Annotated in this window: 59 protein-coding genes and 2 tRNA genes (2 of these 61 cut by a window edge); 17 read left to right on the top strand and 44 right to left on the bottom strand. The window is 69.4% G+C overall.

Annotated elements, in window-relative coordinates; genetic code table 11:
- The 4 genes from P6897_RS07700 to P6897_RS07685 all read right to left on the bottom strand — a co-directional run.
- Positions 1 to 429: the 5' portion of a ribonuclease HII gene (locus tag P6897_RS07700; RefSeq protein ID WP_112614496.1), read on the bottom strand. 231 nt of this gene lie to the left of the window's left edge; the window shows 429 of its 660 coding nt (coding positions 1-429); the start codon lies at positions 427 to 429; its stop codon lies beyond the left edge, outside the window.
- Positions 426 to 1,169 carry a signal peptidase I gene (gene lepB, locus P6897_RS07695; protein ID WP_114589341.1) on the bottom strand — a complete coding sequence of 248 codons (744 nt, stop codon included), beginning with the start codon at positions 1,167 to 1,169 and terminating at the stop codon, positions 426 to 428. Before lepB ends, P6897_RS07700 begins: the two co-directional genes overlap by 4 nt.
- 141 nt (positions 1,170 to 1,310) lie before the next feature.
- Positions 1,311 to 1,658, bottom strand: a complete 348-nt coding sequence (gene rplS, locus P6897_RS07690) for a 50S ribosomal protein L19 (RefSeq protein ID WP_023950969.1) — start codon at positions 1,656 to 1,658, stop codon at positions 1,311 to 1,313.
- A 155-nt stretch (positions 1,659 to 1,813) separates the two neighbouring features.
- The gene (locus tag P6897_RS07685; RefSeq protein ID WP_114589340.1) at positions 1,814 to 2,308 is read right to left on the bottom strand and encodes an MFS transporter permease; all 495 of its coding nucleotides are present in this window, start codon (positions 2,306 to 2,308) and stop codon (positions 1,814 to 1,816) included.
- 52 nt (positions 2,309 to 2,360) lie between these two features.
- Between P6897_RS07685 and map the strand changes: the two genes are divergently transcribed.
- Complete coding sequence (map, locus tag P6897_RS07680; RefSeq protein WP_112614490.1) at positions 2,361 to 3,143, top strand: type I methionyl aminopeptidase; 783 nt, start codon at positions 2,361 to 2,363, stop codon at positions 3,141 to 3,143.
- 38 nt (positions 3,144 to 3,181) lie between these two features.
- Here the strand turns inward: map and trmD are convergent, their stop codons facing one another.
- Genes trmD through rpsP form a run of 4 tightly spaced genes read right to left on the bottom strand, consistent with a single transcriptional unit; the run spans position 3,182 to position 5,164 of the window.
- The gene (trmD, locus tag P6897_RS07675) at positions 3,182 to 3,883 is read right to left on the bottom strand and encodes a tRNA (guanosine(37)-N1)-methyltransferase TrmD (protein WP_274177808.1); all 702 of its coding nucleotides are present in this window, start codon (positions 3,881 to 3,883) and stop codon (positions 3,182 to 3,184) included.
- 1 nt (position 3,884) lies between these two features.
- On the bottom strand, positions 3,885 to 4,502 hold the full coding sequence (gene rimM / locus P6897_RS07670) for a ribosome maturation factor RimM (protein WP_274177807.1): 618 nt from the start codon (positions 4,500 to 4,502) through the stop codon (positions 3,885 to 3,887).
- 1 nt (position 4,503) lies between these two features.
- The gene (locus P6897_RS07665) at positions 4,504 to 4,734 is read right to left on the bottom strand and encodes an RNA-binding protein (RefSeq protein WP_023950977.1); all 231 of its coding nucleotides are present in this window, start codon (positions 4,732 to 4,734) and stop codon (positions 4,504 to 4,506) included.
- A gap of 4 nt (positions 4,735 to 4,738) precedes the next feature.
- The gene (gene rpsP / locus P6897_RS07660) at positions 4,739 to 5,164 is read right to left on the bottom strand and encodes a 30S ribosomal protein S16 (RefSeq protein ID WP_023950978.1); all 426 of its coding nucleotides are present in this window, start codon (positions 5,162 to 5,164) and stop codon (positions 4,739 to 4,741) included.
- A gap of 183 nt (positions 5,165 to 5,347) precedes the next feature.
- Here rpsP and P6897_RS07655 point away from each other — a divergent pair, with 183 nt between their 5' ends.
- Entirely contained in the window at positions 5,348 to 6,517 is a 1,170-nt protein-coding gene (locus P6897_RS07655) for a glutamate--cysteine ligase (protein ID WP_112614484.1), read from the top strand.
- Positions 6,518 to 6,532: 15 nt separating this feature from the next.
- Here the strand turns inward: P6897_RS07655 and ffh are convergent, their stop codons facing one another.
- Together ffh and P6897_RS07645 are read right to left on the bottom strand one after the other, a co-directional pair.
- Positions 6,533 to 8,086, bottom strand: a complete 1,554-nt coding sequence (ffh, locus tag P6897_RS07650; RefSeq protein ID WP_282502518.1) for a signal recognition particle protein — start codon at positions 8,084 to 8,086, stop codon at positions 6,533 to 6,535.
- Between the two features lie 33 nt (positions 8,087 to 8,119).
- Positions 8,120 to 8,686: a TetR/AcrR family transcriptional regulator gene (locus tag P6897_RS07645; protein ID WP_282502517.1), complete on the bottom strand. Its 567-nt coding sequence runs from the start codon at positions 8,684 to 8,686 to the stop codon at positions 8,120 to 8,122.
- Between the two features lie 57 nt (positions 8,687 to 8,743).
- Here P6897_RS07645 and lipB point away from each other — a divergent pair, with 57 nt between their 5' ends.
- Together lipB and lipA are read left to right on the top strand one after the other, a co-directional pair.
- Positions 8,744 to 9,382 carry a lipoyl(octanoyl) transferase LipB gene (gene lipB, locus P6897_RS07640; protein WP_274177804.1) on the top strand — a complete coding sequence of 213 codons (639 nt, stop codon included), beginning with the start codon at positions 8,744 to 8,746 and terminating at the stop codon, positions 9,380 to 9,382.
- A gap of 14 nt (positions 9,383 to 9,396) precedes the next feature.
- The gene (lipA, locus tag P6897_RS07635) at positions 9,397 to 10,401 is read left to right on the top strand and encodes a lipoyl synthase (protein ID WP_274177803.1); all 1,005 of its coding nucleotides are present in this window, start codon (positions 9,397 to 9,399) and stop codon (positions 10,399 to 10,401) included.
- A 26-nt stretch (positions 10,402 to 10,427) separates the two neighbouring features.
- On the opposite strand, the gene P6897_RS07630 is transcribed toward lipA, so the two are convergent.
- Genes P6897_RS07630 through smc form a run of 4 tightly spaced genes read right to left on the bottom strand, consistent with a single transcriptional unit; the run spans position 10,428 to position 15,817 of the window.
- Positions 10,428 to 10,871, bottom strand: a complete 444-nt coding sequence (locus P6897_RS07630; protein WP_112614476.1) for an MSMEG_6728 family protein — start codon at positions 10,869 to 10,871, stop codon at positions 10,428 to 10,430.
- Between the two features lies 1 nt (position 10,872).
- Positions 10,873 to 11,373 (bottom strand): DUF2004 domain-containing protein, encoded by a 501-nt coding sequence (locus P6897_RS07625; protein WP_023950989.1) that lies wholly within the window; start codon positions 11,371 to 11,373, stop codon positions 10,873 to 10,875.
- Positions 11,374 to 11,433: 60 nt separating this feature from the next.
- On the bottom strand, positions 11,434 to 12,306 hold the full coding sequence (gene ftsY, locus P6897_RS07620) for a signal recognition particle-docking protein FtsY (protein ID WP_103840597.1): 873 nt from the start codon (positions 12,304 to 12,306) through the stop codon (positions 11,434 to 11,436).
- A gap of 4 nt (positions 12,307 to 12,310) precedes the next feature.
- The gene (gene smc / locus P6897_RS07615; RefSeq protein ID WP_282502516.1) at positions 12,311 to 15,817 is read right to left on the bottom strand and encodes a chromosome segregation protein SMC; all 3,507 of its coding nucleotides are present in this window, start codon (positions 15,815 to 15,817) and stop codon (positions 12,311 to 12,313) included.
- Between the two features lie 368 nt (positions 15,818 to 16,185).
- On the opposite strand from smc, the gene P6897_RS07610 reads away from it, so the two are divergent.
- Together P6897_RS07610 and P6897_RS07605 are read left to right on the top strand one after the other, a co-directional pair.
- Positions 16,186 to 16,437: a hypothetical protein gene (locus tag P6897_RS07610; RefSeq protein ID WP_112614470.1), complete on the top strand. Its 252-nt coding sequence runs from the start codon at positions 16,186 to 16,188 to the stop codon at positions 16,435 to 16,437.
- 48 nt (positions 16,438 to 16,485) lie between these two features.
- On the top strand, positions 16,486 to 17,613 hold the full coding sequence (locus P6897_RS07605) for a GNAT family N-acetyltransferase (protein WP_274177801.1): 1,128 nt from the start codon (positions 16,486 to 16,488) through the stop codon (positions 17,611 to 17,613).
- On the opposite strand, the gene mutM is transcribed toward P6897_RS07605, so the two are convergent.
- The 6 genes from mutM to P6897_RS07575 all read right to left on the bottom strand — a co-directional run bounded on the left by mutM (position 17,561) and on the right by P6897_RS07575 (position 22,635).
- A complete protein-coding gene (mutM, locus tag P6897_RS07600) occupies positions 17,561 to 18,457 on the bottom strand; it encodes a bifunctional DNA-formamidopyrimidine glycosylase/DNA-(apurinic or apyrimidinic site) lyase (RefSeq protein ID WP_274177800.1) in 897 nt (298 codons plus the stop codon). The genes P6897_RS07605 and mutM overlap by 53 nt on opposite strands.
- A complete protein-coding gene (rnc, locus tag P6897_RS07595) occupies positions 18,450 to 19,142 on the bottom strand; it encodes a ribonuclease III (protein WP_112614464.1) in 693 nt (230 codons plus the stop codon). Before rnc ends, mutM begins: the two co-directional genes overlap by 8 nt.
- Before the next feature lie 11 nt (positions 19,143 to 19,153).
- Complete coding sequence (rpmF, locus tag P6897_RS07590; protein ID WP_019179169.1) at positions 19,154 to 19,363, bottom strand: 50S ribosomal protein L32; 210 nt, start codon at positions 19,361 to 19,363, stop codon at positions 19,154 to 19,156.
- Between the two features lie 2 nt (positions 19,364 to 19,365).
- Complete coding sequence (locus P6897_RS07585) at positions 19,366 to 19,863, bottom strand: YceD family protein (RefSeq protein ID WP_112615121.1); 498 nt, start codon at positions 19,861 to 19,863, stop codon at positions 19,366 to 19,368.
- Between the two features lie 105 nt (positions 19,864 to 19,968).
- The gene (gene coaD / locus P6897_RS07580; protein ID WP_112614462.1) at positions 19,969 to 20,466 is read right to left on the bottom strand and encodes a pantetheine-phosphate adenylyltransferase; all 498 of its coding nucleotides are present in this window, start codon (positions 20,464 to 20,466) and stop codon (positions 19,969 to 19,971) included.
- Positions 20,467 to 20,475: 9 nt separating this feature from the next.
- Positions 20,476 to 22,635, bottom strand: coding sequence for an ATP-dependent DNA helicase RecG (locus tag P6897_RS07575; protein WP_282502514.1), 2,160 nt, complete (start codon positions 22,633 to 22,635; stop codon positions 20,476 to 20,478).
- 57 nt (positions 22,636 to 22,692) lie between these two features.
- On the opposite strand from P6897_RS07575, the gene P6897_RS07570 reads away from it, so the two are divergent.
- Entirely contained in the window at positions 22,693 to 23,307 is a 615-nt protein-coding gene (locus P6897_RS07570) for a 1-acyl-sn-glycerol-3-phosphate acyltransferase (protein WP_114589327.1), read from the top strand.
- Positions 23,304 to 23,900, top strand: coding sequence for a 16S rRNA (guanine(966)-N(2))-methyltransferase RsmD (rsmD, locus tag P6897_RS07565; protein ID WP_282502513.1), 597 nt, complete (start codon positions 23,304 to 23,306; stop codon positions 23,898 to 23,900). Before P6897_RS07570 ends, rsmD begins: the two co-directional genes overlap by 4 nt.
- On the opposite strand, the gene thiL is transcribed toward rsmD, so the two are convergent.
- A complete protein-coding gene (gene thiL / locus P6897_RS07560) occupies positions 23,870 to 24,868 on the bottom strand; it encodes a thiamine-phosphate kinase (RefSeq protein ID WP_282502512.1) in 999 nt (332 codons plus the stop codon). The genes rsmD and thiL overlap by 31 nt on opposite strands.
- A 54-nt stretch (positions 24,869 to 24,922) precedes the next feature.
- On the opposite strand from thiL, the gene P6897_RS07555 reads away from it, so the two are divergent.
- Positions 24,923 to 25,435, top strand: coding sequence for a DUF3515 family protein (locus tag P6897_RS07555; protein ID WP_112614452.1), 513 nt, complete (start codon positions 24,923 to 24,925; stop codon positions 25,433 to 25,435).
- Here the strand turns inward: P6897_RS07555 and P6897_RS07550 are convergent.
- The 7 genes from P6897_RS07550 to P6897_RS07520 form a co-directional block, all read right to left on the bottom strand.
- Entirely contained in the window at positions 25,425 to 26,534 is a 1,110-nt protein-coding gene (locus P6897_RS07550) for a D-alanine--D-alanine ligase family protein (RefSeq protein WP_282502511.1), read from the bottom strand. The genes P6897_RS07555 and P6897_RS07550 overlap by 11 nt on opposite strands.
- Complete coding sequence (locus P6897_RS07545; protein WP_282502510.1) at positions 26,434 to 27,570, bottom strand: NAD(P)H-dependent glycerol-3-phosphate dehydrogenase; 1,137 nt, start codon at positions 27,568 to 27,570, stop codon at positions 26,434 to 26,436. Before P6897_RS07545 ends, P6897_RS07550 begins: the two co-directional genes overlap by 101 nt.
- Positions 27,560 to 28,324, bottom strand: coding sequence for a lysophospholipid acyltransferase family protein (locus tag P6897_RS07540; protein WP_282502509.1), 765 nt, complete (start codon positions 28,322 to 28,324; stop codon positions 27,560 to 27,562). The genes P6897_RS07545 and P6897_RS07540 overlap by 11 nt, the downstream gene beginning before the upstream one ends.
- A 3-nt stretch (positions 28,325 to 28,327) precedes the next feature.
- The gene (gene murA / locus P6897_RS07535) at positions 28,328 to 29,695 is read right to left on the bottom strand and encodes a UDP-N-acetylglucosamine 1-carboxyvinyltransferase (protein WP_282502508.1); all 1,368 of its coding nucleotides are present in this window, start codon (positions 29,693 to 29,695) and stop codon (positions 28,328 to 28,330) included.
- A gap of 71 nt (positions 29,696 to 29,766) precedes the next feature.
- Positions 29,767 to 30,363, bottom strand: coding sequence for a 3-isopropylmalate dehydratase small subunit (gene leuD / locus P6897_RS07530; protein WP_023951020.1), 597 nt, complete (start codon positions 30,361 to 30,363; stop codon positions 29,767 to 29,769).
- 2 nt (positions 30,364 to 30,365) lie between these two features.
- Positions 30,366 to 31,814 (bottom strand): 3-isopropylmalate dehydratase large subunit, encoded by a 1,449-nt coding sequence (gene leuC, locus P6897_RS07525; RefSeq protein ID WP_282502506.1) that lies wholly within the window; start codon positions 31,812 to 31,814, stop codon positions 30,366 to 30,368.
- Positions 31,815 to 31,965: 151 nt separating this feature from the next.
- On the bottom strand, positions 31,966 to 33,039 hold the full coding sequence (locus P6897_RS07520; RefSeq protein WP_112614442.1) for a TerC family protein: 1,074 nt from the start codon (positions 33,037 to 33,039) through the stop codon (positions 31,966 to 31,968).
- 116 nt (positions 33,040 to 33,155) lie between these two features.
- On the opposite strand from P6897_RS07520, the gene P6897_RS07515 reads away from it, so the two are divergent.
- Complete coding sequence (locus tag P6897_RS07515; RefSeq protein WP_282502505.1) at positions 33,156 to 33,716, top strand: sigma-70 family RNA polymerase sigma factor; 561 nt, start codon at positions 33,156 to 33,158, stop codon at positions 33,714 to 33,716.
- Positions 33,713 to 34,831, top strand: a complete 1,119-nt coding sequence (locus tag P6897_RS07510; protein WP_282502503.1) for a DUF4349 domain-containing protein — start codon at positions 33,713 to 33,715, stop codon at positions 34,829 to 34,831. The genes P6897_RS07515 and P6897_RS07510 overlap by 4 nt, the downstream gene beginning before the upstream one ends.
- A gap of 69 nt (positions 34,832 to 34,900) precedes the next feature.
- On the opposite strand, the gene P6897_RS07505 is transcribed toward P6897_RS07510, so the two are convergent.
- A tRNA-Glu gene (locus P6897_RS07505) sits at positions 34,901 to 34,976 on the bottom strand.
- A 121-nt stretch (positions 34,977 to 35,097) separates the two neighbouring features.
- On the opposite strand from P6897_RS07505, the gene P6897_RS07500 reads away from it, so the two are divergent.
- Positions 35,098 to 35,736 (top strand): MBL fold metallo-hydrolase, encoded by a 639-nt coding sequence (locus tag P6897_RS07500; protein WP_282502501.1) that lies wholly within the window; start codon positions 35,098 to 35,100, stop codon positions 35,734 to 35,736.
- A gap of 64 nt (positions 35,737 to 35,800) precedes the next feature.
- Here P6897_RS07500 and P6897_RS07495 read toward each other — a convergent pair whose 3' ends face one another.
- The 5 genes from P6897_RS07495 to P6897_RS07475 all read right to left on the bottom strand — a co-directional run bounded on the left by P6897_RS07495 (position 35,801) and on the right by P6897_RS07475 (position 40,835).
- Entirely contained in the window at positions 35,801 to 36,070 is a 270-nt protein-coding gene (locus P6897_RS07495; RefSeq protein WP_023951028.1) for an HPr family phosphocarrier protein, read from the bottom strand.
- Positions 36,071 to 36,082: 12 nt separating this feature from the next.
- Positions 36,083 to 38,155 carry a fructose-specific PTS transporter subunit EIIC gene (locus tag P6897_RS07490; protein ID WP_282502499.1) on the bottom strand — a complete coding sequence of 691 codons (2,073 nt, stop codon included), beginning with the start codon at positions 38,153 to 38,155 and terminating at the stop codon, positions 36,083 to 36,085.
- Between the two features lie 37 nt (positions 38,156 to 38,192).
- Positions 38,193 to 39,143 carry a 1-phosphofructokinase family hexose kinase gene (locus tag P6897_RS07485; RefSeq protein ID WP_282502498.1) on the bottom strand — a complete coding sequence of 317 codons (951 nt, stop codon included), beginning with the start codon at positions 39,141 to 39,143 and terminating at the stop codon, positions 38,193 to 38,195.
- Positions 39,140 to 39,916 (bottom strand): DeoR/GlpR family DNA-binding transcription regulator, encoded by a 777-nt coding sequence (locus P6897_RS07480; protein ID WP_282502497.1) that lies wholly within the window; start codon positions 39,914 to 39,916, stop codon positions 39,140 to 39,142. Before P6897_RS07480 ends, P6897_RS07485 begins: the two co-directional genes overlap by 4 nt.
- 145 nt (positions 39,917 to 40,061) lie before the next feature.
- Positions 40,062 to 40,835, bottom strand: a complete 774-nt coding sequence (locus P6897_RS07475; protein ID WP_023951035.1) for a hypothetical protein — start codon at positions 40,833 to 40,835, stop codon at positions 40,062 to 40,064.
- Between the two features lie 126 nt (positions 40,836 to 40,961).
- Between P6897_RS07475 and P6897_RS07470 the strand changes: the two genes are divergently transcribed.
- The 3 genes from P6897_RS07470 (at position 40,962) to P6897_RS07460 (ending at position 44,873) form a co-directional block, all read left to right on the top strand.
- Positions 40,962 to 42,974: a DUF262 domain-containing protein gene (locus P6897_RS07470; protein ID WP_282502496.1), complete on the top strand. Its 2,013-nt coding sequence runs from the start codon at positions 40,962 to 40,964 to the stop codon at positions 42,972 to 42,974.
- Positions 42,975 to 43,185: 211 nt separating this feature from the next.
- Entirely contained in the window at positions 43,186 to 44,667 is a 1,482-nt protein-coding gene (locus tag P6897_RS07465) for an SDR family NAD(P)-dependent oxidoreductase (protein ID WP_094261688.1), read from the top strand.
- Entirely contained in the window at positions 44,661 to 44,873 is a 213-nt protein-coding gene (locus P6897_RS07460; protein ID WP_274177788.1) for a hypothetical protein, read from the top strand. Before P6897_RS07465 ends, P6897_RS07460 begins: the two co-directional genes overlap by 7 nt.
- A gap of 83 nt (positions 44,874 to 44,956) precedes the next feature.
- Here P6897_RS07460 and P6897_RS07455 read toward each other — a convergent pair whose 3' ends face one another.
- Genes P6897_RS07455 through P6897_RS07445 form a run of 3 tightly spaced genes read right to left on the bottom strand, consistent with a single transcriptional unit; the run spans position 44,957 to position 46,864 of the window.
- The gene (locus P6897_RS07455) at positions 44,957 to 46,009 is read right to left on the bottom strand and encodes a 2,3-butanediol dehydrogenase (protein WP_274177787.1); all 1,053 of its coding nucleotides are present in this window, start codon (positions 46,007 to 46,009) and stop codon (positions 44,957 to 44,959) included.
- Between the two features lie 25 nt (positions 46,010 to 46,034).
- Positions 46,035 to 46,583: a TetR/AcrR family transcriptional regulator gene (locus P6897_RS07450; RefSeq protein ID WP_274177786.1), complete on the bottom strand. Its 549-nt coding sequence runs from the start codon at positions 46,581 to 46,583 to the stop codon at positions 46,035 to 46,037.
- A gap of 23 nt (positions 46,584 to 46,606) precedes the next feature.
- Positions 46,607 to 46,864, bottom strand: coding sequence for a hypothetical protein (locus P6897_RS07445; protein WP_282502494.1), 258 nt, complete (start codon positions 46,862 to 46,864; stop codon positions 46,607 to 46,609).
- Between the two features lie 146 nt (positions 46,865 to 47,010).
- Between P6897_RS07445 and P6897_RS07440 the strand changes: the two genes are divergently transcribed.
- A complete protein-coding gene (locus P6897_RS07440) occupies positions 47,011 to 48,258 on the top strand; it encodes an MFS transporter (RefSeq protein WP_282502492.1) in 1,248 nt (415 codons plus the stop codon).
- 60 nt (positions 48,259 to 48,318) lie between these two features.
- Here the strand turns inward: P6897_RS07440 and P6897_RS07435 are convergent.
- The 3 genes from P6897_RS07435 to P6897_RS07425 form a co-directional block, all read right to left on the bottom strand.
- Positions 48,319 to 48,390, bottom strand: a tRNA-Gln gene (locus tag P6897_RS07435).
- Positions 48,391 to 48,473: 83 nt separating this feature from the next.
- Positions 48,474 to 49,988 (bottom strand): glutamate--tRNA ligase, encoded by a 1,515-nt coding sequence (gene gltX / locus P6897_RS07430; RefSeq protein WP_282502491.1) that lies wholly within the window; start codon positions 49,986 to 49,988, stop codon positions 48,474 to 48,476.
- Between the two features lie 10 nt (positions 49,989 to 49,998).
- Positions 49,999 to 50,955: a LysR family transcriptional regulator gene (locus P6897_RS07425; RefSeq protein ID WP_282502490.1), complete on the bottom strand. Its 957-nt coding sequence runs from the start codon at positions 50,953 to 50,955 to the stop codon at positions 49,999 to 50,001.
- 80 nt (positions 50,956 to 51,035) lie between these two features.
- Between P6897_RS07425 and P6897_RS07420 the strand changes: the two genes are divergently transcribed.
- Positions 51,036 to 52,085: an aminotransferase class V-fold PLP-dependent enzyme gene (locus P6897_RS07420; protein WP_282502488.1), complete on the top strand. Its 1,050-nt coding sequence runs from the start codon at positions 51,036 to 51,038 to the stop codon at positions 52,083 to 52,085.
- A gap of 26 nt (positions 52,086 to 52,111) precedes the next feature.
- Here P6897_RS07420 and P6897_RS07415 read toward each other — a convergent pair whose 3' ends face one another.
- From P6897_RS07415 to P6897_RS07400, 4 genes are all read right to left on the bottom strand, one after another.
- Entirely contained in the window at positions 52,112 to 52,288 is a 177-nt protein-coding gene (locus P6897_RS07415; protein ID WP_269266446.1) for a hypothetical protein, read from the bottom strand.
- 61 nt (positions 52,289 to 52,349) lie between these two features.
- A complete protein-coding gene (locus P6897_RS07410; protein ID WP_282502486.1) occupies positions 52,350 to 53,639 on the bottom strand; it encodes an MFS transporter in 1,290 nt (429 codons plus the stop codon).
- Entirely contained in the window at positions 53,632 to 54,396 is a 765-nt protein-coding gene (locus tag P6897_RS07405) for a fumarylacetoacetate hydrolase family protein (RefSeq protein WP_282502484.1), read from the bottom strand. The genes P6897_RS07410 and P6897_RS07405 overlap by 8 nt, the downstream gene beginning before the upstream one ends.
- A 1-nt stretch (position 54,397) precedes the next feature.
- On the bottom strand, positions 54,398 to 54,455 hold the final stretch of the coding sequence (locus P6897_RS07400; protein WP_112614406.1) for a branched-chain amino acid aminotransferase. The gene runs 1,049 nt beyond the window's last position; only the last 58 of its 1,107 coding nucleotides appear in the window; the start codon falls outside the window, past its right edge; it ends in the stop codon at positions 54,398 to 54,400.

Here is a 54,455-nt window from a genome sequence, read left to right as displayed (position 1 = left end):
CCGCACCGTCATGCCCGGTCCGGCCATCGGACTGACATAGTCGTGATTGCCGTCCAGGATGACGACGGTCTCAGCAGCGAAGGGATCCGCGACGCCGAGACCCTGGATCGCGCGAACAGCGGCCAGGCCGAGCGCCCGCATGATCCCCATCTCGTCGATCTCACCCGGCGTGGCCGACCCCACCGCCGAGGCCACGACCCAGTCGGCTGCTCGCAGCGCCAGCTCTGGTCGGCGAAGCTCGGTCACGAGCTTCGAGTCACGAAGCCCCTCGGGAACGCGACGACGCGCGCAGCGTGCGTCGAGCACGGCGGCACCGACCGACACCGGGCCCGCCAACGCGCCCCGCCCGACCTCGTCGAGAGCGATGACGAACTCGTACTCGCGCAGCAGCCGCCGTTCGACGGTCAGCCGGGGCGCGACGACGGTCATCGTCCTTCGGGCGCGGGGACCCCCGCGAAGACGTCGTGGTGGAAGTCGATGAGGCCGAAGCGGTCGAGGGGCCAGGTGATGAGGAAAGCTCGTCCCACGACGTTGTCGAGCGGGACGAAGCCCTGCGAGGGCTGGTCGCGGTTGTAGCGCGAGTCCCGCGAGTGATCACGGTTGTCGCCGAGCACCCAGAGCGAGTTCTCGGGCACCGTCACGTCGAACGGAACCTCTTGCGGGGCCGACTGGCCGTCCGCGAGCGAGACGTACGAGGATTCGTCGATGGGAACGTCGTTCACCGTGATCTGGCCGACGGCGTTGCAGCACACGACATGGTCACCCGGCATCCCGATGATCCGCTTGATGAGGTGGTCCTTGCTGTCGGGAGCCGACAGTCCGACGACGGAGAGCACCCAGTCCATGCCCTCGACGAGCGGCGGACGGGCCTGCTCGACGGTGGGAGGCAGCCACCCTCCGGGATCGCGGAAGACGACGACGTCACCCCGCGCGTAGCCGCCGAACCGGGGCGTGAGCTGGTCGACGAGGATCCGGTCGTCCTTCAGCAGCGTCCGTTCCATGGATCCGGATGGGATGTAGAACGAACGGACGAGGAAAGTCTTGACCAGAAACGACACCGCGAGAGCGATGGCGACGATCACGAGGATGTCGCGAAGAAGCAGGCCGAGGCGACGTGATCGTGAACGCGCGGGCTTCGGCGCCTGCGCGGCAAGGTCATCGGTGGTCATTCATCGCCTCTCATCCGACTCGCCCGCCGGGGAGCCCTACCCAGGGTCGCACATTCCGCGACCATCGCCGGTCACCGCGCAGCGGAGACGACGGATGCCCCGAGCCTGAGCCCGGGGCATCCAGAGAATGCGTCGCTGCGATCAGCGGTCGCGCTTCTCCTTGATCTTCGCCTTCTTGCCGCGCAGGTTGCGCAGGTAGTACAGCTTCGCGCGACGGACGTCACCGCGCGTGACGACCTCGATGTGGTCGATCACGGGGCTGTGGACGGGGAACGTACGCTCGACGCCGACCTGGAAGCTGATCTTCCGGACGGTGAAGGTCTCGCGCACGCCGTCGCCCGAGCGGCCGATGACGACGCCCTGGAAGACCTGGATACGCGAGCGGTTGCCCTCGGTGATGTTGACGTGCACCTTGACGGTGTCGCCGGGGGCGAATGCGGGGATGTCGCTGCGCAGCGATGCTGCGTCGACGGAGTCGAGGATCTGCATGATCTGTTCTTCCTGCGACCGCCTCAGGTCGACCACGAGAGAGTTGAATAAGGATGCGGTGCCCCGGGCGCCCGCCGGGCGCCGCTCCCCTGAGGCAGAGATCTATCAGGGCACAAGCGTTCATTCTGCCATGCCGGGCCCTGCTGACCAAAACGTCAGCCGTCGCTGCGCCGGACCTCTTCGATGATCACGACCTTCTCGTCGGCACGTCGTTCGGACGTCGGTCGCATCGCTTCACGCAGGTACGCCGGATCCGTGGCGACGGAGAACAGCGAGACGGGCCGCGCTTCCCGGAAGAGCTGCCAGAGCGACACCCAGAAGACGGCGAGGAACGCCGCGACCGCGGCGAAGAGCAGCGGCCAGAAGGCGCCCTCGGGGTAGAACCCGATGACGATGATGAGCGCGTGCCACACCGTGAACACGAGGACGTCCCACCACGACAGCATCCGCGAGTGCCGAACGGTGCCGCGTGCCCGCACCAGCAGTGTCGTCACGAGCTGACCGATCAGCACCGCCGGGACCGCGATGAACAGGACCCAAAGGAACACCCAGCCGCTCGCACCCGAGATCGCCCAGCCCACGACGAGCCACAGCGGCAGCGCCAGGGCCGCGGGAAGGAGCCAATGGAAGAGCGCGCGTCGCAGCCACATGCTCCCGATGCTACGCCGGTCCGGCAGGATAGAAGCTGAAGAGAGGATCACGATGATCGAGCTGCGCACCCCTGCCGAGATCGAAGCGATGCGTCCCGCGGGACGCTTCGTGGCCGAGACGCTGGCGACCCTTCGAGACGAGACGAAGGTCGGCACGAACCTCCTCGCGATCGATCGGCGCGCGCACGAGCTCATCCGCCGCGCCGGCGCTGAATCCTGCTACATCGACTACCACCCGTCGTTCGGAGCCAGCCCGTTCGGCAAAGTGATCTGCACGTCGATCAACGACGCGGTCCTGCACGGGCTCCCCCACGACTACGCCTTGCGCGACGGCGATCTCGTCACGCTCGACTTCGCGGTCTCGGTCGACGGCTGGGTGGCCGACTCGGCCGTGTCGTTCGTCGTGGGAACGCCGCGAGACGAAGATCTCGCCCTCATCGACACCACCGAGCGCGCTCTCGATGCAGCAATCGGAGCCGCCGTGGTCGGCAACAAGATCGGCGACATCTCGCACGCCGTCGCGACGGTCGCCCGGGCCGACGGGCTGTCGATCAACACCGACTTCGGCGGCCACGGCGTCGGCCGGGAGATGCACGGCGACCCGCACGTCCCCAACGACGGCAAGCCCGGCCGCGGCTACCCGCTGCGCGCCGGCCTCGTGGTCGCGCTCGAGCCCTGGTTCCTGCAGAGCACCGACAAGCTGGTCACGGATGCCGACGGATGGACCCTCCGCAGCGCCGACGGGTCCCGCGGTGCGCACTCCGAGCACACCGTGGCCATCACTGCGGACGGTCCGGTCATCCTCACCGACCGGTCGTTCCTCGGCGTCGACTGACGTGTGCCCTGGGCCGGTCCGTCGTCGCGGCGGCCGGCTCAGGCCTCGAGGTCTCGGGGCAACAGGTCCGGACGGCGCTCGCGCGTCCGCTCGACCCGCTGAGCGTGCCGCCACTCCGCGACGCGGCCGTGGTGCCCGCTGAGCAGGACGGCCGGCACCTCGTGGCCACGCCAGGATGCGGGCTTGGTGTAGGAGGGGTACTCGAGCAGCCCGTCTTCGTGCGACTCCTCGACGAGGCTCTCGGGGTTGCCGACCACACCGGGAATGAGGCGGCCGATCGCTTCGATCATCGCCATCGAGGCGACCTCTCCCCCGTTGAGGACGTAGTCGCCGAGGCTCATGAGCCGGACGTCGCCGAGCGTCGCCGCGTATGCGAAGACGCGCTCGTCGATCCCCTCGTAGCGGCCACAGCCGAAGACGAGGTGCGACGCTTCGCTCAGCTCGCGAGCGGTGCCCTGCGAGAACCGCTCGCCGGCAGGCGAAGGAAAGATGAACGTCGGCCGGTCGCCCGCGTCCGCGACGATCGCATCCAGCGCGAGCCCCCACGGCTCGGGCTTCATCACCATGCCGGCGCCGCCGCCGTACGGGGTGTCGTCGACGGTGCGGTGCCGATCGGTGGTGTAGTCCCGCAGATCGTGGACGCGGACATCGAGGAGGCCGGCGCCTCGCGCCTTGCCGAGAAGCGAGACCTCGAGGACGTCGAAGAACGCGGGGAAGATCGTGACGACGTCGACGCGCACGTCAGTCCTCGGAGGAGGCGCTGTCGCCGTCTTCCACGGAACCAGCTTCCGCGGGGTCGTCGGACTCATCAGCGGGCAGGTCTTCGAACAGTCCCGCCGGCGGAGTCACGATGACACGACCCCCTGCGACATCCACCTCGGGCACGATCGCCTTGACGAACGGTACGAGGATCTCGGTGTCGTCGCCGTCGCGCTGGACGATGAGGAGGTCCTGCGCGGGGAGATGATCGACTCGTGCGATGCGTCCGACCCGCTCGCCGTCACGCACGACGTCGAGGCCGACGAGCTGGTGATCGAACCAGGCGTCGTCCTCGGCCGTGGCGTCGCCGTCCTGGTCGACCCAGAGGATGGCCTTGACGAGGCTCTCGGCGGCATCGCGGTCGTTGACGTCTTCGAGGAAGAGGACGGGGTGCGAGTTCATCCACCGGAACTCTCGGACGGTCACGGACTTGCCGTGCCAGGGAGACGCCTCGGGGACCTGCAACGTGAACGTCGCGCCCGGCACGAAGCGGCCGTCGGGATCATCGGTGTACAGCTCGAGCTTGAGTGCGCCCTTGAGGCCGTGCGCCTTGACGAGGCGCCCGACGCGCAGCTGAGTGCGAGCGGGGTCGGCGGCCATGTCAGTCGTCCGCGACGTCGACGCGAACGCGCGTGCCGTCGGCAAGCGCGGAGATCAGCGCGCGCAGCGCCTTGGCGGTGCGTCCGCCGCGCCCGATCACCCGTCCCCGGTCGTCGGGGTGCACGCGCACCTCGAGGACCTCGCCGCGGGGCGACGAGGAGGAACGGATGACGACGTCGTCGGGGTGATCGACGATCCCCTTGACGACGTGCTCGAGCGCGGCGGACAGCAACGGATTACTCCGCGTCGGTCGCGTCGGCGGCGGGAGCCTCGTCGGCGGGAGCCTCAGCGGCGGGCTCCTCGGCCTTCTTGGCGGCCTGCGGCTTGATGACCGACTTCTTCGACGCGTCAGCGACGAACTCGCCCTTGGCCTCGGCCGTGCGAACGGTCGAGACGGCGTTCTTGTCGCCCTTGAACTTGCCCCAGTCGCCCGTGAGCTTGAGCAGAGCGGTGACCTGCTCGGTCGGCTGAGCGCCGACGGACAGCCAGTACTGGGCGCGGTCGGAGTCGACCTTGATGATCGAGGGCTCCTCGGTCGGGTGGTACTGACCGATCTCCTCGATCACGCGGCCGTCGCGCTTGGTGCGCGAGTCGGCGACGACGATGCGGTAGTAGGGCGCGCGGATCTTGCCGAGGCGCTTGAGACGGATCTTGACAGCCACAATTCTCCTGAGTGGTGTGATGTGAAGTGAACGTCGCCTGGAGCGTGGGGTGCACACCCGGCGGGAGCTCTGAGGGTGGACCTTCCCGCCGGATAGAGGGTCGAGCGAGCGGTCCAACCGTCTATTTTGCCAGATGATGACGGTCGTCGCGAACCGCACCGCACCGCGTGTCAGACTGAGCGCATGACGGTCCCCTTCGCCACGTCTGCCCGTTCCTCCGTGGGGCTCGAGTGGGAGTTGATGCTCGCCGACCGCGACACCGGGGATCTGGCGCCCCGAGCGCCGGAGGTGCTCGCCGAAGTCGAGGAATCCTCCGCGCTCGAGCGCTACACGATCACGGGCGAGCTGCTGACGAACACCATCGAGGTGACCAGCGGTGTCGGCGACACCGTCGCCGCGGCGGTCGACGACATCGACGACGCGATCCAGCGGGTGCGCGAGTTCGCGGCACCGCGCGGTCTTGAGATGCTCTGCGCCGGCAGCCACCCCTTCGCCCGGTGGTACGAGCAGCAGATCACCGACAAGACCCGCTATCACAAGCTCATCGAACGCACCCAGTGGTGGGGCCGGAACATGATGATCTGGGGCATCCACATCCATGTGGGTGTCGAGGACGTGAACAAGGTGTTCCCGCTCATCAACGCGCTGTCGCTCTACCTCCCCCACCTGCAAGCCCTGTCGGCGTCGAGCCCGTTCTGGGCCGGCGACCGCACCGGGTACGCATCCAATCGCGCCCTCGTCTTCCAGCAGCTGCCCACCGCCGGCCTGCCCTGGAGTTTCACGCAGTGGAGCGACTTCGAGAACTACCTCGACGGCATGGTCCGCACGGGCGTCATGGAGGACGCGTCGGAGGTGCGTTGGGACATCCGCCCCGCGCCGAAGTGGGGAACGATCGAGATCCGCGCCTGCGACGGGATGTCGACGCTTCCCGAGCTCGCGGCCGTGGCATCCCTCGTCCAGGTGCTCACCGAGCACCTCTCGCGACAGCTCGACGAGGGGCGCGAGCTCCCGACGATCCCCCCGTGGTTCGTGCGGGAGAACAAGTGGCGCGCCGCCCGGTACGGGCTGGACGCGCGTCTGATCGTCGACGCCGATGGCACGCAGCGACACGTCGCCGATCACCTCCGCGACACGATGGCCGAGCTCGAGCCGATCGCCGAGGAGCTGCACTGCGCACGCGAGTTCCGCGGGCTGAACACGATCCTCGATCAAGGGGCGAGCTACCTCCGGCAGACACGCGTCGCGGATGCGGCCGACGGGGACCTGCGCGAGGTCGTCCAGCACCTGATCCGCGAGTTCCGCGACGGCCCCACGCTGCGCCAGCACCTGGCGCAGCCGGACGTCGGCCGCTGATTCAGGGCGGCTGACTCAGCCCTTGCCGAAGAGCTTCTGGATCTCGGCGAGGTCGGCCTCGCTCGGCTGAGCCTGACCGCCGGCTCCGAGACCGAAGCCCGAACCGGTCGGCGCCGTCGCGGTCGCGAGGCCGGCGTTCTCTGCGGCCCGCTTCGCCGGGTTGCCCGAACGCGAACCGCCCTTGTTCTTGGCCTGCTTGCCGCGCTTGCTCGAGGCGCCGGGCTTGCCGCCCATCGGCCCCATGCCGGGGATGTTGGGAACGCCACCGCGAGCGACCGTCTTCATCATCTTCGCCGCCTGCTCGAAGCGCTGCACGAGCTGGTTGACATCGGTCACCGTCATCCCCGAACCGCGGGCGATGCGCAGGCGGCGCGAGCCGTTGAGGACCTTCGGGTTGCGACGCTCGGCCGGCGTCATCGACCGGATGATCGCCTCGGTGCGGTCGATCTCGCGCTCGTCGAACTGCTCGAGCTGCTGCTTCATCTGCCCCATACCCGGCAGCATGCCGAGCATCTTCTTCATCGACCCCATCTTCTTCATCTGCTGAAGCTGGTCGAGGAAGTCCTCGAGCGTGAACTGCTCCTTCGCGAGCTTCTCGGCGACCGCGAGGGCCTCCTGCTCGTCGAACGCCTGCTGTGCCTGCTCGATCAGGGTGAGGATGTCGCCGAGGTCGAGGATGCGGCTGGCCATGCGGTCCGGGTGGAAGGGCTCGAGGTCGTCGAGGCCCTCACCCGTGGACGCGAAGATGATCGGCCGCTGGGTGACCGAGGCGACCGAGAGCGCAGCACCACCGCGTGCGTCGCCGTCGAGCTTGGAGAGGACGACACCGGTGAAGTCGACGCCTTCCTGGAACGCCTTCGCGGTGTTTACCGCGTCCTGACCGATCATCGCATCGATGACGAAGAGCACCTCGTCGGGATCGATGGCCTTGCGGATCGAGGCGGCCTGCTTCATGAGCTCCGCATCGACGCCGAGGCGTCCCGCGGTGTCGATGATGACGACATCGTGCTGCTGGCGGCGTGCGTGCTCGACACCGTCACGCGCGACTCGCACGGGGTCGCCGACTCCGTTGCCGGGCTCGGGCGCGTAGATGGCGGCGCCGGCACGCTCGGCCACGACCTGGAGCTGGTTCACGGCGTTCGGCCGCTGGAGGTCGCACGCGACCAGAAGGGGGGTGTGGCCGTCCTTCTCGAGCTGCTTCGCGAGCTTGCCGGCGAACGTGGTCTTACCCGAGCCCTGGAGGCCCGCGAGCATGATGACGGTGGGCGGGTTCTTCGCGAACTGCAGTCGCCGCTGCTCGCCGCCGAGGATGCCCACGAGCTCCTCGTTGACGATCTGAACCACCTGCTGCGCAGGGTTCAGCGCACGGTTCACCTCATCGCCGAGCGCGCGCTCACGCACCTTGGCGGTGAACTCCTTGACCACCGCGAGGGCGACGTCGGCGTCGAGAAGCGCGCGGCGGATCTCACGGACGGTCTGGTCGACGTCAGCCGCCGAGAGCTTTCCCTTGGTGCGGAGATTCCGGAAGGTCTCGGTAAGACGGTCGGAGAGCGTGCCGAAAGTTGCCATGATCCCTCGATTCTATGCGAGCAGCCGACCCGGTCAGTGCCCCCGGACGATCGCGATCGCTCGGACCATCTCGTGCGCCAGATCCGTCCGACCCGCTCCCCCGCGCGCCCAGGAGCGGACGGCTCCGAGCACAGCACCGCCCCAGGCGGCACCGAGGATGTCGGCTTCGAGCCGTTCCGTCCCCGACCCGTGCAGGGCCGCGGCGACGGCTCTAGCGATGCGAGCGGCCCGCAGTGCGGCATCTCGCGCGAGCTCGTCGGACAGCCCCATCGCGACATCGTTCACGATCGCGAGCGCCAACGCATCGGGGGCGAAGCCGCGGGCGAGCTCCGCCACCGCGGACGCGACGTCGTCGACGCCGCCGGCGCGCCGCAGACCGAGCTCGAGCACGCTGATCCGCTCGTCGAGTCCGGCCCACAGGACGGCCGACTTCGACGAGAAGTAGTTGAAGAAGCTCGAACGGCTGACACCGGCGCGTCGGGTGATGTCGGCGACCGTCGTCGCCTCATAACCGCGCTCGAGGAAGAGCTCGCAGGCGGCCTCCGCGAGGGTCTCGCGGGACGATACGCGAGGCCGGCCGGCGCGGCTGGAAGACGTCACCAGGACAGCCTAGGCGTGTCGTATTGTTGGACGCGGTCCAGTATTCGAGGAGGAACCGTGCTCGATGTCCGCGTCGTGGGGCTCGCCCCCGCCGTCGTCCCCTACGCAGAAGGCTGGGAGCTGCAGCGCCGCGTCCACGATGCCGTCGTGGCCGGTGGTCCCGACACGCTGCTCCTGCTCGAGCACGAGCCGGTGTTCACCGCGGGCGCACGTACCGAGCCCGGCGAGCGACCGACAGACGGCACCGCCGTCGTCGACGTCGACCGCGGTGGCAAGATCACCTGGCACGGACCGGGCCAGCTGGTGGGGTATCCGATTCTGCGTCTGCCGGAGCCGGTGGACGTGGTCTCGCACGTGCGGCGGCTCGAGCGGATGCTCATCGACGTCGTCGCCGACCTGGGCGTCGCGGCCCGTCAAGTGACGGGCCGAAGCGGCGTCTGGGTGAGTCAGGACGGCCGAGACGCGAAGATCGCGGCCATCGGTGTGCGGGTTCAGCGCGGCGTGACGATGCACGGCTTCGCCCTCAATTGCGACAACGACCTCGCACCGTTCCAGCAGATCATCCCGTGCGGCATCGCCGATGCCGGCGTCGCTTCCCTCTCGACAGTGCTGGGCAGAAGCGTCTCCCCCGCGGATGTGGTGGACACCGTCGCGTGTCGGTTCCGCGCCGAGTTCGAGACGGCGGCCGCAGCATGAGCGGCGGCTGCGCCGTGCCCGCCGCTCCCGCCGCGGGTGGTCCGGACGGGCGCAAGCTCCTGCGACTGGAAGTGCGCAACGCGCAGACGCCGATCGAACGCAAGCCGGAGTGGATCAAGACGAAGGCGCGGATGGGCGAGGAGTATCGCGCTCTGCATGACCTGGTCAAAGAAGAGGGACTCCACACGGTCTGCCAGGAAGCGGGATGCCCGAACATCTACGAATGCTGGGAGGACCGGGAGGCGACCTTCCTCATCGGCGGCTCGCAGTGCACACGTCGGTGCGACTTCTGCCAGATCGACACGGGCAAGCCGGCCGAATACGACACCGACGAGCCGCGCCGCGTCGCCGAGAGCGTCAGCCGGATGCAGCTGCGCTACGCGACGGTCACCGGGGTGGCGCGCGACGACCTCGCCGATGGCGGAGCCTGGCTCCACGCGGAGACGGTGCGACGGATCCACGCGGAGAACCCGGGCACGGGCGTGGAGATCCTCGCGACGGACTTCAACGGCGACGCGGCGCAGCTCGACGAGGTGTTCGCGTCACGACCCGAGGTCTTCGCACACAACGTCGAGACGGTCCCCCGCATCTTCAAGCGGATCCGGCCAGCCTTCCGTTACGAGCGCTCCCTGGGCGTGATCACGCGCGCCCGTGACGCCGGACTCATCACCAAGTCGAACCTCATCCTCGGGATGGGCGAGACGCCCGAGGAGGTCGTCCAGGCCCTCCAGGACCTCCACGACGCGGGCACCGACATCATCACGATCACGCAGTACCTCCGTCCCACGCCTCGTCACCTGCCGGTCGACCGCTGGGTCAAGCCGGAGGAGTTCGTCGGCTTCCGTGAGGAAGCGGAACGCATCGGCTTCCTCGGCGTGCTCGCCGGACCGCTCGTGCGGTCGTCCTATCGGGCCGGGCGCCTGTGGGCGCAGTCCATGACTGCCAAGGGCCGGGAGATCCCGCCCCATCTCGCGCACCTCGCCGACTCGGCCCAGTCCGGATTCGCGCAGGCCGTCTGACGGCGTGCCGGCCCGGCCGCGAGGTCTCAGGACGCGGTCGGGTCCGGCGGCCAGACATACGGCAGGTCGTCGGGAACGTCACCGAAGCGCGGCCGGTAGAACGCGGCATCCTTGCGCACGAGGTTCGAGCGGTGAGACAGGTGGAACGCCTCATCGCCCAGCCACGGCGGCATCTCGAGTTCGCTCTCGGGCATCCCGTCGACATCGGGCGCGAACTGCAACAGCTGCGGCCGGACCGTGTCCGGGCGACCGGCGGCGATCCACGCGTCCGTCATCGCGAGGCCGTACGCCGTGAGAGCGGGCAGATAGCCGCGCCACATCTTGGCGGCCGGATGGTTCCGCCATCCGTATCCCGGGACCGTGTTGGCCCGGAGCAGCTGCAGCGTCTCCACGCGCTGCTTGCCGAGCCGCGCCGTGTCGAGGGCCGCCGCCGACTGGGCGAACGAGGGATACGGCAGAAAGGTCTGCACGTCAGTCGGCGCTGGTGACCGACTGGATGCTGCCGTCGCTCGTGAGATTCACCAGGAGCACCTCTTCGGTGGAATCGGGGTCGAGCGCGTACTCGAGCACCGCGAATGGGTCCGATCCCCCGTGCTCATCGGCCAGGATCGTCATGCTGATCAGCTGCAGCGACCGGATGACGTCCATGTGGACGTCGCCCGAGATGTCCACGAGGTACGACTCGATGTCCTCTCCGAGCTCCTCCTGCTGCTGGAGGATGAACTCCGTCACCTCGCTGGTGCGGTCGTTCAGCTCGGAGACCATCGCGTTGCGAGCGGAGAGATCGATCGATTCGATCGCCGAGATCATGGCGGCGGCGACATCCAGCGCGGCAGCCGAGACGTCGTCCTGATCCGGAGCCGTCAGATCGACGGTGACCGTCTGATCGCCGATCTCGACGTGATCCGACCAGAAGATCGATCCGTCCGGCCCCGACTCGAGGAGTCCGAAGTAGTCGTGCTCGATCGCCATGTGTTTATGAAACCAGCCGTGAGGGTGCGGGGGAAGTGGTGATGCGGCGCGGCGCGCGACTCAGTCGACGAGCGCCGACGCGAAGACGTGCGGGGTGAAGCCCGTGAGGTCGTTGATTCCCTCGCCCTGGCCGAGAAGTTTCACGGGGATGCCGGTGCGCTCCTGCACGGCGAGGACGAATCCGCCACGTGCGGAGCCGTCGAGCTTCGTCAGGACCAGGCCGGTCACTCCCGCGTGCTCGAGGAACGCCTCGGCCTGCATCACGCCGTTCTGCCCGGTCGTCGCGTCGAGAACGAGCAGCACCTCGCTGATCGGCGCCTGCTTCTCTATGACGCGCCGGATCTTGGTGAGCTCGTCCATCAGCCCGCCCTTGGTGTGCAGGCGGCCGGCTGTGTCGACGAGCACGATCTCCGTGCCTGTCCGCTTGGCGTAGTCGATCGTCTGGAACGCAACCGAGGCCGGGTCCTGGCCTTCCTGCTGCGGACGGACGATCTGCGCGCCTCCGCGCTCGGCCCACGTCGCGAGCTGGTCGACCGCGGCCGCACGGAAGGTGTCGGCGGCTCCGACGACGACCGACCGACCGTAACGCTGGAGGAACTTCGCGAACTTGCCGATCGTCGTGGTCTTCCCCACGCCGTTCACCCCGACGACCAGGACGACGGCGGGACGCTCCGTCAGACGCAGGGTCGAGTCGAACGCGGCGAACCGCTCCTCCAGGGTCTCCTTGAGCATGCGCTGGAGGTCGCGGGGGTCGGTCGTGCGGTACCGCTCCACCTTGTCGCGCAGGTCATCGACGAGACGCTCCGTGATGTCGGGCCCGAAGTCGGCGGTCAGCAGCGCCGTCTCGAGATCGTCCCACGTGTTCTCGTCGATGGTCGGCTTGACGAAGAGCCCGCGCAGCGCGCGCGAGAGCGACCAGGGATTGTCGGCCATACCCTCAGCCTACGGCGCCCGCGCGCTCCCGAACGCGCTGACCGACGACCGCCGACACTCCGTCCTGGCGCATCGAGACGCCGTAGAGCGCGTCCGCGATCTCCATCGTGCGCTTCTGGTGCGTGATGACGATGAGCTGGCTCGATTCGCGGAGCTGTTCGAACACGCCGAGCAGGCGTCCGAGATTCGCGTCGTCGAGCGCTGCCTCCACCTCGTCGAGGATGTAGAACGGGCTCGGCCGCGCCTTGAAGATGGCCGTCAGAAGAGCGACAGCGGCGAGGGAACGCTCGCCGCCCGAGAGGAGCGACAACCTCTCGATCTTCTTGCCCACAGGTCGCACCGCGACCTCGATGCCGGTCGTGAGCGGGTTGTCGGGATCGGTCAGCGAGATGCTGCCGGTGCCCCCGGGGAACAGGATCGGGAATACCTCGCCGAATGCGACCTTCGTGTCCTCGAAGGCGGACAGGAAGATCGTCTGCATCCGCTCGTCCAGCTCGCTGATGATCGTCAGCAGGTCCGAGCGGGTCTGCGTCAAATCCGCGAGCTGTTCCGTGAGGAACGCGTGCCGCTGCTCGAGCGCGGCGTACTCTTCCAGCGCCAGAGGGTTCACGCGCCCGAGCTGCGCGAGCTTCCGCTCCGCCTCCGCGAGGCGACGGCGCTGAGCGGCGCGATCGAAGGGCACCGGCTCGCCGGAATCGTCGAGGGCGGGGTGGTCCGGCCCATATTCCGAAACGAGAATGTCCTCGTCGAAGCCCAGTTCCGACCCGACGCGTTCGAGCAGACTCGTCACGTGCAGCTTCTTCTCGTGCATCTGCATCTCGAGTCCGTGCACCGACTCGGTGAGGGCCGAGAGCCGGCTGCGCGCCGACTGATCCTGGCGGCGCAGCTCGGCGAGCTCGCTCGTGATCTCGCTCCGCGCCTGCTCAGCCCTCCCCATTTCCACGCGGGCGGCGGCGACGGACCTGTCGATCGATTCGAGCAGCGGCGGCAGTTGTGCGGCGACGGCATCCGCGATCGCACGCTGCTGCCGCCGGATGACGGCGCGTCGGGCGGCCTCGGCGGCGGCGGCGCGCTCTCGCTCGCGCTGGCGTTCGAGCTGAACCACGCGGGCCTCGCCGGCTCGCACACGCTCTCGCAGGGTCTCGACGTCGAGGCGTGCGCGCATCTCGCGTTCACGAGCCTGTTCGAGGGCTTCGAGGAGACCGTCACGCGCCGATGCGTCGAGGATCGGGCGCGGCGCCGCAGCCGCCGCCGCGAGCGCTTCCTCGGCATCGCGGGCCGCTGACTCGGCCTCGGTCGCGGCCGAGACGGCCGGCGCGATGCCTGCCTCGAGCCGGTCGCATTCTGCGATGGCCGCTTCGTACCGCACTGTGGCTCGGTTGAGCTTTTCCGCGTCGGCCGCAAGCGCCGCATCGTGGGCACGCAGCGTCTCGAGCGCTGTCCTCGTCCGGGCGCGAGCCTCGGTCCAGGCTGCCTGTGCATCGGTCAGCGACTCCCGGAGCGCGTCGGCGACGACGGTCATCTCGCTCAGCCGGTCAGCCGCCGCGTCTCGCTCCGCGGCGAGTTCGAGACGTGACCGGCCCTCGCCGGATCCGGCTCGGACCGTGCGCCACGAGACCAGCTCGCCCTGCTTGGTCACGACGACGGCGCGTCCGCGTTCGCTCGCCGACCATGCATCGCGGATACGGACTGCTGTCTCGAGGTCATCAGCGACGAGCACGTGCTCGAGCTGGCCGACGACGCCGTCGGGCCCGCTGACGACGTCGATCGCACGCACAGCGCCCGGCACGGCGTTGACAGCCTCTCCCCGGTCGGCATGCGCGAGGACGATGTCGACGACACCGAGGTCGTCCTCGGCAGCGGTGGCTGCCGCCCGCAGCGCTGCGGGCACATCGGCGGCGAGCACGCCCTCGGCCAGCGCCCCCAGCGCCGCAGCGACAGGCGCTTCGTATCCCGGTTCCACCTTCAGGGCGTCGGCGACGAGTGACCGCAGCCCATCGTCGCCGCGCGACAGCAGATCGGCGGCCGCGTTGCGGACCTCGAGCGCCCGCCCGAGCGCAGCCGTCTGCGCCGTCAGCGACTCGACCTCGCGCTCGGCCGCGTGCAGCCGCTCACGGATGCCCGCGAGCGTCGTCTCCGCCTCCGTCGCCTCGCGCTGAGCGCGCTCGTACGCAGCCGTGTGCTCGGCGGAGCTCGCCTCGGGAGCCGCTTCGGACTGGACCTGCTCGAGGGCCGCCTCAGCCTCCGCGCGCCGCGTCCGTGCGGCGTCCAGCCCCCGCTGCTGCCGTTCGACCGTCGCGCGCAGAGCTTCCAAGCGCGACGCGGCGGCGTCTGCTCGGCCGCGGAGCTTGGTCAGCCGCATGTCGTGCTCGGAGACGAGAGCGCTCTGCGCGGCGATGTCGGAGTCGAGAGCATCCAACTCGGCACGCGCTCGAATCACATCCCGGGATGCCGCGGCGGCGGCATCCTGCGCGTCGCCGACGCCCGAGGCGATCTCGTCGACCTCCTGGCGGGCCTCGTCGATCGCCCCCTGTCCTACCGTGGCGACCTCGATCGAGAGCTGGCCGTCGTCCTCGAGAAGAGCGCGGCGCTGCGCCGCGAGCGTGTGCAGTCCGCGCACCCGCTCCTGGACCTGCTCGAGCGCGAACGCGGTGGCGCGTGCCCTGTCGACGGCCTCGGATCGCTGCTCGGCCTCGAGCTCGTCGATGCGTCGTTTGACGCCGTCGAGCCGGTCCTGCAGCACGAGGCGTTCGGCGTGCCGCTCGTGCTCGTCGCGTGCATGGTCGGCGAGCTGGGAGCGCAGCGCGACGAGGTCGTCGGCGTACAGCCTCGCCTTCGCGTCGCGGACGACGGCGGCGATCGTCGCGGCTTCACGTGCGATCTCGGCCTGCTTGCCGAGGGGCTTCAGCTGCCGCCGCAGTTCGCCCGCCAGGTCGCTCAACCGCGTGAGATTGGCCTCCATCGCCTCGAGCTTGCGAACCGTCTTCTCTTTGCGGCGGCGGTGCTTCAGAATGCCCGCCGCTTCCTCGATGAAACCGCGCCGGTCCTCCGCGCTCGCCTGCAGCACGGTGTCGAGCCGGCCCTGCCCGACGATCACGTGCATTTCGCGACCGAGACCGGAGTCGCTCAGGAGCTCCTGCACGTCGAGCAGTCGGCACGTCTCGCCGTTGATCGCGTACTCGCTCGATCCGTTGCGGAACAGCGTGCGGCTGATCGTCACCTCGGCGTACTCGATCGGAAGCACGCCGTCGTGGTTGTCGATCGTCAGCTGGACCTCGGCGCGACCGAGCGGACCGCGCGTCGCAGTGCCGGCGAAGATGACGTCTTCCATCTTCCCGCCGCGGAGGGTCTTGGCTCCCTGCTCGCCCATGACCCAGGCGAGCGCGTCGACGACGTTCGACTTGCCCGAGCCGTTGGGCCCGACGATGCAGGTGACGCCCGGCTCGAGCACGAAAGTGGTCGGTTGGGCGAACGACTTGAAGCCCTTGAGCGTGACGCTCTTCAGGTGCATGTCGGGCCCTCCCGGCGCTCGGTGGATGCCCACACGCTACCGGAGGATGACGAGCCGGACTTGACGCCGCACCGGGCGGACCGCTAGCGTCACTTCCCGCATCCCTGACGAAAGGAGGTTCCCCGATGTTGATTTCTGTCACCGCGTTTAACGCTGTTGCTGTTCGTTCCGAGCACCGCGACCGTTTCTCCTGCGTGATCGGTGGAGCCGCCGTCATGGGTGCTCCGCTGAACGTCTGAGTCCGCGAGTCCCTCGCCCCGTTCCGCCTCTCCGCCCGCGCGACACCTCGCGCCGGGCCGCAGCCGACGGCTGCACCTGCGACGCACATCGTCGCCATCGCACGTCCGCCCTCTTCGAACGAGGACACCATGAACACCGTCGTACAACGACGTCCCGAGGTCGCGCCTGCGCGGCCCGCCATTTCCGAGCAGACGGCTCTCGGCCGTCCGACCCTCGCCCAGCGCCTTGCGCTGCGCATCGCACTGCGCCTCATCGTGTGGAGCGCGAACCGCGGCGCCAGCTCTGCGCCCGAGGTCGCGTACCGCCGCGAACAGCTCGCCGCCCGCGAGGCGCGCGAGCGGCACTGGGAACGCGCGTACCTGCTCACTCCCTACCGTTGATCCGCGTGGGGTCTCGGTGACGAGACCCCACGCCGCCGAAAGAGAATCATGAACGACATCACTGCGCGGCTCGAGCTGCGCCCCCTCCGCATCCCCGAGAGGATCGATGCACCGGACGCCGCGGATTTCTGCGAGATGGTGCGCGTGCGCAATCTCGTGTATCGCGAGATCACCGGCGGCGATGACGATACCGCCCGCCCCGACGAGCTGCTCCCCCACTATCGCCCGAGCCCGGACGAGACGAGATTCAGCTGGCTCGCGGTATGGGACGGCAGAGTCGTCGGGCGCGTGGGGCTCGACATCCCCCACGAAGCCGGATCCGACAGCGCGTACTGGCTCATCGAACTCCTGCGCGAGGTGCGCGGACTCGGCATCGGTTCGCAGGCCCACGCGCTCGTCGAGCGGACCGCCCGCGACCATGGCCGCCACGTTCTGCAGACGTACGCCGAGCATCCCGATGAGCCGGGCGACAGGCTGGCCGCACCGACGGGGTACGGCGACATTCCGCGCGACCATGCCGCGCGCTTCCTGCTGCGTCACGGCTACACGCTCGAGCAGATCAATCGGAAGAGCGTGCTCGATCTGACCGACTCCGCCACCGTCGTCGATGATCACCTGGCGAAAGCCACGGTGGCGGCCGCCGGCTACCGCGTGGTGCGATGGACCGCGCCGACGCCGCCGGAGTTCGTCGAAGGGTACGCCTGGCTCAAGTCGCGCATGTCGACCGACGCCCCCGCCGCCGGCCTCGAGGTGGACGAGGAAGAGTGGGATGCCGCGCGCCTGGCCCGCCACGATGCGCGCTACGTCGAAGCGGACCAGACACTGCTCGTGACCGCGGCGCAGCACATCGAGACCGGCGAGCTCGCGGCCTTCAACGAACTCATGATCGGCTCCGACCGCACCGGCGCGACCCATCAGCACGACACGCTCGTGTCGGCGAGCCACCGGGGCCACCGGCTGGGAATGCTCGTGAAGTGCGCGGGCCTCGTCGCGTGGCGCGACATCGCCCCCGAATCACCCCGCGTCATCACCTACAACGCCGAAGAGAATCGCCCGATGCTCGACATCAACGAGGCCCTCGGGTTCCGCCCGCTGTCATACGAGGGCGCTTGGAAGAAGCGGCTCAGTGGCGACGACGCTGGCAGCGCGGGCAGTAGTGCGATGAGCGATTCGTGAACGCGACCCGGACGATGGCCGAGCCGCACCGCGAGCACTCCGCTCCGGTGCGGCCATAGGCCTCGAGCGAGTGCGCGAAGTAGCCGGCCTGGCCGTTGACGTTGACGTACTGGGCGTCGAAGCTCGTGCCGCCTTCGGCGAGAGCCTTCGTCATCACCGCGACGACGGCCTCGAGGAGGCGCTCACGCGCGGGCCGCGAGAGGAGGGATGCAACGGTCTCCGGATGGACGCGGGCAGCCCACAGCGCCTCATCGGCGTAGATGTTGCCGATGCCGCTGACCACGCCCTGGTCGAGGAGGACGCGCTTGATGCCGGACGACCGCCGGGCGAGTTCCCGATGGAACCGCGGAGCGTCGAACGCCGGGTCGAGGGGGTCGCGGGCGATGTGCCGCACCTGCCCCGGGATCAGTGCCGCATCCGTTCCGCGCCCGGCTGGTGCGCCGTCCACCGTGGGTTCGAGGTCGTCCACCGCGAGAGAGCCGAAGGTCCGCTGGTCGACGAACAGAACGGAGAGCTCGCCGTGCTCCGGGTGCACGATGTCCCAGCGGATGCGTTCGTGGCGTTCGGTCGGCGCACCGGGCTCGCGCAGCAGCATCTGCCCGCTCATTCCGAGGTGGGCGATGACCGCACGCTGGGTGCCCTCTACGGGAAACCAGAGGAACTTGCCGCGTCGCGCGGCGGCGGTGAGGGAGCGGCCGGTCAACTCCTGCTCGAACGACGCCGGCGTTCCGACGTGGCGCGTGAGCGCGCGAGCGTCGAGCACCGTGCACGCCTCGATCCGTGCGCCGACGACGGCCGGCTCGAGACCGGCGCGCACGACCTCGACTTCGGGCAGCTCAGGCACGGGCAGACAGCACGTGCCACACAGCGAGGGCGGCCGCCATCTCGGCCTGCTTCTTGCTGCTTCCCACGCCCTCGCGTGACACGTCCCCGACGGTGACGGTCGCGGTGAAGACCCGGTGGTGGTCGGGTCCCGAGGCCTCGATGCCGTAGACCGGCGGCGCAACGCCCAGGTGAGCGGCGAGCTCTTGCAGGGAGGTCTTCGGGTCCATCGCCGCGCCGTAACGCGCGGGGTCCGCCAGAAGTGGCGCGACGAGACGGAGGACGAGTTCCTGCGCCCGCTCGGGACCGGCCGAGAGAAAGGCCGCTCCGATCACGGCCTCCATGGCGTCGGCGAGGATCGAGTCTTTATCGCGCCCGCCGGTCTGCGTCTCGCCGCGGCCCAGCTTGATGTGGTCGCCGAGCCCGATCGTCCGAGCGACCTCGGCCAGGGCGATCGTCGACACGACGCTCGCGCGACGCTTGGCCAGCGCACCCTCGTCGAGATCGGGATGCGTGCGGAAAAGATGCACGGTCACGGCTTGGCCCAGGATCGAGTCGCCGAGGAACTCGAGACGCTCGTTGTGAGGCGTCCCGCCGTTCTCGTACGCGTACGAACGGTGGGTGAGGGCAAGCGACAGAAGCTCGGGGTCGATGTCGACCCCGAGCTTGTCGGTGAGCGCGGAGCGCTCGGTGGTGTTCTCAGTCACGCCGCGCGTCGTCAGACGTCAGCGACCTTGCGACCCTTGTACTCGAGGAACAGCTCGGTGCCCTGCGAGTCGGTGACGACCTTCGCCTGGTGGGGGCGGCTGTAGACGACCTTTCCGTTCTCGATGGTCTTGACGAGCGTGGGAGCCTCGGCCTTCCACTGCGCGCGACGCGAACGCGTGTTGGAGCGGGAGACCTTCCGCTTCGGGGGGTTACCTGCCATGGCTAGCTCTTCTCTGTGTCGGGCGCGACGCGGTGGTCTGCGTCGTCGTGGTCTGGGGTGTAGGCCGTCAGCGCGGCCCAGCGCGGGTCGATCTGCACCTGCTCCGCAGGTTCCGCTCCCGGCGTCAGCTTCTCACCCGTGACCGGGTCGAGCCCGGGGCAATCCGGCTGACACACCGGTTGGAACGGAAGCGCCAGGACGATCGAATCCCTGACCGGAGTTTCAAGATCCACGTGGTCGTCTTGAACCTCGAAGTCGGACGCTTCGTCCCCAGAATACCCGAAGAGCTCCTGAAACTCGATTCGGAGGGGGCGTGTCAGTTCCGTCAGGCACCGACCGCAGACGCCGTCATACACGGTGTCGGCCTCAGCGGTGGCCAGGATGCCCTCGTGCACCGACTCGAGGCGCACCTCGAGATCGATCGGCCGGCCCGCGGCGACCGAGACGAGACCCTCGCCCCACTTGTCGGGCGCGGGCACGCTGAACGCGAACTCCCGCATCTCCCCCGGCTGGCGCACGATGTCGCGCACGGGGATGACGAATGGTCCGGTGACGTGCTTTCTACCCACGATCGACCATGCTAGTCGCCGTGGCGTCGAGCGGACTCAGATGCCGCGGGATCCCGTGTCGAGGAACCGCGCGACGGGGCCCGGCACGAAGGGCGACACGTCGCCGCCGAGCGAGGCGACCTGCCGCACGAGCGAGCTCGACACCAGCGCGTGCGCGGGGTCGGGAAGCAGGAACACGGTCTCGATCTGAGCGAGGTGCCGGTTGACGATCGCCATCGGCGTCTCGTAGGCGACGTCGACCTGCGACCGGATCCCCTTGACGAGGATCCCGGCACCGACGTCGGTCGCGTAGTCGACGAGCAGTCCCATGCTCCACGCCGCAACGACGATCTCACCCTCGATCCCGGCCTCGTCGATCGACTGCTCGAGAAGCGCCTGACGCTGCGCGATGGGGAGCATCGCTTCTTTGCCGGGGTTGTGGACGACCAGGACGTGGAGCTGGTCGTACAAGGCAGCGGCCCGACGGATGACGTCGAGATGGCCGAGGGTCGGCGGATCGAAGGAGCCGGGCACGACCGCGATCCGGTTGCTCATGGTCTGAGCCTAGTTCCTGTGGAGCGCGCCGCGCTCGTCCTCGCCCAGGCGCCGCGCAATGGCTGCGGCGAGCCCGGGATGCTCCGACAGATCGGGGTCGTTCTGCAGCACGGATGCGGCTTCGTCGCGCGCCTGCGCGATCAGGTCGGCATCCGCGACGACTCGCAGCAGACGAAGCGATGACCGCGCACCTGACTGAGCATCGCCGAGGACGTCTCCCTCGCCCCGCAGCTCGAGGTCGACCTCTGCGAGGGAGAAGCCGTCGGTCGTGGCCGCGACGGCCTCGACCCGTGACCGCGCCGCCGTATCGGGGTCTGCCTCGGTGACCAGCAGACACAGCCCGGGCACGCTGCCCCGGCCGACGCGGCCGCGCAGCTGATGAAGCTGCGACACTCCGAATCGTTCAGCCTCGAGGATCACCATGGTCGAGGCGTTCGGCACGTCGACGCCGACCTCGACGACTGTCGTGGCCACGAGCACGTCGATCTCACCGCGGGCGAACGCCTGCATGACGGCATCCTTCTCGTCTGCGGGCATCTTGCCGTGCAGCGTCGCGACGGTGAGGTCGGCGAACGACGGATGCTGTGCGAGCATCGCGGTGGCCTGAACGACTCCCCAGCGAGTCCGCGTCCGCGTGCCGTCTTCGAGCATGCCAGCGTCGTCGGTGTCGTCGACCACGGCCTTCTCGGCGTCGATCGCCGCACACACGACGAAGGCCTGTCGTCCCTGAGCGACCTCTTCGGCCACGCGCTCCCACACCCGGCCGAACCAGCCCGGCTTCTCGGCCAGAGGCGCGACGAAGGTGGAGATGCCCGCGCGCCCGGTCGGCATCGTGCGGATCGTCGACACGTCGAGGTCTCCGAAAACGGTCATCGCCACGGTGCGCGGGATCGGCGTCGCCGTCAGCACGAGCACGTGGGGCGAGGTGCCCTTCGCGCGGAGCGCCTCGCGCTGCTCGACGCCGAATCGGTGCTGCTCGTCGACGACGACCAGGCCGAGGTCGGCGAACGTCGTCGACGCACTCAGCAGCGCGTGGGTGCCCACCACGATCCGTGCCTGGCCGGATGCTGCCCGCAGGGCAGCCTTGCGCCGCTCAGCGGCCGGCTGCGCCCCCGTGAGCAGAGTGGGCATCAGCTCGGGGGCGAGCCGCGGCCCCAGCATCTTCGCGATGGATCGCACGTGCTGCGCCGCGAGGACCTCCGTCGGAGCGATGAGTGCTGCCTGCCCGCCGGACTGCGCAACCTGCAGCATGGCGCGAAGAGCCACGAGCGTTTTACCCGAACCCACCTCGCCCTGCACCAGCCGGTTCATCGGCCACTCGTTCACGAGATCGTCGGCGATCACGTCGCCGACGGCGATCTGATCGGGGGTGCGCTCGAAGGGCAGAGCGGCGTCGAACTGCTCGAGAAGGTCTCCCGCCGGTCGGGCAGTGGCGGCGAGTCGCCGCACCTGGATGCGGTGCTGCAGGAGCGCTGCCTGAAGGACGAAGGCCTCGTGCATGCGGAGGGTCTCGAACCCCGGCCGCACGTGCTCGGGGACGGTCGGGGTGTGCACCTGAACGAGCGCCGTCCGGGCATCGAGGAGCTGACGCCGTTCACGCAGCTCGTCGGGCAGCGGATCGGCCACGTCACCGAGCCGCGCGATGACGTCGGCGATGATCTTGCGCAGCTGCCAGCTCGTGATGGTGCTGGTGGCCGAGTAGATGGGGATCGGTTCGAGGCTTCGCGCGACCGCCGTCACGCGCGCCTCGACCTCGTCGTCGAAGAGCTCGTAGTCGGGGTGGGCGAACTGCTGCTTTCCCTTGAACACCCCGACCTTGCCCGAGAAGATGCCCTGTCGCCCGACCCGGAGCTCTTGGAGACGCCACTTCTGTCCGAAGAACGTCAGCGTCGCTTCGCCGACGCCATCGCTGATCACGACCTCGATGAGCGACCCTCGGCGCTGACGCATCGGACGCTCCGAAACCGATTCCACCTCGGCGACGATCGTCGCCATCTCCCCCACGGGCAGCGACGAGATCGGGGTCAGCTCGCCGCGGCGGGCGTAGCGACGCGGGTAGTGCGCGAGGAGGTCACCGACCGTCGACATCGCGAACGCACGCGAGAGCGTCGCGGCGACCTTCTCGCCCACGGCCTGCGGCAGCGGGGTATCCAGGTCGACCTGCGGCATGGAGTCGAGTCTAGGCAGGAGGTCGGACACGCTGCCGCCAGGCTTTACGGTAAGAGCATGCTCCGACGCGCGATCGCCCGCATCTTCTGGACGTTCAGCCGCTGGCGCCTCGTCAGCACGCCCGCACCCACACGACCCACCATCCTCATCGGTGCGCCGCACACCTCCAACTGGGATTTCGTGCTCATGCTCGCGATCGCGTGGCGTCTGCAGATCCCGGTCCGGTGGCTGGGCAAGAAGAGTCTGTTCCGCGGCTGGCGGAGCGGTCCGATGCGTCGCCTCGGCGGCATCCCCGTCGACCGGGACGACCCCTCGCGCGTCGTCGACGATGTCCTCGCGCAGATCGCGGCGGGCGAGGTGTTCGGTCTGGTCATCACCCCGGACGGGACCCGCACCTCCCGTACCGGCTGGAAGTCGGGGTTCTACCGCATCGCCCGCGCCTCGGGCCTGCCGGTGACGCTCGGGTACGTCGACCGCACCACCATGACTACCGGCCTCGGACCGACGATCGAGCTCACGGGCGACGTCGCCGCCGACATGGCCGTCATCCGCGAGTTCTACGCCGACAAGGCGGGGTTCCGCCCCGAGCTGCGTAGCGAGCCGCGCCTCCGCGACGAGAACGGCGGCAGCGCCGGCGACGAGGCCGCGGAACATACGGCGGGCCCGTCATGACACGCATCATCGCCGGCGCCGCCGGATCGCTCGTGCTGCGGGTTCCCGACCGCGGCACCCGACCGACGAGCGACCGGGTCCGCGAGTCGCTCTTCGGGGGGCTCGATGCCTCGGGCGTTCTCGACGGCGCGCGCGTGCTCGACCTCTACGCCGGTTCGGGTGCCCTCGGTCTCGAGGCCGTCAGTCGGGGCGCGGCGTCCGTCGACCTCGTCGAGAAGTCGGCGTCGGCGGCCGCCGTGACCGACCGCAACGCGCGAACCGTCGCTCGGGCCGTCGGCTCGTCGGCGGTCCGGGTCCATCGCAGCAGCGCCGACGCGTTTCTGCAGTCGGCATCCGGGCCCTTCGACCTCGTGTTCATCGACCCGCCTTACGACCTCGATGACGAGGCCCTCGCGATCACTCTCGCACTGCTGGCCGACGTCACCGCGCCAGGGGCGGTCGTCATCGTGGAACGCGCGAGCCGCTCCCCCCAGCCGCGCGTTCCGGCGCAGCTCGAACCGCTGCGCAGCAAGCGTTACGGCGATACCGCACTGTGGTGGTACGAACGCGCGGACAACGGTGGTCAGCCGCCCGCGCCGTCCCAGTCGCGGTAAGGGTCCCATCCGCCGGCCGAACGTTCCGGCCTACCGTCCACGGTGAGCGGGTCGAGGCCGGCCTGCTTCACCGAGCCGATGCGACGGAAGCCCGCGGGAAGCACCGTCCCGGCGGCGAAGGTCGCGAGGAGCGCATGATCCTCGCCGCCGCGAAGCGCGCGATCGCTGTCCGGGCCGAGCGTGCTCCGCTCGAGATCGATCGTCACGCTCGAGGCCTGGCCGAGACGACGAGCATCACGCACCAGGCCGTCGGACACGTCCATCATCGCGGTCGCGCCTGCTCGCGCCGCAGCTGTGCCGGACCCGATCGGTGGACGCGGGCGGAGCTGCCCCCGCACCGCGACGCGCTCGGACGGGCTCAGCGCAGCGTCATCGACGGCGATCGCCGCACCCCGCTCATCTCGGAACCGATCGAACAGGATGTCGAGACCCGCGGCAGCGAGACCGACATCGCCGCAGATCGCCACCATGTCACCGGGGCGTGCCCCGGAGCGCAGCACCGGAGCCCGGCCCGGGTCGAGCTCGCCGACCGCGGTGACGGCGATCGTGAGCGTATCGGAGCTCGTGAGATCGCCTCCCTCGACCCGGCATCCCGGGGCGAGCTCGTCGCACGCCTCTCGAAGCCCGGAGGCGAGTTCGCCGACGAACCCGATGCTCGTCTCGGGCGGCATGGCGAGAGCGACGAACAGGGCGACGGGTCGGGCACCCATCGCGGCGACGTCCGCGAGGTTGACGGCCGCAGCCTTCGCGCCGAGGTCTCGCCCGGACGACCAGGCCAGCCGGAAATCCGGACCGTGGATCAACGTGTCGGTGGTCACCACGACGCGTGCATCGGCGAGCCGCAGCACCGCGGCATCGTCGCCCGGCCCGACGAGCGCCTGGCCCGGGCCTAAGCGCTGGAGGATGTGCGCGAGCACAGCCTCTTCCGACAGGGAGCCGACGGGGGTGGCGGGATCGACGTCGGGCATGGTCCCACGCTACCCCGGCGGTCGTGGCCCCTCACGGCCCAGTACCCTGGAGGGATGCCGCTCCGCCGTACGATTCCCGCACTCGTCCTGGCCTCGGTGACTCTCGCCCTCGCCGGCTGCGCCGGGACCGTCAACGTCCCCGCGGCCCCGGAGGCGAATGCTCCCGAATGCGCAGACCTGATGGTTCGGCTTCCGCAGCAGGTCGCCGGCGCAGAGCGCCGCTGGACGGACAGCCAGGCAACGGCCGCGTGGGGCGATCCGGCGACCATCATCTTCTCGTGCGGTGTCGCCTCTCCCGGTCCCACGACGCTTCGCTGCGAATCGGTCGCCGGCGTCGACTGGGTCATCGACGAATCGGAAGCGCCGCGCTTCCGTGTCGTCACGTACGGGCGAAAGCCTGCAGTCGAGCTCTACTTCAACACCGAGACCTCGGCCGAGGTGCAGGGCGTATCGAGTCGAGAGGTCCTCGACGAACTGTCACGGGTCGTGTCGCGGCTGCCCAGCGACGGGGGTGCATGCGTCGACCGTGCGGAGGCGACCCCCGTCCCCTCGCCCGTCAGTCCCTGACGGCGCGCCCGACGGGCCGGGAGAGCGCGACCTCGATCAGCTCGGCGATGAGGTCGCTGTAGCTGAGGCCGGAGGCGATCCAGCACTTCGGGAACATCGAGATCGGCGTGAAGCCCGGCATCGTGTTGAGCTCGTTGACATACAGGCCGTCGGCCGTCTGGAAGAAGTCGACGCGCGCGAGCCCGCGGCCGTCGACGGCGGTGAATGCGGCGACCGCCATGTTCTGGAGCGCCTCGATCTCGTCAGCCGTCACATCGGCCGGACAGACGACCTCCGCGCCGTCACCGCCGAGGTACTTGCCCTCGAAGTCGTAGAACTCGCGCGTTGTGAGCACGATCTCCCCCGGCAGTGACGCTCGGGCGGAGTCTTCGCCGCGCCCCTCCAGAACCGCGACCTCGACCTCGCGGCCGACGATCGCCGGCTCGATCAGCACCTTGCCGTCTTCCGCGAACGCCAGCTCGAGGGCCGCGTCGAGCTCGGCCGCCTCGTGGACCTTCGACACCCCGACGCTCGATCCGGCGCGCGCCGGCTTGACGAAGCTCGGAAAGCCGAGGCCTGCGGCATCCACACGAACACCGTCGGGGTCTCGACGCCACCGGGTCTCTTCGACGGTGACCCAGGGAGCGACGGGGATGCCGGCAGCCTGCAGCACGATCTTCATGAAGTGCTTGTCCATGCACAGGGCGGAGTCGAAGACCCCGCCGCCGGCGTAGGGCAGCTGCAGCGTGTCGAAGAACCCCTGGATCGTGCCGTCCTCGCCGTGCGGACCATGCAGGATCGGCAGCACGACGTCGATCTCGCCGAGCGCCTCGACGGAGCCGTCGGCGCGGCGCACCCGGAGCTCTCGCCGGCCGCCGGGCTCGGGCCACAGGATGCGCGTGCCGTTGTCGACGACCTCCGGCATCCGTTCCGGGTTCAGCGCGAACTTATCGGCGTCGTCGTCCTCCAGGACGAACGCACCCTCGCGCGTGATCCCGACGGGGATCACGCGGTAGCGCTCACGATCGATCGCGCGCAGGACTCCGGCCGCCGTTGCGGAACTGATCGAGTGCTCGCTGGAACGCCCGCCGAAGAGCACCGCTACTGTTGTCGTCGCCATGGGGGGTCCTCTCGCCGGTCGGCTTGTCGTCGTCGGTGGTCAGGTGGGGCGCGATGTCGCGCGGGTTCATGGTGCCGTCGAGGACCATCTTGACCTGCTCGACGATCGGCATCTGCACTCCCGCCGCGCGCGCCAGTGTCAGGACGGGCGCGACCGAGGCCAGGCCTTCGGCGGTCTGGTCCATCTGCTTCACGACGTCCTGGAACGAATAGCCCTGCCCCAGCAGGCGCCCCGCCGTGTTGTTGCGGCTCAGGGGCGACTGGCACGTCGCGATGAGGTCGCCGAGGCCCGCGAGTCCCTGGAGGGTTTCGGGGTGAGCCCCCTGCGCCACGGCGAAGTCCGTCATCTCGACGAGACCGCGCGTGATGATGGACGCCTTCGTGTTCTCGCCGTACCCGACGCCGTCGACGATGCCGATCGCGACGGCGATCAGATTCTTCAGCACACCGCCGAACTCGGTGCCGATCACGTCGGTGTTCACGAACGTGCGGAAGTAGGAATTGCGTGCGCGCAGCGCGACCGCCTCAGCCGTCTCCTGGCTCGCAGACGCGATCACGGCGGCCGTCGGCTGTTCGCGTGCGATCTCGAGGGCGAGATTCGGTCCGGATGCGACCGCGATGCGGTTCGGGTCGCAGTCGAGCCCCTGCTCGATCACCTGGCTCATTCGCAGGCCTGTGCGCTTCTCGACGCCCTTCATGAGGGAGACGACGGGCATCGTTCCGCCGGCGATGAGGGGCCGGATGGCCGTGAGGTTCTCACGCAGCGCCTGACTCGATACGGCGAGGTACACCTGCTCGGCGCCCTGCAGCGCCTCCGAGAGATGGTGGGTGGCCGTCATCGAACGCGGGAGGTTGATGCCCGGCAGATACCGGCTGTTGCGCTTGCCTTCGCGGATCTCATGCGCGAGCTCGGCACGGCGCGCCCACATCGTGACCTGGGCGCCGCCGTCGGCGAGCACCTTGCCGAACGTGGTTCCCCAGCTACCCGAACCGATGACGGTGACCCGGGGTCCGGAGGTCTCGGGCTTACGGCTCAAGGCGACCCGTCTCCTTCTGGCCGTGCTGTCCCGGGTTCCAGCGCTCGGCGGGCGGGGTCTCGCCGCGAAGCTCGCCGAGCAGCCCCGAGATGCGGGCCATCACGGCGTCCGTTCCCGCCACCAGCTGCGTCGGCGACGGAGTCATGCCCGGTTCGAAAGGAAGCTCGACGCGCGGACCGAAGCGCACGCGGATGCGCTTGCGCAGCGGCCAGGCGCTGAACTTCCCGTAACGCGGGAGGATCGACTGAACGCCCCACGTGGCGACCGGGATGATCGGGATGTCGCCGGCCGCCGCGACCCGGACGGCACCCGACTTCCCTCGCATCGGCCACAGATCGGGCTCGCGCGTCAGCGAACCCTCGGGATACACGATCACGCCGCGACCGTCGGCCACGAGCTCGGCGGCCTGCGAGATCGCCTGGCCCGCCGCCGAGGCCGACGTCGTCCGCGAGACGGGGATCATGCCGAGGCCCTTCAGCACCGCACCCACGACGGGCACGCGGAAGAGGCTCTCCTTCGCCATGAATCGCGGTGCCCGGCCCAGGCGCCAGGTCGCCACTGCGATGACGATCGGGTCGAACTCGCTGTAGTGATTGGGCGCGAGGACGTACGGGCCCCCCTCCGGAAGATGCTCCCCGCCCTCGATCTCGATCCGGGCCAGCAGACCGACCGCGGGCACGACGAGGGCCGCGGCCAACCAGAACGGGGTCGGCTTCGTCTTCTCCGCGGACGCGCGACGGCGGTTGTGCGACACGCGTCAGCCGATGATGTCGAAGTCGGCGCCGAGCGCCTCGAGCTTGTCGAAGAACTTCTCGTAGCCCCGGCGGATGATCCCGACGTTGCGGACGACCGACGTTCCCTCGGCCGCGAGAGCCGCGATGACGTAGCTGTATCCGCCGCGCAGGTCGGGCACGACGACATCCGCACCGTGCAGCGGCGTCGGGCCCGTGATGACCGCGGCCTGCTCGAGGGCGCGACGCGGGACGCGACGGTCCGGGCTCGCGATGCCCTCGGGGTGCACCACGATCTGCGCGCCCATCTTGTTCAGCGCCTGAGTGAAGCCGAGACGGTTCTCGTAGACCGTCTCATGCACGGTCGAGACGCCTTCGGCCTGCGTCAGGGCGACGATGAGCGGCTGCTGCCAGTCGGTCATGAATCCGGGGTGGACATCGGTCTCGACCGAGACGGGACGCAGCGCGCCGTCGCGACGGAAGCGGATGCCGTCCTCCTGGATGTCGAAGTCGCCTCCGGCCTTGCGGAAGACGTTGAGGAAGGTGAGCATCTCCTGCTGCTTCGCACCGCCGACGAAGATGTCGCCGTCGGTCGCCAGGGCGGCGCACGCCCATGAGGCTGCTTCGTTGCGATCGAAGATCGACCGGTGGTCGTACCCGCGGAGCTTGTCGACGCCCTCGATGAAGATCACGCGATTCGGCTCGTAGGAGATGATCGCGCCCATCTTCTGCAGCACGGCGATCAGGTCCATGATCTCGGGTTCGATGGCGGCGTTGCGCAGCTCCGTCGTGCCCTTGGCCCGCACCGCAGTCAGCAGCACCTGCTCGGTGGCGCCGACGCTCGGGTAGGGCAGGTCGATGTCCGCACCGTGAAGTCCCTCGGGCGCCGAAAGACGGATGCCGTTGGGCTGCTTGTCGACGATCGCGCCGAACTTGCGGAGCGCGTCGAGATGGAAGTCGATGGGGCGGTCCCCGATTCGGCATCCGCCGAGGTCGGGGATGAACGCCTGGCCGAGCAGGTGCAGGAGCGGCCCGCAGAAGAGGATCGGGATGCGCGAGGCGCCGGCGTGCGCGTCGATCTCCTCGAAGCCGGCCGATTCGGCCCCGCTCGGGTCGAGCCGGTACGTGCCCTCGCCGTCGTCGGCGACCGTCACGCCGTGCACCTCGAGAAGGGACCGGACCACGGCCACATCGCTGATGTCAGGAACGTCGCGCAGGACGCTCTCGGTCTCGCCGAGCAGCGAGGCAACCATGGCCTTCGTCGCGAAGTTCTTCGCTCCCTTGACGTCGACACGTCCGACGAGGGGCCGCCCGCCCCGGATCTCGAGGATCTCGCCGTCTTCGCGACGGTTGCCGTTCTCCGATGCGGACGGCTCACTCGGCGGAGTGCTCATGCAGGACTTCCTCACTTGGTGATCGAGGGCGGGGCGGATCTTCGCCCCACGGTTCAGGGCGTGATCCGGGGCTACGCGACGGGGAGTGTCCGGGGTCGCCACGCCTCGCGGCGCGCCTCGAACTGCGCGATCGCCTCTTCATTGCGCAGCGTGAGCCCGATGTCGTCGAGTCCTTCGAGGAGCCTCCAACGAGTGTAATCGTCGATCTCGAACGGGACTCGGAGGTCGCCGAGAGCAGCGACGCGTGCCTCGAGATCGACCGTCATCCGCACCCCCGGCTGCGCATCCACGGCAGCCCAGATCGCCTCGCGATCCGACTCCGAGATGACACCGGCGAGGAGGCCCTGCTTGCCCGCGTTGCCGCGGAAGATGTCGGCGAACTTGGGTGCCAGCACGACGCGGAATCCGAAGTCGCGCAGCGCCCACACCGCATGCTCACGGCTCGATCCGGTACCGAAGTCGGGCCCGGCGACGAGGATCGACGCCCCCGCGAAAGCGGGCTGGTTCAGCACGAACTCGGGGTCCTGACGCCAGTTGGCAAAGAGCGCGTCCTCGAAGCCGGTCTTGGTGACGCGCTTCAGGTAGACGGCCGGGATGATCTGGTCGGTGTCGACGGCGGAGCGCTTGAGCGGTGCGACGACACCGGTATGGGTCTCGAACTTCTCCATGGTCAGGCCTCGACCTTCTCGCGTGCGGGCAGATCGCTCGGCGATGCGAGGCGCCCGAGCACAGCGGTGGCGGCGGCCACGAGCGGCGACACCAGGTGCGTACGGCCGCCCTTGCCCTGGCGTCCCTCGAAGTTGCGGTTGCTGGTCGACGCGCAGCGCTCGCCCGGAGCGAGCTGGTCGGGATTCATGCCTAGGCACATCGAGCAGCCGGCGAAGCGCCACTCGGCCCCGAACTCCGTGAAGACCCGGTCGAGGCCCTCTGCCTCAGCCTCGAGCCGAACGCGGGCGGAGCCCGGAACGACCATCACGCGAACTCCGTCAGCCTTCGTGCGCCCCTCGATGATCGACGCGAACGCGCGCAGGTCTTCGATGCGGCTATTGGTGCACGAACCCATGAAGACGGCGTCGACCGGGATCTCCTTGAGCGGAGTACCCGGCTGCAGGTCCATGTACTCGAGCGCGCGTTCAGCCGCCGCCTTCTCGTTCGGGTCGCTGAAGTCGTCGGGCGAGGGAACCGTCGCACTGAGCGAGACGCCCTGGCCGGGGTTGGTTCCCCACGTGACGAACGGCTCGAGCTCGGCCGCATCGATGAAGATCTCGGCGTCGTAGACGGCGCCCTCGTCGCTGGGGAGCGTGCGCCAGTAAGCGACGGCGTCATCCCAGTCCTGCCCGGTCGGCGCGTGCGGGCGACCCTTCACGTATTCGAAGGTGATCTCGTCGGGGGCCACCATGCCCGCGCGGGCGCCCGCCTCGATCGACATGTTGCACATGGTCATGCGCCCCTCCATGGAGAGGGCGCGGATGGCGCTGCCGCGGTACTCGAGCACGTAGCCCTGGCCGCCGTTGGTGCCGATCTTCGCGATCACGGCGAGGATGATGTCCTTCGCCGACACGCCTTCCTTCAGCTCGCCCTCGACGGTGATCGCCATCGTCTTGAACGGCTTCAGCGGGAGGGTCTGCGTCGCCATGACGTGCTCGACCTCGCTCGTGCCGATGCCGAACGCCATCGCGCCGAACGCACCGTGCGTCGAGGTGTGGCTGTCGCCGCACACGACCGTGATGCCCGGCATCGTGAGGCCGAGCTGGGGTCCGACGACATGGACGATGCCCTGCTCCGCGTCGCCGAGCGAGTGGAGGCGGACGCCGAACTCCTCGGCGTTGCGCCGAAGGGTCTCGATCTGCGTTCGGCTCGTGAGGTCCGCGATTGGCTTGTCGATGTCGAGCGTCGGGGTGTTGTGGTCCTCGGTCGCGATCGTCAGGTCGAGGCGCCGCAGCGGACGCCCCTCGGCACGCAGACCGTCGAAGGCCTGCGGGCTCGTGACCTCGTGCACGAGGTGCAAGTCGATGTAGATCAGGTCGGGCTGACCGTCTTCACCCTTGACGACGAGGTGGTCGTCCCAGACCTTTTCGGCGAGGGTGCGCGGGCGCTCGGGAGGGGTGGGAATGCTCATGGGTTTCGTTCTCCTTGCGAACCGGGATCAAGCCCACGACGGACTCCGCGGCGAGGAGGGGCTCAGAACGAGACCTCGCCGCGGCCGCTAAGGAGAAGGCGAGCGATCCGCATGCGGTCAGAATACCACCGGGCGCCGCGGCGGCGTCCGGTCACGAGCGCTCGTCGTCGCGCGGGTGCGGCTGCTCGACCGTGGGGGGCGTGCCCTGCTCGTCGGCGACGGCGGCCGCAGCCTGGGTCGGGCCGGCCGCGTCGCGGTCGTGCCGCGCGGCGATCAGACTGGCGACGGTCGCGACGAGCATGGCGCCGATGATGACGCCGAGCGACACCCACGTCGAGATCTCCGGCGCCCAGGCGATCCCGTCGCCGCCGTTGATGAACGCGAGCTCGTTCTCGTGCATCGCGTGGAGAATCAGCTTCACGCCGATGAACGCGAGGATGAACGCGATGCCGTAGTGCAGGTACTTGAGCCGGTCGAGCAGATCGCCCAGCAGGAAGTAGAGCTGGCGCAGCCCCATCAGCGCGAAGATGTTCGCGGTGAACACCAGGAACGGGTCCTGCGTGATGCCGAAGATCGCCGGGATCGAGTCGAGGGCGAACAGCAGATCGGTGACGCCGATCGCCACGAAGACGATGATCATCGGGGTGAACATCCGCTTGCCGTTCACGACGGTCCGGACCTTGGGGCCGTCGTACTCGTCGGAGATGTCCACCGTGCGACGGATGATGCGGACGAGGAAGTTCTCCTTCTTCACGTCGTCGTCGTGGTCGCCCTCGGGCAGCGCCTGCTTGATCGCCGTGTAGATGAGGAAGGCACCGAAGATGTAGAACACCCAGCTGAACTGCTCGATGATCGCCGCCCCCGCGAGGATGAAGAGACCTCGAAGCACCAGCGCGATGATGATGCCCACCATCAGCACCTTCTGCTGATACCGGCGCGGAACCGAGAACTGGCTCATGATCAGGACGAACACGAAGAGGTTGTCGATGGAGAGGCTGTATTCGGTCAGCCATCCGGCGACGAACTGTCCGGCGTGCTCGACGTCTGCAACGGCCCAGAGGATGCCGGCGAACACCAGCGCCAGGGAGACGTAGAACAGCACCCACAGCGTCGATTCCTTCGGCGACGGGATGTGGGGCCGCTTGACGATGATGAGCAGATCGGCGACGAGCACGAGCACCAGGACGACGAGCGCGACGATCTGGAACGGCACGGGGAGGTCCATGCGAGCCTTTCGGGGAGGAAGCCTCCCGAGACTACACCCCGGCTCCTCCGCGGCCCGGGTGTGAGACGGTTCGCGACGACGCGACACTGATGGGATGAGGGAAGGAACTCAGACGCATGGTCGACACGATCACACGCGGTGATGCCGAGCTCGTCGAAGCTGCGGTGTCCGGAAGTGAGCACGCCTTCCGTACGCTCTATCGCGCCTACGTGCGACCGGTGTACTGGCTCGCGCATGGCCTGCTGGGCGATCGCGTCGAAGCCGAGGACGTTACGCAGGAGACGTTCCTGGTGGCCTGGCGCAAACTGCCCGAGCTCGAGCTGGCGGGCGAGTCGCTGCTGCCGTGGCTCGTCACCATCTGCCGGTTCCAGAGCGCGAACCGCATCCGCCGACGGCAACGGGAACGACGCCACACGACGGATGAGGACGCCGCCGAGGTCGCCGACACGGTGGACGTCGAGCGGCAGGTCGTGCAGAGCGATCTCGTCGAACGCATCCTCGCGGCCGTCGGCTCGCTGAGCCCCCTCGACCAGGACATCTTCCGGCTCTGCGCCGCGGAGGGGTTCGCGTATCAAGCAGCAGCCGACCAGCTCGGCGTCAGCCACGGGACGGTCCGGAACCGGCTCTCCCGCATCCGCACATTCGTCCGCTCGAGCGTTGAACCGGAGCAGTCATGAACGATCTACCCGCCCTGGATGACAGCCGTATCGATGCGATCGAAGAGGCTCTGTTCGCGGACATCGGGCGCGAGCGGGCCGAACGCCGCGCCTCGGCTGACCGGGCCGCCGCGCAGCGGACGCGACGGCGGCGGGCCTGGTGGGGCGCGTCCGGCGCCGCGGCAGCCGTGATCGTCGTGGCCGCGGCCATCGCGCCGCAGCTGACGAGCAGCAGCGGCGGGGCATCCTCCGTCGCGCCCGCCACCGCCCCGGAGGGGTTCTTCGGCACGATGGAGAACGGCGAAGTGTCGCGAGACGCCGGCGACTCGGCGGCGCAGCCCGAGCCGTTCGCGTTGGACGGGTCGACCGATGAGGGGTCGGCCTCCGGCGCCGTGTCCGACTCCCCCGCCGGGCGCGACGTCATCGCCACAGCGTCCGCCACAGTGATCGCCGACGATCCCCGTGACGCGGCGGAATCGATCGCCGAGGCCGCCGTCGCCGCGGGCGGCTATGTCGAGTCGATGAGTCTCGGGGGCACGGCGGCGGGCGCGCTGCCGTACGCGGATGACCGCGCGGTCTGGCCTGCCTCCGCCGGCTCGGCCTGGGTGTCCGTCCGGGTTCCCGCAGCGAGCCTCGAGCAGGCCATCACTGCGCTCGCAGATGTCGGCGAGGTCGAGACCTCTCAGGTCTCACGCGACGACGTGACGACGCAGACGACCGACCTCCGCGCCCGGGTGTCCGCCGGGCAGGCATCCGTCGAGCGGTTGACGGAGCTGATGGGTGAAGCGGGATCGGTCGCCGACCTCATCGCAGCGGAGTCCGCACTCGCGGATCGGCAAGCCGAGCTCGACTCGCTGCAGCAGCAGCTCACGGCGCTCGAGTCCCAGGTCAGCCTGTCGTCGCTCACGGTGCAGCTGCAGACCCCGGCCGAGAAGGTGGACGCCGATCCCGCCGGCTTCGGCGACGGACTCGCGACGGGGTGGAACGGGCTCATCGCCACCTTCAACGGGATCGTCGTGGCGCTCGGGTTCCTGCTGCCCTGGCTCGTCGTGATCGGTCTCACCGCCGCGCTGATCTGGCTCGTCGTCTCGACGACGCGCCGGCGCCGAGCGCGACGGAGCTCCACCGGCGACTGACCTCGCGGGGCCGGAGGCCGGTTCCCGAGAAACGCGAAACGCCCATCCGATCGGATGGGCGTTTCGCAGTGGTGACCCCAGCGGGATTCGAACCCGCGTTACCGCCGTGAGAGGGCGGCGTACTAGGCCGCTATACGATGGGGCCGTACTTTTTTGTCTTCCCCGGGGCTCCGGAGGCAACCGTTAAAGTATGCCACGGGCTCGCGCATCCGGCAAAATCGAGGCCCCCATTGCCCTCTCGGGCGTGTCGGGCGTTGACTGAGGGCATGCATGTCACCAAGCACGAACACGCCTGCCTGCGCCTCGAGCGCGACGGCAAGACCCTGATCATCGACCCCGGCACGTTCACCTCGCCGCTCGAGGATCTGCATGACGTCGTGGCTGTCGTCGTCACGCACGAGCACCCCGACCACTGGACGTCGCAGCACCTGTCGACGATCCTCGAGCAGTTCCCGAACATCCCCGTCTACGGCCCGGAGGGTGTCGTGCGCGCGGCCGCAGGGTTCGACATCCGCGAGGTCTCCCCCGGCGACAAGCTCGAAGCGGGCCCGTTCAGCCTCGAGTTCTTCGGCGGACGCCACGCGGTGATCCACGAGTCGATCCCCGTGATCGACAACGTCGGCGTCCTCGTCGACGACGCGTTCTACTACCCCGGTGACTCGTACGCCGTGCCCAAGGGAGCGAAAGTGGAGCTTCTGGCGGCGCCCGTCGGCGCCCCTTGGCTGAAGATCGGCGACGCGATGGACTTCGTGCTCGAGGTCAAGCCGCGGCGTGTCTTCGCGACCCACGACATGACCCTCTCACCGGCAGGCCTCGCGATGGGGCGCGAGCGGCTGACGTGGGCGGCCCAGCAGAACGGCGGCGACTTCGTCGCGCTGGACCCGGGCGACTCCACCGACATCTGACCCGCGCGGGAACGACGGATGCCGTGGACCCGAAGGTCCACGGCATCCGTGTGTTCCGAGCGGATCAGGCCGCGTCGTGGTCGATCTCGAGGAAGGCGACGAGTTCATCGAGAGCCTTCTCGGCACCCTCACCCTCGGCCTTGAGCGTCACGACCGAGCCCTGCGAGGCGCCCAGGCCCATGATGCTCAGGATGCTGCCGGCGTTCAGGTCGGGGCCGCCCTCGACGGCGATCGTGACGGGAACGCCCTTCGACTGCACCTCCTGCACGAAGAGCTTCGCGGGGCGGGCGTGCAGTCCGGAGCTGCTCGCGATGGTGGCGGTGCGTTCTGCCATGGTGGTGTCTCCTCAGACTGTCGCGGTCGCCGCGGCCGGGGCCGGGGCGGTGGAGCTCTTGCGGACGTACTTCTTGAGCACGACGAGCAACAGCGCAGAAACGACGGTACCCGCCAGAAGCGCGACGAAGAAACCCCACACCGGCGAGATGGCGAACAGCACGAACACGCCGCCGTGCGGAGCGAAGCTCTGGACGCCGAACCACATGCTCAGCGCACCGGTGATCGCCCCACCGGCGAGCGAAGCCGGGATGACGCGCAGCGGGTCGGCCGCGGCGAACGGGATCGCCCCCTCACTGATGAACGAGGCGCCCAGCAGCCATGCCGCCTTGCCGTTCTCGCGCTCAACCGGCGTGAAGAGCGGACGGGCGAGCACCGTCGACGCGAGCGCAAGAGCCAGCGGCGGCACCATGCCCGCCGTCATGACCGCGGCCATGATGAGGTACGGCGCGGTGTTCTCGGTGGAGGCGGCCGCGAGTCCGGTCGTCGCGAAGACGTAGGCGACCTTGTTGATCGGACCGCCGAGGTCGAAGCACATCATCAGGCCCAGGATCACGCCGACGACGATGAGGCCCGCACCGCTCTGGGTGAGCGACGTGAGGCCATCGGTGAGGAGCGCCATGAGCGCGGCGATCGGCCGGCCGAGGAACAGGATCATGAGACCCGAGGCGACGATCGAACCGAGCAGCGGGATGATGACCACGGGCATCAGACCGCGCAGCCAGCGCGGGGCGGGGAGGCGCCCGAGCCACCAGGCCACGAAGCCGGCGAGGAAACCGCCGATGATGCCGCCGATGAAGCCGGCGCTCATCGTGACGGCGATCGCACCGGCGACGAATCCGGGAGCGATGCCCGGACGGTCGGCGATCGCGTAGGCGATGTAGCCCGCGAGAGCGGCCACCAGGAAGCCCATGGATGTCGAGCCGATCATGAACGCCACCGACCCGAGGTACTGGCCGAGCGGCCCGAACGGCGAGGTGATGTCGGTCGTGGGCAGGTTCCACAGCGCGTTGTCGATGATGACCTTCGACGCGTTCGCCGTGACCTCATAGCCGCCGAGGGCGAAACCGAGGGCGATCAGCAGCCCACCGCCGGCGACGAAGGGGATCATGTAGCTCACGCCCGTGAGCAGGATGCGCTGGATCTTCGCCCCCCACGACAGATTCTGCGACGCGGTGCCCGCACCGGAACCCGCATCCGCTGCCGCACCGCTGACGCGGGCGGCGTTCGGGTTGGACGCGGCGGCGACGGCCTCACGGATCATCTCCGCGGGCTGCTCGATGCCGCGCTTGACGCCCGAACGGATCACCGGCTTGCCGGCGAACCGTGAGATCTCACGGACGTCGACGTCGGTGGCGAAGATGACCGCGTCGGCGTTGTCGATGACGGATGCCGGCAGCGCCTGGTAGCCGCTGGAGCCCTGGGGTTCGACCACGAGGTCGATCCCGGCTTCCTTACCTGCGGCAGTCAGCGCGTCGGCAGCCATGAAGGTGTGGGCGATGCCCGTCGCGCAGGAGGTCACGGCGACGATGCGGGCGGGACGGCCGTCGATCGTCAGGTCGCCGGCGGTGGCCTCAGCCGGCGCGGCCGAGGTGGCCGTCGGCGCGGCGGCAGCGGGTGCTGGGGCGGCATCGCCCTCGCCGATCGCCGCGCGAACCGTACGCACGACGTCGTCGGCGGATGCCGCGGCGCGGAGGTCGCTCGTGAACGAGTCCTGCATCAGGCTGCGGGCGAGACGCGACAGCACCGCGAGGTGCTCTTCAGCGGCGTTCTCGGGCGCGGCGATGAGGAAGACGAGGTCGGCCGGGCCGTCGGGGGCTCCGAATGCCACGCCCGGCTTCAGTCGAGCGAACGCGAGCGAGGCCTGGGTCACCGCAGCGCTCTTCGCGTGCGGGATCGCGATGCCGCCGGGAAGCCCGGTCTCGTCCTTCTCTTCGCGCGCGATGGCGTCTTTCGCGAGGGCGTCGGCGTCCGTGGCGCGGCCCTGCGCTGCGACGAGGCGAGCGAGGGCGCGGATGACGTCTTTCTTGTCGGTCCCGAGGGGCGCGTCGAGGCTGACGAGCTCCGGGGTGATGGTGTCGGACACGGTGTCCTCCTGGTTCGAGTGTTGCGGGTCGTTCGGATCAGTGATGGAGCGCGCGGACGGGGATGTCCGCGGTGGGGAGATCGGTCGGCGTCGGGGCTTGCGTTCCCTCGAGCGCCGCGGCCGCCGAGCCGTACCGGATGGCGGAGACGAGCGCGGCTGCCGGGTCCGCGCCGCGCGAGTCGGCGAGGAGGAAGCCCGCGAGCGAGCTGTCACCGGCACCGACCGTGCTGCGGACGCGGGTGGGGGGCGGAGTCGCTGCCCACGCGCCGCGGTCGGAGACGAAGACCGCACCGTCGCCACCGAGGGTGACCAGCGCCGCGCCGACCGCCGCGGGGACCAGCTCGCGAGACGCGAGGTGGACGGCGTCGGCGAGGGTGTCGGCCGCCGGCAGCGGCGCGCCCAAGAGATCGGCGAGCTCCTCGTCGTTGGGCTTGATGAGGTCGGGACGTCCGTCCGCGACGACGGCGCGCAGCGCGGCTCCCGACGTGTCGACAGCGATCCGTGGGGCTTCCTCCCCCAACCGGTCGCGAACCGCGCGGATGACGCGGACGTAGGCGTCATCCGGCAGGCCGGGCGCGAGCGAGCCGGCGAGCACGAGCCACTGGGCACCGCGCGCGCACTGCGCGACGACGTCGATCACGTCGTCGAGGTCGGCCGCGCTCAGAGCCACACCGGGGAGATTGATCTTCGTCGTCTCGCCGGTCGGGTCTGTGACCGCGATGTTCGCGCGAGTGCGGCCGTGCACCGCGACCGTGCGCACGTCGACATCCCCGTCCGCCAGCACCGCAGCGAACGGGTCGGCGGGGTCCAGGGGAAGCACGGCGAGACTGTCGACCCCCGACGCGTGCAGCACGCGCGCGACGTTGATGCCCTTGCCGCCGGCATCCTCGCGGACGGCGGACGCCGTCTGCACCTCGCCGACGCGCAACGACGCATCGATCGAGATGGTCCGGTCGAGCGACGGGTGCACCGTCAGGGTCACGATCATGCGATCCATACCTCCACGTCGGCCTCGCGCAGGGCGCGGGCGAGCTCCGAATCCGGCTCCCGGTCGGTCACGACGACGTCGAGGTCCGAGAGGTCGGCGAACGACACGAGCAGTTCGGCGTCGAACTTGTCGGCATCGACGAGGAGGATCACGCGCCGGGCTCCGGCGACGATGGCGCGCTTCACGGCGGCCTCGTCGGGGTCGGGCGTCGTGAGTCCGGCATCTCGGGCGATGCCGTTCGTGCCGAGGAAGGCGACGTCGGGCCGCAGCCGCGTGATGGCGCCGACGGTATCCGATCCGACGGCCGCCGCGGTGAGGCCCCGAACGCGTCCGCCGATCGCCGTCAGGCCGATACCGGCCGCTCCGGCGAGCGAATGGGCGATCGTCATCGAATGGGTGACGACCTCGAGCCCGGTCGGCGCACTGCGCTCGATGAGTGCGTCCGCGAAGGCGCCGGTGGTCGTGCCGGCATCCACGTAGATCGATCCGGTCCCGGACGGGAGCGCTGCCAGAGCACGCCGGGCGATCCGTTCCTTGGCCGCCGAGTGGCGCTGGGAGCGTTCCGCGACGGATGGCTCGGCGGTGCTGACGCGCTCCGCCGACACCGCGCCGCCGTGAACCCGGCGGAGAACGCCGGTCTCCTCCAGGGCCGCGAGGTCGCGCCGGACCGTCTCGGTCGTGACATCGAAACGCGAAGCGAGGTCGACGACGGCCACGCGACCGTGGGCGGCGAGCATTCGTTCGATGAGCTGCTGGCGCTCCATTGCGTACACGACATCCTCCTTCGGATGCCCACACGTTACAACGCATTCACACGCAAAGCAACAGAAAGCAACACGGTATTTGGTCCCACCGCGAAGGACGAAGAAGGGAGGTGCCGGCCGCAGCCGACACCTCCCCTTCAGGCGAGTCCGAGGCTCAGGCCTCGCTCATCGCGATGACCTCCTGCTGACCGCGTGCTGCGAGCGCGGCGGCACGAGCGGCGATGCGGCGCTCCTGCTCGATCTGGCCGGCGTCGAGGGTCTCCTGGTCGACCGGGTAGCTCTCCACCTTGTTCACGCCGTTGTACTTGGCGATGTAGGCATCGAGCTCGGGACCCGACTCCCACGAGGTGATGAGGCAGTAGCGCGGCTCGTCACCGTAGTGAGCTGCCGCGTGCCACAGGCGCTGGGTGTCGACGATGAGCTGCGCACCGGCGGGCAGCGCGATGCGGGTCTCCTCGCTGGGGTCGGTGCGGTTCTCACGGAGCACGAAGTAGCTCGTCTTGTCATCCGTCAGGTTGAAGAAGCCGCGAACGACCCAGCCCGTGCCGTCGGGGTTGAGGCGGTTGTTGTCGTCCTGGTGCAGGTTGTAGAGGCAGTCGGCGTACGTGTTCGGCTGCAGCTCGATGATGCGGCAGCGGCCGACGTTGGCGCCGGGCTCCTGCGCACGCGCGGTCAGCGTCGGAGCGATCGCGGTCTGCGAGTCGATCCACACGCCGTCCTTGTCGGTGCGCGGCGGCTTGTGGTTCCAGAAACCGTTGCACTCGATCTCACCCTTGGCCGAGGCCAGCGGAGCGAAACGGGTGTCGCCGGAGGACTTCCAGTCGACGTACTCGACGTCGAGCCACTCCTTCGGATCGATCTCCTTGTTGTAGCGGTCGAGGACGACGTAGCCGGTCTCCTCGAGGGCAGCGGACTTGATGTAACCCATGACGGATCATGACCTTTCTGTCGGACAAGCGAAGTTTTTACAGGCCCGACTTAGGTCAGCCTACCTAGGGCTCCTGAACGCGCCGGTAGACTCGTCCGGGGTTTTCGAGGAGCGATTTCGGAGAACATGAGCACTGCCACGAATGTCGAAGCGACCGCCGTCAACACGATCGGCTGGCTCTCGGCATCCGAGACCACCATCGTCGTCCCGGTCTATCAGCGGCAGTACCGCTGGGACATCGGCGGGTGCGAGCAGCTGCTCGGCGACATCCGGTCGGTGTCGGCCTCCGACGACACTCATACCCACTTCATCGGATCGATCCTCTCCACCGCGAGCACCTCGTCCGACGACGACGCGCAGCTCGTGCTCATCGATGGTCAGCAGCGGATCACGACCCTGATGCTGCTCGTCGCGGCACTCCACCACACGCTGCGCGACGACGATCCCGACCTCGCGCGGGAGCTCGAGGCGGTGCTCGTCCGCGCCGACGACCCGACGCGCACCAAGCTCCGTCCCCACCGAGCCTGGGCCGACGTCTTCGAGAGCGTCGTCCTCGACCGGCGCTCCCCCGAAGACGAGCAGCGCGCCTCGCGCTTCGACGACAACTACGCGTTCTTCCGCAGCCAGATCCGGCCCGGCGAGGCCGCCGCGCTGTGGCGCGGCCTGCAGAAGCTCGAGCACGTCGCCATCACTCTGGGGGCGCAGGCCAACGCTCAGCAGATCTTCGAGAGCCTGAACTCGACGGGCGAGCCGCTGCGCGACCACGAGCTCATTCACAACTACGTGCTGATGGGGCTCACGCACGGCGAGCAGAACGAGATCGAGCAGGAGTACTGGCTCCCGATCGAGCAGAACACCGGCGACGCGATCGGGTCATTCTGGAACCACTACCTCGTCATGCTCACGGGGCGCGAGGTGCTCATCACCGGAGGACGCGGCGTCTACGACGTCTTCCGGCAGCAGTTCCCCCGGCTCGACATCGGCAGCCTGCGGGAGCACGCGACGAGCTGGCGGACGTTCTCGGGGATCTACCGCGAGCTCCTCGACCCGGCCACGAGCGACGACCCCGAGGTCGGCCGGCAGCTCGGCTACCTCGCGGTGCTGGGACGTCAGATGTTCCCGCTCGCGATGCGGCTCGTTCACGACCAGCGCGCCGGCATCCTGCCCCGCGACGAGCTGATCGCCCGTCTCGAAGACATCCAGTCGCTCCTGCTGCGCCGTGTCGTCGTCGGCATCGCGACGGAGCGGCTCGTCGCACGGCTGTGCCGTGCGTACGCCGAGGGGCCGGACGCGCTGACCCGCGCCATCGCGCGAATAACGCCCTCGGACGAGCGCGTGCGCGTCGGACTCAAGTACAGCGACCTCCCCCACCCGCGCTACGTTCTCGGCCGCCTCGCCGACGTGGATCCCGCAGACCTCCTCGACGTTTCGCCGGTCTTCCCTGCCGGTGCCGGCGACGACTGGTCGGGAGACGGCACGCGACGCTTCGCCGATTACAGCGAAGACGAGCAGAACAGCCACCGCGCCCTGGCGCACACGATCGGCAACCTCACGCTGCTCGAACAGGATCGCGCGGAGCGCGCGCTAGACGCGACCTTCCCGCAGCTGCGTCCTCTCCTCGCGGGCAGCTCGGTGCAGATGTCGCGCGACGTGGCCGAGCGCCCGAGCTGGGACACCGCAGCCATCGGGGCGCGTACCGAGGAGCTCGCGGCGCGCTTCGTCGAGGTCTGGCGCCGTCCCGCGCTGACAGGGATCGACGACGACAACCTCACGCCGATCCTGGATGCCAAGCTGCGACGGGGCTGGCCGCGCGGCTGGCAGCGCGAGTTCGACTACGTCGAGTTCCGCGGTGAGCACTGGGAGGTGCCTGACGTCCGGTACCTGTTCAACCGCGTCTTCAAGCGCCTCTGGGTGGACTCCCGTCAGAGCGTCGTCGACTTCAGTGCTCGTCGCGGCGGCCCGGTGTACCCGGCGATGGCATGGAACGGCCAGTGGGACGAGCTCGGTGAGGGCAGCTACCTCTACATGGGTTGGGACTCCCGTTACATGCTCACGGCGGTCCAGGGCGTTCTCGAAGAGGCCGGCTGGGCGTCGGAGGTCTTCCTGAAGTACTCGTACATCGGCGAGGCGATGCGCTGATCGCCTAGCAGAGTCGGAAGCGCGGCGTCAACGACCCCGACGCCCCGCCTGCGACCGCGTAGTTTCACTGTTGTACGTGAGCGGCTCGGTAGAGACGGTGTTCGGGTCACTTTCTCCCAGGGCTCACTGACGGCCCCGCCGTGAGATCTCATCTCCGGCGGGGTCGTCCCCTTCTCCGGAGTCGTTCAGACCGGGTGTCGTAGAATTCCGTGTGCTTCCCGACACGATCTCCCCCGCTTCCGTAGCGCCCAGCGGCATCGATCCGGCCGACCTCGCCGCGACGCTCCGCGTTCTGGAGCAGCTCGCCGATATCGACCACGCCCACCCGGACTACGTCACGGTGCGTCGCGCGACAGCGGCGATGTTCAAGGCGGCGAAGAAGGTGCGGCGCCGTGAGATCCGGGATGCCGTTGCCTCCGCCGACCGCGCCGTGGTGCACGCCACCGCGACCGGCGCCCCCGACCGCATCGACGACGAGACCCGCGGCATCCCGATCTCGTCGTCGACGACCGCTCCGATCGCCGGCACCCTCATCAAGGCGCGCGCCTGCTACATCTGCAAGCAGCCGTACACGATCGTGGACGCCTTCTACCACCAGCTGTGCCCGGACTGCGCCGCTCTCAGCCACGCGAAGCGCGACGCCCGCACCGATCTCACGGGACGCCGGGCGCTGCTCACCGGCGGGCGCGCCAAGATCGGGATGTACATCGCACTGCGGCTGCTGCGCGACGGCGCGCACACCACCATCACGACGCGCTTCCCCCGCGACGCGGTCCGCCGGTTCACGAGCCTTCCCGACTCGGCGGAATGGATCGACCGGCTCAAGGTCGTGGGCATCGATCTGCGCGACCCCGCTCAGGTCGTCGGGCTCGCGGATGACGTCGCCGCGGCCGGTCCGCTCGACATCCTTATCAATAACGCCACCCAAACGGTGCGACGCTCCCCCGGCGCCTACCAGCCCCTCGTCGACGCCGAGCTCTCGCCGCTGCCGGACGGGCCGCTGCCCGAGCTCGTCACATTCGGCCACACCAACGACATGCACCCCCAAGCTCTCGAGCGCTCGGTGAACGCTCACCCGATCCTCGCCGCCGCAGCCTCGCGCGCAGACGAGCTCACCGAGCAGGCGATGGCCGCGGGCTCGAGCTCGCTCGAACGGCTCGCCGCCGGTACGGCGATCGACGCGGGCGGACTCATCCCCGACCTCGACAGCGTCAACTCGTGGACGCAGCGCGTCGGCGACGTCGACCCGCTCGAGATGCTCGAGGTCCAGCTCGCCAACACCACGGCCCCCTTCCTCCTGGTCTCGAAGCTGCGCGCCTCGCTCGCCGCGAGCCCGGCCCGCCGCACCTACGTCGTCAACGTCAGCGCGATGGAGGGCGTCTTCAACCGCGGCTACAAGGGCCCCGGTCACCCGCACACGAACATGGCCAAGGCCGCCGTCAACATGCTCACGCGCACGAGCGCGCGGGAGATGTTCGAGACCGACGGCATCCTGATGACGAGCGTCGACACCGGATGGATCACCGACGAGCGTCCTCACCCGACTAAGGTCCGTCTGGCCGAGGAAGGCTTCCACGCCCCGCTCGACCTCGTCGACGGCGCCGCGCGCGTCTACGACCCGATCGTTCGCGGCGAGGCCGGCGAAGATCTGTTCGGGGTCTTCCTCAAGGACTACTCCCCCGGCGCATGGTGAGGCTGCCCGCTCCCGGCGCCCGCGTCGTCGTGCGCTACCTGCTGCCGACGGGACAGGCGACGGATGCCCTCGGCGAGCTGCTGAGCGCGGACGACGAGCTGGTCGTGGTGGACGGCAAGCGCGGGGTCGAACGTATCCGTCGCTCGGACATCGTCGCGGCCAAACCCGTCCCGCCGCGGCCGGCGCCGCGGCCGCGCCGCACCTGACCTCCGCTCCTGCTCAGCAAGAACACGAAAGCCCGCGAACCGATGACTCGGACTCGCGGGCTTTCGCTTCGAGGCGTCAGGCGTCAGGCGTCGGAACGCACGAGGATCTTCGCCCCGGCCCCACCACGGAGCTTCTCGATGGCGCCGACGACACCGTCGATCGGGACCTCCTCGACCCATCCCGTCGTGTCGTAGACGCCGCGCGACATCGCGTCGATGACGGCGTCGAAGTCGGCCGGCAGGTACGCCAGCGCCCCGGCGATCTCGGTCTCCGCCATCACGAGCTGCGTGGGCGAGAACTCCATCGCGCGCTCGTGGATCGCCACGACGACGAGGCGGCCGCCGGGCACCAGGCTCGCGAGTCCCGACGTGATGGCGGGGCCGGCGCCTGCGGCGTCGAACGCGACGTCGGCACCGCGTCCGTCGGTCAGCTCGGCCACCGCGGCGGCGAGGTCGCCCGAGACGGGGTCGACGACCGTGGCACCGAGCGCGGCGATCGTCTCACGCCGCGAGGCGCTCGGCTCTGAGACGAGGACCTTCTCGACACCGCGAGCCTTGAGAGCGAACCAGACGCCGATGCCGATGGGACCGGCACCCGCGACGATCGCGGTCTGCCCCGCCTTCACGAAGGAGCGCTCGACCGCGTGCCACGCGACGGCCATGGGCTCGACGAGGGCACCCATCCGCAGATCGACGTTCTCGGGGAGCTTGTGCAGCATCGACGCCGGAACCGTCGTGTATTCCGCCATGCCACCGCCGTGCGAGCTGAGGCCGTGGAAGCCGATCTTCTGGCAGGCGTTGAACATTCCCTTCCCGCACGCGGGGCACTCGCCGCAGTAGTAAACGGGCCAGACCGCGGCGCGGTCGCCGACCGAGACCCCCTCGACGCCCTCGCCGACCTCGACGACGGTCCCCGCGAACTCGTGACCGAGGATCTGCGGAAGCTGCGCGCCCGTCACGGGGTGCGGCTCGTCGAGTGTGAGGCCCGCGGCCTCCGGAGCGTAGTAGACGTGCAGATCCGACCCGCAGATACCCGCGAAAGCGTTCTTCAGCTTCACCTGGCCCGCGTTCACCGTCGGTTCGTCGACGTTCTCCACACGGAGGTCTTCCTTCGCGTGGAACACTGCTGCCTTCATCGTGATCTCCTCTCGTTCGGCCGCGTTACCGCAGCCACCATTCCGGTGATGCGGCGAGGATCGCCCTCGTCGCCCACGCCACGTCGTCCGCGCCGGAGCGCAGCCAGACCTCGATCGCCGCGACCGTCCCGCCCGCCGCGTACGCGACGGCGATCTCTCGCGTCGGCTGGTCGTCGATCGCGGGCGGCTCGATCTCGGGATGCCGCGCAAGCCATTCCTCGAGGCCGCCGGCGACGACCCGCTCGAGCACGCCACGAATAGGTGCGGCGAGCGAAGGATGCAGCGCCCCGCGGTACACGTCGGCTCGTTCCTTGACGTGCGTGAGCAGCAGGGTCTCGGCGCTCGAAAGCGAGTCGAGCTCGCCGACGTCGGAGAGCACCTCCGCCAGCTCGACGCTCAGCGCGTCGGCGACGAGCGAGACGGGCGAATCCGCGTGACGGTAGAACGTATCGCGTGTCACGCCGGCCGTGCGGCAGATCTCGGAGACCGACAGATCCGCAAGCGGACGAACAGCGGCCAGATCGAGCGCGGCCCGGCGCAGTGCCTCTCGGCTGCGCATCGACCGCGGGTCCATGTGATCAGCCTATCCGACACCTGTCAGACAGTGGGCGGCTCGCTGCGTGATCCCGGCTCGCCGTCGGCGTCGGCGTCGGCGTTTTCATCCTCCGTCGCGGTCGGAACCGCCAGCGGAATCGAGATCGACGCGATACCGCCCCCGCCGAGCAGGTCGCCCGCAGGGTCGGCGGCCGGCGGCTCGTCGGGCAGCAGCTCGGCGTTCGACTTCCGACGAACGGGCTCGGAGGGCAGACCCGCCCATTCGCTCGGTTCCTCGGGTCGCTGCGTGAAGAGTCCCATACGCCCATTGTCACTCGGCGGCACGCCGTTCGCGGCCGCATGGCCGTCGCCTTGCGATGATCGTCTGGGTGCTTTGCACGACCCGCCCCTCCGCTGCACCCGACGGCGCCCCCGGACGGCATATTCGAAGCTCAAGAGAAACCAACGTGCAGATTCCCTCTCCCGCTGCCGCAGCACCGCGTTCCGCACCCACCCCGGCGCTGCTCACGACGCAGTTCCTGTTCAACACGGGCTTCTACGCCGTCGTGCCCTTCCTCGCGCTCGTCCTCACCGAGGACTTCGGCGTCGCGGCCACCACGGTCGGACTGATACTCGGGGTCCGCACGTTCGCCCAGCAGGGCATGTTCCTCGTCGGCGGGGTGCTCGCCGACAGAATCGGCGCGCGCCGCGTCATTCTCCTCGGCTGCGCCGTTCGCGTGGCCGGGTTCACGACGCTCGCGGCATCCCTACTGCTGGCACCGCCCCAGCTCGCTCTCTTCGTCGCCGGGACCGTCCTCACGGGCCTCGGCGGAGCGTTGTTCTCACCGGGGCTCAACGTGCTCCTCGCGGACGCCGAGGGCCGGCGACCGGCCGCGGGAACCGGACCACGTGCCTCGCTTTTCGCCTGGCTCAGCATCACCGGCGAGCTGGGAGCTGTGACCGGCCCCGTCATCGGTGCCGCTCTCCTCGGCTGGGGCTTCGAAACGGTCGCCCTCTGCGGGGCCGGCTTCTTCGTTCTGATCGGACTGTTCCTCGCATTCTCGCTGCCCGCCGCGAGCCGCGAACACACGTCGAAGGTCGCGGCGGGCCCGACAAGACGCTGGTGGTCGTTGCGTGACCGGCGCTTCGTCGGCTTCTCGGCCGCGCACGCCGCCGATCTGCTGGCGTACAACCAGCTCTACCTCGCGTTGCCGTTGCAGCTCGCCACCACGGACCACCCGGCCACCGCGACCGCCGGGATGTTCGCGTGGGTGTCGGTCCTGACGCTGACGCTGCAAATACCCGTCGCCCGCTGGTCGGCGCGCGTCGGCGCGCCGGTCGCCCTTCGCACCGGCTACCTGCTGTCCGCCGCCGGCTTCGCCGTCGTCGCGGTCGGCGCGCTGACGCCGGTGGCGGATGCCGCACGCGTCACGATCGTCGTCGTCGCGGCATCCCTCGTCGTGGCGGGCCACGTGACGACCAACCCGACAGCCCTGTCGCTGGCGCCCCGCTTCGCGGAGGATCGTCCGACAGGGTCGTTCTTCGGCCTGCTCGCCACCTGCGGGGGCATCGCGGTGCTCATCGGCAACCTCATCGTCGGCGTCCTGCTCGCGATGCCCGGGACATCGGCTGCCGCCTGGCTCTTCTTGGCCGCACCGCTGATCGTGGCGGCGGTCGTGGCACCGCGGCTGGCACCTTCTGCTCGGCCTCACTGACCGCCGCCACGTCGCACACGAAACGGAAGAAGCCCCGCCGAAGCGGGGCTCTTCTCGAAGCTGGGGTACCTGGACTCGAACCAAGAACAACTGAACCAGAATCAGCCGTGTTGCCAATTACACCATACCCCATGGTCGGTTTGACCTCAGTCGCACCGAGGATCAACTATACCCGACGGATGCGGTGGGGCCTAACCGAGCGCCGCCCGGGCGCGTCAGCCGACGCGCTGGACGAGCGCGTCGAGCCGGCGGATGGTCTCGGCCTTGCCGAGCAGCTCCATCGACTCGAACAGCGGCGGCGACACGCGACGTCCGCTGAGCGCGACGCGCAGCGGGCCGTAGGCGACACGCGGCTTGAGCCCGAGCCCCTCGATGACGGCGGGCGCGAGGGCATCCTGCACCGCGGCTGCGGTGAAGCCCTGCTCGGGAACGAGCTCGAGGGCGCCGACCGATGCGACGAGCACCTCCCCCGCGTTCGCCGGAAGGCCCGAGAGAGCATCGTCGTCGTAGGCGACCTCGGAGCGGAACAGGAAGCCGAGCAGGCCCGGTGCATCGCCGAGCAGCTGCATCCGCTCCTGGACGAGGGGCGCCGCGGCCTCGAGGATCTCGCGCTGCGCCGCCGTGGGAGGGTTCTCGATCAGCCCGGCGCCGGCGAGGTAGGGCACGAGGCGCTCGGCGAAGTCGTCGGGCGCGAGCATCCGCACGTGGTCGCCGTTGATCGACTCGGCCTTCTTCTGGTCGAAGCGGGCCGGGTTCGGGTTCACGTCGGCGATGTCGAACGCGGCGATCAGCTCGTCGCGCGTGAAGACGTCGCGATCGGGCGCGATCGACCAGCCGAGGAGCGACAGGTAGTTCAGGAGCCCCTCGTGAATGAAGCCCTTCTCGCGCTGCAGGAAGAGATCGGCCTTCGGGTCGCGCTTCGACAGCTTCTTGTTGCCGGTCTCACCGAGGACGAGCGGCATGTGACCGAACCGCGGGACGAAATCGGTGACCCCGGCCTCGATGAGCGCCGCGTACAGCGCGAGCTGACGCGCCGTCGACGGCATGAGGTCCTCGCCGCGCAGAACGTGGGTGATGCCCATGAGCGCGTCGTCGACGGGGTTCACGAACGTGTAGAGCGGAACGCCGCCGGCGCGAACGATGACGAAGTCGGGGAACGACCCGGCGGGGAAGGTCACCTCGCCGCGGATGAGATCGACGAAGGTGAGGTCGTGGTCGGGCACGCGCAGGCGCCATGCGGGCTCGCGACCCTCGGCACGGAAGGCGGCCTTCTGCTCGTCGGTGAGGTCACGGTCGAAGTTGTCGTAGCCGAGCTGCTTCGCGCGGCCGTTCGCCTCGTTGCGGGCGTCGATCTCCTCGGCGGTCGAGTACGACTCGTAGACGACCCCGGCGGCGATGAGCTTGTCGAGCACCTGGCGGTAGATCTCGTGGCGCTGCGACTGGCGGTACGGCGCGTGAGGGCCGCCCTTCTCGACGCCCTCATCCCAGTCGATCTCGAGCCACCGCAGCGCTTCGAGCAGCTGCTGGTAGCTCTCCTCGCTGTCGCGCGCGGCGTCGGTGTCTTCGATGCGGAAGACCATCTTGCCGCCGTTGTGGCGCGCGTAGGCCCAGTTGAACAGGGCCGTGCGGATGAGGCCGACGTGCGGCAGACCGGTCGGCGACGGGCAGAACCGCACGCGGACATCGGTTCCGGCGGCGGTCGTGGTGGCGGGGTGCGGTGCGGTGGACATCCCCTCCAGCTTAGTTCTCGTGAGCGTCGCCGCCGGTGAGCTCCGCGACGACGGCCCGCAGGTGGCCGAGGACCGATGCCACCGCGGGAACCCGGCCCGCTCCGCCCGCGGAGACCGCGTGGATGGCGCGGCGTTCGCTCGCGGGAAGCGGTCGCGTCACCACACCGGGGAGGAGAGGGAATGACGCGACCGCGAGCCCGGGAAGAGTGGCGACACCGATTCCCTGGGCCACGAGCTGCTCGACCGCGACGAAATTGTCGGTCTCGAAGCGGATCGCGGGCTCGAACCCGGCTCGGCCGCACACCTCGAGCAGATGACCACGGCAGCGGGGGCATCCGGCGATCCAGGCCTCGTGCGCAAGTGGCGCGATCTCGATGGCCCCCGCCCCGCGGGCGGCCGGGTGGTCGGCCGGCAGCACCGCCAGCAGGTCGTCGTACCCGATGGCCTCGGTGTCGAGTCCTCGGACGTTCTCACCGTGCGGGTCGCTCCGATCACCCGGGTAACCGAACGTCAGAGCGATGTCGGCCCGGTCTGCGCGCACATCGGCGATCGCCTCGGGCGGCTCCGCCTCGACGTATGTCAGGGTCAGCCCCGGCTCCGCCAGGGCGAGCCGGTCCATCAGCCGCGGCAGCACCGTCGGCGAAGCGGAGGGGAAGCCGACCATGCGCACGGTCCCCGACCGCAATCCGGCGAGCTCGGCCAGTTCACCGGAGGCCGCCTCGATGACCGTCGCGACCGCCGCCGCGTGCCGGGCGATCACGCGGCCTGCTTCGGTGAGCCGCATCCGTCGCCCGACCCGCTCGACGACCGGCACGCCGAGGCGCTGTTCCAGCCGCTTGATCTGCTGGCTCACGGCCGGCTGACTGTAGCCCAGGGCCGTCGCTGCCGCCGTGATGGAGCCACCGTCGGCGACGGCGCGCACGACGCGCAACTCGGTGACGTCGAGACGATAGTCCGGGGTATCCATCCGGATAGATAACTAGGCGTGATGCTTTGTATGCAAATCCTGCCGTAGACCAATAGATCACGATCGCGCAGCCTGGATGCATGCAGACGACGACTCTCACGCCGGAGGAGCTTCACGCCGCGTTCCCGGGGGCTCAGGGCTATCTCGCCGCCTGCAGCACGGGCCTGCCGACGGTCGCGACGCGGGCGGCGGTCGTCGCCGACCTCGATGCCCGGCCCGATCTCGTTCATTACGCGGACGTGGCCGAGCGTTGCCGCGGCCACTTCGCCCGATTGGTGTCGACCGACCCCGAGCACGTGGCCATCGGGTCGCAGACGTCGGTCCTGGTCGGCATGATCGCGGCTTCGCTCCCCGATGGCGCAACCGTGCTGTGCCCCGAGGGCGAGTTCTCCTCGCTCGTTCTCCCGTTCGCGCACGCCGGGCGCGGCATCCGAGTCCGCGCCGTCCCGCTCGCCGACCTCGCCGACGCGATCACTCCGGATGTCGACCTGGTCGCATTCTCGATCGTGCAGTCGGCCACGGGAGAGGTCGCCGACGCGGCCGCGATCGCCGAGGCCGCGCAGCGGACCCGAGCCCGCACCCTCTGCGACGCGACGCAGGCGGCGGGCTGGCTCCCCCTCGACGCCGGGCAGTTCGACGCCCTCGTCTGCCACACGTACAAGTGGCTGTGCGCGCCTCGCGGCGTGGCTTTCCTCGTGCTCGCCGACGACTTCGCAGCGACGCTCACACCCCTCCACGCCGGATGGTACGCCGGCGAGGACCCGTGGGCCGCGTGCTACGGCGTCGACGCGTCACTCGCGCGCTCGGCGCGGCGCTTCGATGTGTCGCCAGCGTGGCAGGCGATGGTGGGCGCCGAACCAGCACTGGCGATGTTCGCGGATGCCGACCCTGCGGCCCTGCACGCGCGGGTGACCGGTCTCGCCTCAGCCTTTCGCGAGCGGCTCGGACTTCCCGAGCCTCTGCGGGCGACCCCGATCGTCACGTGGCCCGACCCCGCCGGTACGGATCTCGCACGGCTGACGTCCGCCGGGGTGGCGGCATCCGGCCGTCGCGGCAATGCGCGCATCGCGTTCCACGTCTTCAACGACGAGGCCGACGTCGAGCTGGCCGCGACCGCCCTCCTCGGCTGATCAGCGGAGCACGGCGGTGGGCGGCGTCACGCCGTCAGTGCCCACCCGGTCGACGCGAGCGCATCGGCGATGTGGGAATCACCCGCGAAGTCGATGCCATCGGTGAAGAAGCTGATGATCACCAGCGCGAACATCAGCGCGATCGAGAGGAAGAGGATCGCGCTCGAGACGAGGGCGATGATCAACTGTGCGCGGTGGCTCATGACTCCACGGTGCCAGCCTTCCGCCCCGGAGCAAAATGCTTGCCGCTGAGCGGCCCAGGGTCTAGGTGCCGACGGGGTGGTTCGAACGGTCGGGCGAACGCATAGACCGGCCAGCCAGAAGTCCGCCGATCACGACGACAGCGACGACAGCGAGAGCGCACACCGCTAGACCCGCGTAGCCGAGGACGCCCAACACTCCCCCGGCCGCGGCGGCGCCCGCGGCCCCGACGACGTTCATGATGGCGTCGCTGCGTCCCTGACGCGCGGTCCGGCGCTCCGGCGACGACGCCTCGGTGAGCAGCGCCGATCCCGCCACGGTGGCTCCGCTCCAGCCGAGCCCGAGCAGAATCAGTGAGGCAGTGACAGCGAGGGCCGAGTCGGCGCCCATCGCGGCGACGACGAGCGAGGCGGCGAGCAGAGCCTGACCGAGCAGGACCGTCGCCACGCGCCCGAGACGGTCGGCGAGGATGCCGAAGAGAGGTGACAGCGCATACATGCCGGCGATGTGCAGGCTGATGGTGAGCCCGACGACCGAGAGTTCCGCACCGTGGTGGACGAGATGCAGAGGCGTCATCGCCATGACCGACACCATGACCCCGTGCGATCCGGCGATCGCGAGCACGGCGTATCGGGCGGCACCGGGTCGGTCGGCCTGCGCCCGGCGCGTCGCCGGCGCCTGGGGTGCCTCGGCGCTCGCCGTGCGCGCGAGCAACAGCGGGTCGGGCCGCAGAGCGACGAGGTATAAGGCGATGGCCAGCAGCTGCGCGACCGCCGTGAAGAGGTACGGCCCGGTCAGGGGAGGCATCCCCACCACGTCGCCGAGCGCCTCACCGGCGCCGATCAGGTTCGGACCGAGCACAGCGCCGATGGTGGTCGCCCACACGACGATCGAGAGGTCGCGCCCGCGCGTGCGATCGGTCGCGAGATCGGTCGCGGCGAACCGGGACTGCAGATTCGCGGCCTGGCCGGCGCCGATCAACGCGAAGGCGACGAGCAGAACCGGGAACAGCGCTGCCGCCGTCCCCACGACCACGAGCGCGACGCCGACGAGCGCCAGCAGCATCCCGAGGGCGAGCGCCGGGCGTCGCCCCGACCGCGACGCGAACGAGGCCAACGGCACCGCCAGCAGAGCAGCCCCCAGCGTCACCGCAGCAGTCGGGAGACCCGCCAGAGCCTCGTCGCCCGTGAGCCGCTCGGTGATGACCGCTCCGAGCGAGATGGTCGACCCGAAACCGATGCCGCCGAGCACCTGGCCGAGCGAGAGCACGACCAGCGCGCGGCGCCGCACGACCTCCCGTGGGACGCCGGCGGACGCCGCGCTCGGAGCAGGAGTTCCGATCGTGTCAGGCATCCCGGACGATGTTGCGCAGGATGCCGAGACCATCGATCTCGACCTCCACGACATCGCCCGCGACGAGCGGACCGACGCCGGCAGGCGTTCCCGTCAGGATGACGTCGCCCGGCAGCAGCGTGAACGCCGCCGAGGCGTAGGCGATGAGGTCGGCGATGCCATGGACCATGTCGGTCAGCGGTGCACGCTGCTTCTCGTCGCCGTTCACCCGGGCGACGAGCTCGGCCTGTGACGGGTCGAACTCGGTCTCGATGGCCGGCCCGAGCGGGCAGAACGTGTCGAAGCCCTTCGCCCGCGTCCACTGGCCGTCGCTGCGCTGCAGGTCGCGTGCCGTGACATCGTTCGCGATCGAGTAGCCGAACACATGGCTTAGCGCGTCGTCGGCGGAGACGTTGCGGGTGACCTTGCCGATGACGACGGCGAGCTCGCCCTCGAAGTCCACCTGCTGCGACTGGGTCGGGCGGATGATGGCGTCGCCGGGACCGATCACCGAGGTGTTCGGCTTGAAGAACAGCAAGGGTTCCGCGGGCACCTCATTGCCGAACTCCGCGGCGTGCTCGCGGTAGTTCCGGCCGACGGCGATGATCTTGGATCGCGGGATGACGGGAGCCAGCAGCACGGCGTCGCTGAGCGCAACGCGCTCGCCCGTCGTGTCGTAGCCCGCGTACATCGGGTCGCCTGCCAGGGTCACCAGGTCGGTGCCGTCGAGGATGCCGTAGCGGATGGCCTCGTTGTGGGAGAACCGTACGATCTTCATCTCAGCCGTCCAATCGCACGAGCCAGCCGTGCTTGTCTTCGCGTCGTCCGTACTGGATG

Origin of the sequence: Microbacterium sp. BDGP8, assembly GCF_029991045.1 — a bacterium.
Classification (GTDB): domain Bacteria; phylum Actinomycetota; class Actinomycetes; order Actinomycetales; family Microbacteriaceae; genus Microbacterium; species Microbacterium plantarum.
Note: the sequence above shows the minus strand (reverse complement) of the source record. Positions and strands in the feature narration are given on the sequence as shown.

Bases quoted from the DNA above. Each gene is read 5' to 3' on its own strand.
- lepB (WP_114589341.1), bottom strand. From the start codon at position 1,169: ATGACCACCGATGACCTTGCCGCGCAGGCGCCGAAGCCCGCGCGTTCA.
- rplS (WP_023950969.1), bottom strand. From the start codon at position 1,658: ATGCAGATCCTCGACTCCGTCGACGCAGCATCGCTGCGCAGCGACATC.
- P6897_RS07685 (WP_114589340.1), bottom strand. From the start codon at position 2,308: ATGTGGCTGCGACGCGCGCTCTTCCATTGGCTCCTTCCCGCGGCCCTG.
- map (WP_112614490.1), top strand. From the start codon at position 2,361: ATGATCGAGCTGCGCACCCCTGCCGAGATCGAAGCGATGCGTCCCGCG.
- rimM (WP_274177807.1), bottom strand. From the start codon at position 4,502: ATGGCCGCCGACCCCGCTCGCACTCAGCTGCGCGTCGGGCGCCTCGTC.
- P6897_RS07655 (WP_112614484.1), top strand. From the start codon at position 5,348: ATGACGGTCCCCTTCGCCACGTCTGCCCGTTCCTCCGTGGGGCTCGAG.
- ffh (WP_282502518.1), bottom strand. From the start codon at position 8,086: ATGGCAACTTTCGGCACGCTCTCCGACCGTCTTACCGAGACCTTCCGG.
- P6897_RS07625 (WP_023950989.1), bottom strand. From the start codon at position 11,373: ATGGCGATCGAGCACGACTACTTCGGACTCCTCGAGTCGGGGCCGGAC.
- ftsY (WP_103840597.1), bottom strand. From the start codon at position 12,306: ATGGCCGACAATCCCTGGTCGCTCTCGCGCGCGCTGCGCGGGCTCTTC.
- smc (WP_282502516.1), bottom strand. From the start codon at position 15,817: ATGCACCTGAAGAGCGTCACGCTCAAGGGCTTCAAGTCGTTCGCCCAA.
- P6897_RS07610 (WP_112614470.1), top strand. From the start codon at position 16,186: ATGAACACCGTCGTACAACGACGTCCCGAGGTCGCGCCTGCGCGGCCC.
- P6897_RS07605 (WP_274177801.1), top strand. From the start codon at position 16,486: ATGAACGACATCACTGCGCGGCTCGAGCTGCGCCCCCTCCGCATCCCC.
- rpmF (WP_019179169.1), bottom strand. From the start codon at position 19,363: ATGGCAGGTAACCCCCCGAAGCGGAAGGTCTCCCGCTCCAACACGCGT.
- P6897_RS07585 (WP_112615121.1), bottom strand. From the start codon at position 19,863: ATGCGGGAGTTCGCGTTCAGCGTGCCCGCGCCCGACAAGTGGGGCGAG.
- coaD (WP_112614462.1), bottom strand. From the start codon at position 20,466: ATGAGCAACCGGATCGCGGTCGTGCCCGGCTCCTTCGATCCGCCGACC.
- P6897_RS07575 (WP_282502514.1), bottom strand. From the start codon at position 22,635: ATGCCGCAGGTCGACCTGGATACCCCGCTGCCGCAGGCCGTGGGCGAG.
- P6897_RS07570 (WP_114589327.1), top strand. From the start codon at position 22,693: ATGCTCCGACGCGCGATCGCCCGCATCTTCTGGACGTTCAGCCGCTGG.
- rsmD (WP_282502513.1), top strand. From the start codon at position 23,304: ATGACACGCATCATCGCCGGCGCCGCCGGATCGCTCGTGCTGCGGGTT.
- thiL (WP_282502512.1), bottom strand. From the start codon at position 24,868: ATGCCCGACGTCGATCCCGCCACCCCCGTCGGCTCCCTGTCGGAAGAG.
- P6897_RS07555 (WP_112614452.1), top strand. From the start codon at position 24,923: ATGCCGCTCCGCCGTACGATTCCCGCACTCGTCCTGGCCTCGGTGACT.
- P6897_RS07550 (WP_282502511.1), bottom strand. From the start codon at position 26,534: ATGGCGACGACAACAGTAGCGGTGCTCTTCGGCGGGCGTTCCAGCGAG.
- murA (WP_282502508.1), bottom strand. From the start codon at position 29,695: ATGAGCACTCCGCCGAGTGAGCCGTCCGCATCGGAGAACGGCAACCGT.
- leuD (WP_023951020.1), bottom strand. From the start codon at position 30,363: ATGGAGAAGTTCGAGACCCATACCGGTGTCGTCGCACCGCTCAAGCGC.
- leuC (WP_282502506.1), bottom strand. From the start codon at position 31,814: ATGAGCATTCCCACCCCTCCCGAGCGCCCGCGCACCCTCGCCGAAAAG.
- P6897_RS07520 (WP_112614442.1), bottom strand. From the start codon at position 33,039: ATGGACCTCCCCGTGCCGTTCCAGATCGTCGCGCTCGTCGTCCTGGTG.
- P6897_RS07515 (WP_282502505.1), top strand. From the start codon at position 33,156: ATGGTCGACACGATCACACGCGGTGATGCCGAGCTCGTCGAAGCTGCG.
- P6897_RS07510 (WP_282502503.1), top strand. From the start codon at position 33,713: ATGAACGATCTACCCGCCCTGGATGACAGCCGTATCGATGCGATCGAA.
- P6897_RS07500 (WP_282502501.1), top strand. From the start codon at position 35,098: ATGCATGTCACCAAGCACGAACACGCCTGCCTGCGCCTCGAGCGCGAC.
- P6897_RS07495 (WP_023951028.1), bottom strand. From the start codon at position 36,070: ATGGCAGAACGCACCGCCACCATCGCGAGCAGCTCCGGACTGCACGCC.
- P6897_RS07485 (WP_282502498.1), bottom strand. From the start codon at position 39,143: ATGATCGTGACCCTGACGGTGCACCCGTCGCTCGACCGGACCATCTCG.
- P6897_RS07475 (WP_023951035.1), bottom strand. From the start codon at position 40,835: ATGGGTTACATCAAGTCCGCTGCCCTCGAGGAGACCGGCTACGTCGTC.
- P6897_RS07470 (WP_282502496.1), top strand. From the start codon at position 40,962: ATGAGCACTGCCACGAATGTCGAAGCGACCGCCGTCAACACGATCGGC.
- P6897_RS07460 (WP_274177788.1), top strand. From the start codon at position 44,661: ATGGTGAGGCTGCCCGCTCCCGGCGCCCGCGTCGTCGTGCGCTACCTG.
- P6897_RS07455 (WP_274177787.1), bottom strand. From the start codon at position 46,009: ATGAAGGCAGCAGTGTTCCACGCGAAGGAAGACCTCCGTGTGGAGAAC.
- P6897_RS07450 (WP_274177786.1), bottom strand. From the start codon at position 46,583: ATGGACCCGCGGTCGATGCGCAGCCGAGAGGCACTGCGCCGGGCCGCG.
- P6897_RS07445 (WP_282502494.1), bottom strand. From the start codon at position 46,864: ATGGGACTCTTCACGCAGCGACCCGAGGAACCGAGCGAATGGGCGGGT.
- gltX (WP_282502491.1), bottom strand. From the start codon at position 49,988: ATGTCCACCGCACCGCACCCCGCCACCACGACCGCCGCCGGAACCGAT.
- P6897_RS07425 (WP_282502490.1), bottom strand. From the start codon at position 50,955: ATGGATACCCCGGACTATCGTCTCGACGTCACCGAGTTGCGCGTCGTG.
- P6897_RS07420 (WP_282502488.1), top strand. From the start codon at position 51,036: ATGCAGACGACGACTCTCACGCCGGAGGAGCTTCACGCCGCGTTCCCG.
- P6897_RS07415 (WP_269266446.1), bottom strand. From the start codon at position 52,288: ATGAGCCACCGCGCACAGTTGATCATCGCCCTCGTCTCGAGCGCGATC.
- P6897_RS07410 (WP_282502486.1), bottom strand. From the start codon at position 53,639: ATGCCTGACACGATCGGAACTCCTGCTCCGAGCGCGGCGTCCGCCGGC.
- P6897_RS07405 (WP_282502484.1), bottom strand. From the start codon at position 54,396: ATGAAGATCGTACGGTTCTCCCACAACGAGGCCATCCGCTACGGCATC.